Origin of the sequence: Sandaracinobacteroides sayramensis (genome assembly GCF_022014495.1) — a bacterium.
GTDB classification, from domain to species: Bacteria; Pseudomonadota; Alphaproteobacteria; order Sphingomonadales; family Sphingomonadaceae; genus Sandaracinobacteroides; species Sandaracinobacteroides sayramense.
On sequence record NZ_JAKLSQ010000018.1, the window covers coordinates 1 to 57088 of the forward strand.

Sequence of the window (57088 nt, forward strand, 5' to 3'; positions counted from 1 at the left end):
CCTCCACCGTCTCGCCGGGCGGAAAGCTGGACCCCGGCTCAAGCCCGGGGCGACGGATCGTTTCCGGAGCCATTCTAACGGGCCGTCGGGCTTTGGCGGATGCCGCTTGTTCCGCCCGGATTTCCACGGCTCGCCGCCGCATGCCCACGGCCCGCCGCTCAGGGGGCTGTGAAGGAATTCGGCATGGCTATTGTTGAGAGAATGAACGGTCGCTCCTTCTCCATGCCCCGCATTTCCCGCCGCGCGCTGGTCGGCGCGGCGGCTGCCGCCCTTGCCGCCCCCGCCTTCGCCAGGGGCCGGACGCTCGCCGAAGTCGCCCGCGAGGGGCTGGCGCGCCACGCCTCCAGCGTCCGCCAGACCGACGTGGTGGGCATCGCCGATTTCGCCCGGCCTTCCGGGCGGCCGCGCTTCTGGCTGGTGGATTTGGCGAACGGCCGGGCGACCAGCCATCTCGTCAGCCATGGGCGCGGCTCCGACCCGTCGCACAGCGGCTGGGCGGAGCGCTTTTCCAACGAGCACGGCTCCAACGCCAGTTCGATGGGCGGCTATCTGACCGGCGCCTATTACAGTGGCAAGCACGGCCGCTCGCAGCGGCTGCTGGGCCTCGATCCCGAGAACAGCAATGCCGAGCCGCGCGCCATCGTCATCCACGGCGCCTGGTATGTGTCCGACGCGATGGTGCGCCAGCATGGCAAAACCGGGCGCTCGGAAGGCTGCTTCGCCTTCGACGAGACCAACGGCAGCCTGGACGAAGTGCTGAGCCGGCTGGGGCCGGGGCGGCTGCTTTACGCCGGGCGCTTTGGGATCACGGCCTGACAACCTTGGGTTGAGAACCCAGGCAGGTAATGGATATGTTTTCCGTCATCCCGGGCTTGACCCGGGATCCCGCTTCTGGCCCACGGTGGCGGGAAAGCTGGACCCCGGGTCAAGCCCGGGGTGACGAAGGGGAATATGAGTCCCCGGCCTGGACGATATCATGACCTGACAGCCTTCGGCTTCAGGGCCGCGATCACCGGCGCATCCCGGCCATAGATGTCCGCGAAGGTGCGCAGGCTGCCCGCCGGGCCGGGGGCCACGGTGAAATAGGCGACATGCACCGGCACCTGTTGGGGAAGGGGGATGGTTTCCGTCTCGTTGGTGGCGGCGGTGGAGTCGATCCGCGCCGCGTCCCAGCCGGGCACATCCTCCAGCAGCCTGAGGGCCAGCCCCAATATCCCCTGCGTGCGCATGCAGCCGTGGGAGAAGGCGCGGACCGGCTTCGTGAAAAGCTGCTTGTTGGGCGTGTCGTGGAAATAGATCGCCCATGGATTGGGCATCTCGATCTTCAGCGTGCCCAGCGAATTGTTCCGCCCCGGCACCTGCGTGACCTGCAGGCCGCTTTCCGTCGAGGTCCAGCGATAGCCGCGCGCGCGGGCCGCCGCCGGGCTGCGCTGGATGAGGCCGCCCACCGATTCCTTCACGATGCTCTGGGGCAGATACCAGCTCGGGTTGATGGTGACGGCAGTGACGACCGCCGAGAATTGCGGCGTGGCGTTTTTTGGCGTGCCGACGATGGTGCGGTGGCGGGCGATCACCCGGCCGCCGTCCCAAAGGTCCACTTCGAAGGCGGGGACATTGGCCAGCAGATAGCGCTCGCCCATCTGCCGGGGCGTCCAGCGCCAGCGCTCCAGATTGGCGCGCAGCCGGGCGCGGGCCTCGCCCTCGGCGGCGGGGAGCGCCGCCTTCAGCGCCGCATAATGCGGGTGGGTGGGCAGCAGCGCCTTCAGCGCCGCGCCCGGCGCGTGCGCCTCCAGCCCGGCCGCCAGCTTCGCTTTCAGCCACTCCGGATCGGAACGGGGCGGCGGCGACTTCCAGCCGACACGCGCCGCCTGCGGCGTGCGGCCGGCGGCATAATCCTGCGCCAGCGCCAGCCAGCTCGCCTCGGCGGCGGTGGCAATGGCTTCCGGATCGCCGGCTTTCAGCGCCGCTTCCAGCGCTTCGGGGGCGTAGTCCGAAGGGTTCAGCCCCTCGGCGGCGGCGGCCTGCACCGCCGCCAGCGTCTCGCGCGCGGCCGCTTCGCTCCAGGCGCCCTGCGCCATGACAGGGGCGGCCGCGACCAGGGCGAGGAGGGGAAAGGCGCGCATCATCGGCCGCCATCCTCGGCCAGCGATTTCAATTCGTAAAGCAGATCCAGCGCCGCGCGCGGAGTCAGCCCGTCCGGCTGGATTTCGGCGAGCCGCGCGCGAAGCCCGTCCTCGGCCGGCGGCGGCGGGGCGGAAGCGGCGAACAGCGGCAGGTCGGAAAGCGCCTGCCGCGCGCTCTTGCCGGCGTCGCCGCTTTCCAGCCGGGCGAGGATTTCCCCGGCGCGCGCCAGCACATCGGCGGGAACGCCGGCGAGGCGGGCCACGTCGAGGCCGAAGCTGCCGGGCGCGGCGCCGTCCGCCACCTCGTGCAGGAAGATCAGCTCGCCCTTATACTGCCGGGCCGAAAGCGACTTCAGCGCCAGCCCGCCCAGCCGGCCCTTCAGCGCCGCCAGCTCGTGATAATGGCTGGCGAACAGCGCGCGGGCGCCGATGCCGTCGTGGATTCGCTCCAGGATCGCCCAGGCCAGCGCCAGCCCGTCCCAGGTGGCGGTGCCGCGCCCCACCTCGTCCAGCAGCAGCAGCGAGCGGCCGGTGGCGCCGTTCAATATGGCTGCCGTCTCCACCATCTCCACCATGAAGGTGGAGCGCCCCTCCGCCAGGCTGTCGGAAGCGCCGACGCGGCTGTAGAGCCGGTCGACGAGGCCGATCACCGCCTCCATCGCCGGCACGAAGCTGCCGGCCTGCGCCAGCACGGCGATCAGCGCGTTCTGCCGCAGGAAGGTGGATTTGCCGCCCATGTTGGGGCCGGTCACCAGCCAGACTCGGCCGTCCGCCTCCAGCCGGCAGTCGTTGGGCACGAAGGGCTGGCCGCTGGCGGACAGCGCCGCCTCCACCACCGGATGCCGGCCGGCGGTGATTCGGAAATCGGCGCCTTCCGTCAGCTTCGGCCGCGCCCAGCCATGGCGCGTCGCCAGTTCGGCGAGCGCCGCCGAGCGGTCGATCGCCGCCAGCGAATCCGCCACCCGACCGATGGCCAGGGTCGCGGCGACGGCTTCCTCCTTCAGCGCCAGCAGGTGCGTCGCCTCGCGCGCCAGCGCCTCGCCCTGCGCCGCGGCGATGCGGCTGGCGAGCGCGTTCAGCTCGGCGGTGTCGAAGCGCATGGCGTTGCCCAGCGTCTGCCGGTGCTGGAACTGCGGCAGCGCCATCAGCGTGTCGGCGGCGCGCGAGGCGACTTCGACATGGTAGCCGATCACATTGTTGTGGCGCACCTTCAGCGTCGCCACCCCCGTTTCCGCCTTCAGCCGCGCTTCCAGTTCCAGCAGCGCCGAGCGGCCGTTGCGCGCCAGCCGCCGGGCTTCGTCCAGTTCCGGGTCGTGCCCGTCCGCCACCACGCCGCCGTCGGCCGCATTGACCGGCGGGCTTTCCACCAGCGCCGCCGCCAGATGCTCGAGCAGCGCCCGCGGCGGCTCCAGCCCCTGGCGCAGCGGGTCGAGCGCGGCCGGGGCGCCGCCGCCCGAGGCCACGTCCAGCAGCCGGCCGAGCGTATCGGCCGCCGCCAGCCCGTCGCGCAGGGCCGCGAGATCGCGCGGCGACCCACGCCCGGCGGCGATCCGCCCCAGCGCGCGGGCCACGTCCGGCGCTCGGCGCAGCAGGGTGCGGGCGTCGGCGCGCAGCCCGGCATCGCCCGCGAACCATTGCACCAGGTCCAGCCGTCCCTCGATTTCGGCGAGATCGCGCGAGGGCGCGGCCAGTTCCGCCGCCAGCAGCCGCCCGCCCGCCGCCGTCACGCTGAGGTCGATGGCGCCGAGCAGGCTGGAAGGCCCCTCCACCAGTTCGAGGCTGCGGCGGGTGGCGGCGTCGATCGCCATGGCGCGGTCGGTCTCCACCCGCCTCGGCGGCTTCAGCAGCACGGCGGCGCCCCGCGCCGTCTGGTCGAGATGCGCCAGCAGCCCGGCCGCCGCCGCCAGCGCCGGGCGGGGGAAGGCGCCGAAGCCGTCCAGCGTCGCCACCTGGAAACGCTCCGCCAGCCGCCGCTCGCCCAGCCGGCTGTCGAAGCGGGCGGCGGGCAGTTCCGTGCCTTTTCCGGCGCCTTCCGCCCCCTCCGGCCACAGCGTCTCCGCCGGCGCCAGCCGCGCCAGTTCGTCGGCGAGCGAAGCGGAGGGCGCGGTTGCCAGGAACAGGTCGCCGGTGGAAATATCCGCCCAGGCCAGCCCGGTTTCCGCGCCCGCCGGGAAGGCCGCCAGCAGCCAGTTGGCGCGCCGCCCGTCCAGCAGCCGTTCCTCGGTCAAAGTGCCGGGCGTCATCACCCTGACCACCTCGCGGCGCACCACCGACTTCGACCCGCGCTTCTTCGCTTCCGCCGGATCCTCGGTCTGCTCGGCAATGGCGACGGCGAAGCCCGCCTTCACCAGCCGCGCGACATAGGCCTCATGCGCGTGGATCGGCACGCCGCACATCGGCAGCGGCTGCCCCAGATACTCGCCCCGATGCGTCAGCGCGATGTCGAGCGCCCGGGCGGCGACGCCGGCGTCCTCCAGGAACAGCTCGTAGAAATCGCCCATGCGGAACATCAGCAGCGCGCCCGGCACCTCGGCCTTCAGCCCGAGATACTGCTGCATCATGGGAGTTATGCCTTTGGGAAGCGTGCTGCTGCCAATTGCGGTCGTCATATTCCACGCCTATCAACCGCTGGAGGGAAGTGCACAAGAGAGAGGATTTTCGTGAGCGACACGCCGGCTGAAAGGCCCATCTTTTCCGACCGCGAAGCACTTTTGTTTCACTCGGCCCGGCGGCCGGGCAAGATCGAGATCATCGCCTCCAAGCCGATGGCGACGCAGCGCGACCTGTCGCTCGCCTATTCCCCCGGCGTGGCGGTGCCCGTGCAGGCGATCGCCGACGACCCTTCGACCGCCTACGACTACACCGCCAAGGGCAATCTGGTGGCGGTGATCTCCAATGGCACCGCGATCCTCGGCATGGGCAATCTGGGGGCGCTCGCCGCCAAGCCGGTGATGGAGGGCAAGGCCGTCCTCTTCAAGCGCTTCGCCGACGTCGATTCGATCGACATCGAGCTGAAGACCGAGGATGTGGACCGAATCATCGACGCTGTCGAGCTGATGGAGCCGACCTTCGGCGGCATCAACCTCGAAGACATCAAGGCGCCGGAATGCTTCATCATCGAGCAGACCCTGCGCGAGCGGATGAACATCCCTGTCTTCCACGACGACCAGCATGGAACCGCGATCATCACCGCCGCCGGCCTCATCAACGCCGCGCATGTGACGGGGCGCGAGCTTGCCGATATCCGCGTGGTGGTGAACGGCGCCGGGGCGGCGGCGATCGCCTGCACCGAGCTCATCAAGGCGCTGGGCGTGCGGCATGACCATGTGATCATGTGCGACCGCGAGGGCGTCATCTACAAGGGCCGCGAAAAGGGCATGGACCAGTGGAAGTCCGCCCACGCCGCCGAGACGGACAAGCGCACGCTGAAGGAGGCGCTGGTCGGCGCCGACGTCTTCCTGGGGCTGTCCGCCGCCAATGTGCTGAACGGCGACGATGTGAAGGCGATGGCGCCTTCGCCCATCATCTTCGCCATGGCCAACCCGGAACCGGAAATCCGCCCGGAAGTGGCGAAGGCCGCCCGGCCGGACGCCATCATCGCCACCGGCCGCTCGGACTATCCGAACCAGGTCAACAATGTGATCGGCTTTCCCTTCATCTTCCGCGGCGCGCTCGACGTGCGCGCGACGAAGATCAACGAGGAAATGAAGGTCGCCGCCGCCCACGCCATCGCCGAGCTGGCGCGCGAGGCCGTGCCGGACGAAGTGGCGGCGGCCTATGGCGGCTCGCAGAGCTTCGGCGCGGACTATATCATCCCCGCCCCCTTCGATCCGCGCCTCATCGAGCGCGTGCCCTCGGCGGTCGCGCAGGCGGCGATGGATTCGGGCGTGGCGAAGAAGCCCATCTTCGACATGGACGCCTACCGGCTGGAGCTGCGCGCCCGGCTGAACCCGGCTTCTTCCGCGCTCGCCGCCAGCTTCGAGGCGGCGCGCGCCCGCAACCGCCGGGTGGTGTTCGCCGAAGGAGAGCAGGAGGTGGTGCTGCGCGCCGCCGTCTCCTTCCGCACCTCCGGTTACGGCGTTCCGCTGCTCGTCGGCCGGGAAGAGCCGATCCGCGAGGGCTTCGCCCGGATCGGCGTCAACGATCCCGAGAACTACCCCATCTACAACAGCGCCAATTCGCCGCTCGTCCCCGCCATGGTGGAGCAGCTTTACGACCGGCTGCAGCGCAAGGGCTATCTCAGGCGCGACGTGCAGCGGATGGTGAACAACGAACGCAACGTCTTCGCCGCGCTGATGCTGGAGATGGGCGAGGCGGACGCCATGGTCTCGGGCGTGACGCGCCACTTCCACCAGGTGATGAACCAGGTGCGGCTGGTGGTCGACCCGGTGGAGGATCATACGCCCTTCGGCTTCCACATCTTCGTCGGCCGCTCCAGCACCTTCCTCATCGCCGACACCACCGTCACCGAACGGCCGAGCGGCGCGCAACTGGCCGACATCGCCGTCAAGACGGCGGGCGCCGCCCGGCGCATCGGGCTGGAGCCGCGCGTGGCCTTCCTGTCCTATTCCAACTTCGGCAACCCGCCGGGCAGCTATCTCGGCGCGCTGCACGAGGCGGTCGCCATCCTGGACGAGCTGCGCCCCGGCTTCGAATATGAAGGGGAGATGTCGGTCGACGTGGCGCTCAACCGCTCGATGGCGGCGGTCTATCCCTTCAACCGCCTGACCGGGCCGGCGAACGTGCTGGTGACGCCGGGCCTGCAATCGGCCAACATCGCCGCCAAGCTGCTGAAGGAACTGGGCGGCGGGCGGGTGATCGGCCCGGTGCTGATGAACATGCGGCGATCGGTGCAGGTCGTGCCCATGACGTCGACCGCCACCGACATCGTGACGCTGGCGGCGCTCGCCGCCGCCGGGGTCGTGCAGTGAGCCTGCCGGCGATCCTGATGATCCACGGCATGTGGAGCCGCCCCTCCACCTTCACCCGGCTCCGCGCCGAGCTGGAGGCGGCGGGCATCCGCAGCGCGGCCGTCACGCTTCCGCATCACGACCTGCCGCCGGGCGCCCCGGCCCCGGCGGCGCTCGGCGCGCTGCGCCTGTCCGATTATGTGGCGGCGCTGGAGCGCGAGGCGGCGGCGCTGGAAGGCCCGGTTGTGGTGCTGGGCCATTCGATGGGCGGGCTGCTGGCGCAGCTGGTTTCGGAAACCGTCCAGCCGAGCGGGCTGGTGCTTCTGTCCACCGCCCCTTCCGCGCAGGCGGCCGCCTTCGGCACGGCGCTGAGCGCCGCTTCCTTGCGGACCATGTGGGGCGTGACCGGCCATTGGGGCTGGTGGAACGAGCCGACGCTGATCGGCGAGGAGGCTTCCCGCGCGGGGGTCTTCAACGGCGTGCCGGAAGCGGAAATCCGCCCGGCGCTCGCCGAGCTCACCTGGGATTCGGGGGCGGTGCTGGCGGAAATCGCCGCCCCCTTCCTGGACCCGGACAAGGGCAGCCGGGTGGATTATGCCCGGCTGCGCATGCCGGCCCTCGTCATCGCCGGGCTGGAGGATCGGATCGTTCCGGCCGCCGTCTCGCGCAGGACCGCCCGGCTGCTGGCCGGCTCGGGCGGGCGCGTGGACTATGAGGAATGGCCGAACGTCGGCCACTGGCTGTTCCACGATGCGGTGCGCCCGAAGCTGGCGTCGGCCGTCTCGCGGTTCGTAGCTTCTCTGGGGTAGAGCCCCTCTCCCACATTTTGCTGGCGGGCAATGCGGCTATCGCTCGCCGACAGGCGCCGACGCAAGTATCAGGGGCGCGGACGGGGTGATTCCCCGCCGGGCGCGAGAGCGAAAAGCGCCCTTGGCGTCGAAGAGCGAGCACAGGGAGAAGCCAGACATGCTCAGGATCGAAGGCAAGCCGCGGGACCTTGGCGGCTTCACCGTGGCCCGGCTGCTGCCGCACCACAGCCGGCGCCTCGTCGGCCCCTTCATCTTCTTCGACCATATCGGCCCGGCCCGGTTCGAGCCGGGGACGGGAATGGACGTCCGCCCGCATCCGCACATCGGGCTCGCCACCGTCACCTATCTGTTCGAAGGCCGGATCCGCCACCGCGACACGCTGGGGTCGGAACTGGACATCGGGCCCGGCGCCGTCAACTGGATGACCGCGGGCCATGGCATCGCCCATTCGGAGCGGACTCCGGCGGACCTGCGCGCGTCGGGGCACAGGCTGCACGGAATCCAGAGCTGGGTGGCGCTTCCCAAGGCGGACGAGCAATGCCCGCCTTCCTTCGTGCACCATCCGGCCGAAACCCTGCCGGTGGTGGAAATGGAGGGCGCGCGCTGCACGCTGATCGCCGGCACCGCCTTTAGCACGCGCTCCCCCGTGGCGTTCAACCATCCGACCTTCTATCTGGATGCGGAACTGGCCGCGGGCACCACGCTGCCGCTGCCGGCCGAACATGCCGAGCGCGCCTTCTATGTGGTGGAAGGCGAAGTGACGACCCAGGACGGCGAAACCGTGCCCGCCGGCCATATGCTGGTGCTGCAGGACGGCGGCGGCGAGGCATGGCTGAAGGCCAATGGCGCCAGCCGGGTGATGCTGCTGGGCGGGGCGCCGATGGACGGGCCGCGCCTTATCTGGTGGAACCTGGTGGCGAGCGAGCAGGCGCTGATCGACTCCGCCCGGGCGGAATGGAAAGCCGACCCGTTCGGCGGTCGTTACGGGCGGATTCCCGATGAGTCGGAGTTTATTCCGTTGCCGGAATGACGCGGGCAGGCAGGAAAAGAGCGGCCTTCCCCGAAGGCGCCCTTTGCTTTGGCCTCGCGAATCTCTAAATTGGACACAGTGGACAGACAGTCAAGGAGAGACGACCATAAGACCGCCGATGATGAGGCGCCCGATCGGGCCAGCCCCGCAACCGTTGAACGGACCGCGCTACAATGAATGGATCACGGTGCCCAAGGTGCGCGTGATCGACGAGAATGGCGAGAATATCGGGGTGCTGTATACCCGGGAAGCCTATGCCATGGCGCAGGAAGTCGGGCTGGATCTTGTGGAAGTGAGCCCGAACGCCGACCCGCCGGTCTGCAAGTTCCTGGATGTCGGCAAGTTCAAGTACGAAAGCCAGAAAAAGGCGGCCGCCGCGCGGAAAACCCAGAAGGTGCAGGAGATCAAGGAGATCAAGATGCGCCCGAACATCGACGATCATGATTATGAGACGAAGATGAAGTCGGTGAAGAAGTTCATCGAGGAGGGCGACAAGGTGAAGCTGACGCTTCGCTTCCGCGGGCGGGAGCTGGCGCATGGCCAGCTGGGCCTGAAGCTGCTGGAGCGGGTGCGCGACGACAGCGTGGACTATGCGAAGATCGAGCAGCTGCCGCGCATGGAAGGCCGGCAGATGCTGATGATCATGGCGCCGAAGCCGGTCTGACCGATTGCGGCGGCGTCGCCAGCCCCGAGGCGGCGACTCCCATCGACCCCAGAAGCAGGATCGCCAGCCAGCCGGAGAGCCTCCGGCCAGCGGTCGCGCTGCGCTGCGCCAGCGCCGGCAGCAGCAGGAGCACGCAGCCGAGCAGGAGCATCTGCACGGCCATGGTCGGGGGCAGCGGCGTCTCGTTGCGCAACGAGGCGGCGCCGAGCGCCAGGAAAAAGCCCGCGTGGAGAAAGCCGCCGGAGCGGGCCAGCGCTTGCCAGAACCAGCCGCTCCACCAACCGCTCCATTGGGGGGAAAAGGCCGGAAGCGCCACCAGCAGCCATGTCGCCAGCAGCGCCAGGCTTGCCCGGAAAATGCGGCCGCCCATGTCCGGCCAGCCGCCCGCGCGCAGATCTAGCAGCGTCGCCAGCGTGAGGAGGATGGCGGCGGCGTAGGCCATGAGCGGCGCCAGAGGCGCGGTCCGGCGCGACCGCGCCAGCGCGACCGCTCCGGCGAGGGTCGCCGCCAGCGACAGCCACCAGAGTCCGTTCGTTAGCAAAGCGAGCGCAGCCATTGTGATCGGGCACTTGCCCCAGCTTCGGCGGCTTGGAAAGGTTCCGGCGCACGAACACCCGTCGCCCCGGGTCAAGCCCGGGGTGACGGAGATGGGGGTTTGGCGCTGGTCTCCCGATCCGGCCGGTCCATCCGCCCTTCGAGATGGCCGCTGGACGCGCGCACGTGGCGCGGATATGCCCACAGGCCATGCGATCATTTTTCCTGGGGTCCGCGGCCCTTCTGACGGCTGGCGCCGCAATGGCCGGGGAAGCGCCCCCCCCGGCCTCCGGAGGCCCTTCGGACATCCTCGTGACCGTGGACCGGCAGCTTCGCCCGTCCCGCTCGGTGGCGTTTGCCGCCAGCGTCTTCTCGCCGCGCGACCTGGAAGCGATCGGCGTGACCGACCTGCTGGGGGTGGCGCGCAATGTGCCCGGGCTGGTCGCCGCGCATGTGCCGGGCGCGGGTTCCGCGAACGGCCTCTATCTGCGCGGGCTGGGCACCTCGGAAACGCTGCCCGGCGCCGATCCCGCCGTCGTCACGCTGGTGGACGGGGTGGTGCTGCCGGGCGTCAACGGCAACAACCTCGGGCTGTTCGATGTGGAGCGGGTGGAGGTGGCGCGCGGCTCGCAGGGCGCGCTCTATGGCCGCAACGCGCTGGGCGGGGCGATTTCCGTCCGGCTGAAACGGCCTTCCGAGGAGTTCGGCGGCTTCATCGAGGCCGGCTATGGCGCGAACGACCGCTGGCAGCTGCGCGGCTCGGTCGACATGCCGCTGGCGGACATCTTCCGGATCAAGCTCTCGGCCTTCTACCAGGACGACCATGGCTATGCCCGCAACCCCGTCACGGGCCAGCGGCTGAACGACGGCGACCGGGCCGGCCTGCGCCTGGGTGTGCTGCTGCAGGCGACGGAGCGGCTGAGCTGGAACGCCTCCGTCGCCTATATGGAATCGAACGGCGAGAATCTGCTGAACTTCCGCTGCGATCCGGCCGCGCCTTCCGAATGCGGCCGGCGGATCGTCTCGACCGGGATGGTGACCGACCGGCTTCTGGGCGGCGGCCCGCAATATTCGCTGCCGATCACCGGCCGGAAGGCGAATTTCACGCTGGGGAACGAAGTTTCGACGACGCTCGTCACCTCCGACCTGCAATGGGCGGGCGAGTCGCATCGGCTGAACATCCTGACGGGCCATGTCTCGAACGAGGAAGTGTCGGCGCTGGACTATGGCGATGGGCGCGGCCTGCCCGACATCGCCACGCCTCGCCCGCCGGTGCGGGGTTTTGCCGATGGAGGTCGCAGCCGGCTGACGGACGGCTCCGTCAGCCAGATTTCGCAGGAAGTGCGGCTGTCGGGCGATTTCGGCTTCCTGGACTATACGCTCGGCGGCTTGTGGCTGGACGAGGAACGCACCGCCGATGTCGCCGACCTGCAGACGCTGGAAGACGGCACGGCCGCCGGGCAGCCGCTGCTGCTGGGGGACCGCCTGCTGCGCAGCCGCACCAGGGCGAAGGCCGGTTATGGGCAGCTTTCCGCCCGCCTGCTGGGCGACCGGCTGACCGCGGCCGCCGCGCTTCGCTACACCGACGAGGAAAAGCGCCTGTCCGTGCGGGAAAACCGCGCGGGTTGCACGGCGGCGATCGCCGACTGCCTGACCGGCGTTCCGGGTGAGACGCTGAAGACGAAGCAATGGACTCCGCGCTTCGCGCTCAGCTTCATGGCGGCGGAGGGCGTGAACTTCTACGCGAGCGCCGCGCGCGGCTACCGCTCGGGCGGCTGGAACGCCGGCGCGCTGCGGCGCGACGCCTTGCTGGCGACGGAAGCGGAAACCGCCTGGACCTATGAAACAGGCCTGAAATCCGTCTGGCTGGACGGGCGGCTGCGGCTGAACCTGACCGGCTTCGTGCTGAACGCCGACGACCGGCAACTGCCGATGCTGCGGGAGGATTCGGCAAGCGTCGCGCTGGGCAACGCCGCCGATTACCGCAACCGCGGGGTGGAGCTGGAAGTGGCGGCCACGCCGCTCGCCGGGCTGAACATCGGCCTGAACCTGACCTATCAGAAGGACCGCTACGCCGTTTCCGACGCGCTGGGGCTGACGGCGAACGGGCTGAAGACGGTGCGCCAGCAGCAGCAGGATTGCGCCGCCGACCTCGCCGCCGGAAAGCTGCCGCTTGGCCCTTCGGGCTACGCCGCGTCCAATTGCGCCGTGGGGCTGGTGACGGCGGATGGCAGCCTGGCGACGCCGACGCACACGCCGGACTGGACCCTGGCGCTGAACGCCGCCTGGGACGTGCCGGTGAACCAGTCGGGCATCATCCTCAGCCCGCGCGCGAGCCTCGTCTATCGCTCCAGGATGGAAACGGATTCCGCCAACGCCTCGCTTTACGAAGGGGCGTCCGCGCCGGCTTTCGATGGCAGCGTCTTCCCGGCGAATGCGCTGGGTGGGGGCTTTATTTCCGGCTCGGCGGCGAAGGCGCTCTGGCTGCTGAACGCGGGAATCGAGGTTCGGACCGACGACGAGAACTGGCGGCTGGCGCTCAGTTGCGAGAATTGCCTGAACCGGGCCGGCGGCGAAGCGAGCCTTTATGGCTACAGCTATCTGAACCCGCCGAGGAGCTGGATGCTCTCCGCCCGCCGCCGCTTCTAGAATAAGGGGGGTGCCCGCCCCCCCTTTTCAGCCGCCGCCCAGCAGCCCCTGCGTCACCATGCAGTAGAGCATCGGCAGCGACAGCAGCGTGTTGGTGCGGCTGACCAGCATCGCCGTGGTCGCGGCGCGGGCCTTCGTCTCGGCATCCGCCTCCACCAGGCCCAGCGCCTTCTTCTGGTTCGGCCAGATCAGGAACCAGACGTTGAAGGCCATCACCAGCGCCAGCCACATGCCCAGCCCGATCAGCCGGAAGGGCGAGCGCAGCAGCAGCGCGTCCACCAGATAGCCCGACAGCATGGCGACGATGAGGCCGGTCAGCACCGTGAACAGCGCCGCCCAGCGGAACCAGAACAAGGCTTCCGGCGCGATATATTTCGAAACGCCCGGCTTCATCTCGGCCGGCACCCTGGGCATCGTCGGGATCTGCACAAAGTTGAAATAGTAGAGCAGGCCGATCCACATGATTCCGCACAGGACGTGCAGGTAACGGAAGACGCCATTGGCGTAGCCGACGCCATCCCCGAACAATGGCCCGTGGAAGCCATAGGCCACCACCAGCAGCAGCGCCACGCTGAGCAGCAGAGTGGTGCTGAGATTCCCCAACAGTCTGGCCATCGTCAAACCTCCCTTTGCCTGATCCCGTCGCTTTCACGCGATATTGCCATTTTGTTACGGCTTTCACCCTCCATGCCAGCGGGGCGCCGCGGTTGCAATCGCGCTGCATTGCGGCCATCGGGCAGGCCCATGCGCGGCGGCCCCATCCTTCTCTACATCATCGGCATCGCCATTTTCTGCGCGATGGACGCGGTGATGAAATGGCTGGTCGTCGGCAATCCGGCGATCGTCGCCACCTTCTGGCGCTATCTTTCCGCCATCTTCTTCACCGCGCTGATCTGGATCGGCGCCGGCCGCCCGGCCATCACCCGCGAAATGCTGCCCGTGCACGCGATAAGGGGCGCGGTCATCGCCATTTCGGCGACGCTGTTCTTCTGGTCGCTCACCATCCTGCCGCTGGCGCAGGCGGTGACGATCGCCTTCATCGCCCCGCTGCTGATCCCGCCCATCGCCTCGGTGATGCTGAAGGAGCGGATGCGGGCCGGAAGCGTCGCCGCTGGGCTGATCGGCTTCCTGGGGGTGATCGTCGCCGTGGGCTTCGATCCGGCTTCCCTTTCCGCCGACAAGCTGCGCGGCGTGGGCGCGGTGCTGGTCTCGGCGCTTTGCTATGCGGTGACGGTGGTGCTGATGCGGATGCGCGCCGCGAGAGACGGCCCGGCGGTGCTGAGCCTGCTGGGCGCCATTTTCCCGGCCCTAGTGCTGCTGCCGCCGGCCTTGCTCACCGCCCCGGCCGCCGCGCTGGTTCCGCGCGGGGAGACACTGGCGTTCGTGGCGCTTGCCGGGCTGTTCGGGGCGATCGCCCTGCAGTTTCTGGCCCGCGCCTATGCGAGGGTCGAGGCGCAGGTGCTGGCGCCCTTCGAATACACCGCCCTTGTCTGGGCGGCGCTTTACGGCTGGCTGTTCTTCGCCGAGCCGGTCAGCCTGCGCATCTGGCTGGGGGCCGCGATCATCGCCGGCGCCTGCCTGTGGCAGACGCGGCGGCCGGCCTGAAACCCCCTCTTCTTGAAAGCTGGCAGCCGGCGGCGGCAGCCTCTATTCCGATCCGATGATCGATCCGAAACCATGTGGGGAGCAAGCGGGATGAGCCTGAAGACCGATGGCTGGCGGCTGAGCCCCGACGCCTATCCCGTGCGGCTGACCATCCCCACCCGCTTCGGCGACATGGACACGAACGCGCATCTCAACAATGTGGCGATCGCCCGGCTGGTGGAGGAGTCGCGCGTGCGCTTCCATTACGCCCTGCACGAAGAGGGCGGCGAGGTCAGCCCGGGCGGGGTGATGGTGGCGCATGTCTCGATCGATTATCTGGGCGAGGGGGAATATCCCGCCGACGTGGAATCCGCAGTCGGCATCGCCGCCATCGGCGGCTCCAGCTATCGAATCGCCATCGGCCTCTTTCAGAAGGGGCGGGCCTTCGCGCTGGCGGAAAGCGTGATGGTGAATGTGCGGCCCGGCCGGGCGGGCGCCGCGCCGATCCCGCCCGGATTGCGGACGCTGCTGGGCCGATATGCGGTGGTGAACGCCAGCGGCTGAAGCCGCAGACGATCCAAAGCATATTGTTTGCCATCCATCGTCGACGAACGCCGTTTGTCGAAGCGCGATTGCCCCCTGCGACAAATGTAGCTTCAAACGTCGCAACATCGAATCCGAACCGGGGGAATCCACCGCATGCCAGCTTTCGCCGCCGCCGGACGGCTGCTGCCCTTCGCCTTTCTGGCCGCGCTGCCGCTTTCGGCGGCCGAGGCGCAGGAGCGGGTCGGCAACCGAACCGTCTATCAGGCGCCCTTCTTCCAGCCCTTCGCCCCCACCAACGCGCTGCAGCTCGTCGAGCGGGTGCCCGGATTCCAGTTGCAGGACATCGACCAGGATGTGCGCGGCTTCGGGCAGGCGGCGGGCAATGTCGTCATCAACGGCGAACGCCCCAGCGCCAAGAGCGACAGCCTGGAGACCATATTGGCGCGGATCCCCGCCGCCCGCGTGCTGCGGGTGGAAGTCGGCCCCGGGGACGGCTTCGGGGCGGAATTCGCCGGCAAGCCGCAGGTGCTGAACCTGGTGCTGACGGAGGATGCCGGCGTCGCCGGAACCGCCGAGATGCGCTTTCGCCGGCCGTTCACCGGCGAGATCCGGGTGGACGGCAAGGCTTCCGCGCTGGTGAAGCGCGGCAAGTCCAGCTTCAGCCTTGCGCTCGACTACAACAATGACGATATCAGCGATTTCGGCCCGGACATCCTCACCCGCCTGCCCGGCGGGGAGCTTGTGGAACGCCGCGACAAGTTCAATTCCGTCGATGATCCGGAAGGCAATGTCTCGCTGGGCTGGGCGCATGAGGATGGCGCCGACCGCCGCGCCAATCTGAACTTCCGCTACGCCGGGGGGCGCTACCGGCTCTGGCAGGCAAACAGGGTAACGCCCGCCGCCGGACCGCTGCGCGACGATGTGCTGGAGCAGGATTTCCGCTACCGCCAGTTCGAGGTGGGCGGGGACGTGACCCGGCCGCTGGCGGCGGGCAATGTGAAGCTGATCCTGCTCGCCACCCGCACGCGGCGCGATCGCGAGGAATTGATGGAGAACAACGCCGGCGGCGAGATCCTCGGCGGCTTCACCCAGTTCCAGCAGACGACGGACGCCGAAAGCGTGGCGCGGGTCGTCTGGTCCCGCCTGTCCTCCGACGGCTGGTCGATCGAGGCCGGCGGCGAGGCGGTGCTGAACCGGCTGGACAGCGCGGTGGACCTTGCCGAGACGCAGGCCGGCGGCGGGCAGGTGCCGATCGACCTGCCGCTCGCCAACGCCACCGTGCGGGAGATAAGGCTGGAGCCGTTCCTCAACATGGGGCGGGCGCTGGCGCCGGGCCTGCGCGCCGATTTCGGGCTGACCTTCGAACGCTCGCGCCTGACGGTCAGCGGCGACGCTGAGGCGGAGCGGACGCTCTCCTATCTGAAGCCCAAGGCCAGCCTCGACTGGCGCAGCGGCCGCTGGCAGGTGCAGGCGCGGGCGGAGCGCACCGTCAACCAGCTGAACTTCGGCGACTTCATCAGCCTTGCCGAACTGTCGAGCGACCGGGTGAATGGCGGCAACGCCGATCTGGTGCCGCAAACCGCCTGGGAATTTCTGGTGACGGCGGAACGGCCTTTCCTGGAGACCGGAGTGATCCGCGTCGAACTGGGCCTCAATCTGGTGCGGCAGGTGCAGGACCGGGTGCCGGTGGAGGACGGGCTGGACGCGCCGGGCAACCTCGGCTCCGGGCAGATGCGCATCGCCCGGCTGAACATCGACGCGCCGCTGTCGCGGTTCGGCATCCCCGGCGCGCGGGCGAAGATGCGGCTTTCGATCGTCGATACCCGCGTGCGCGACCCCTATACGCTGCAGCACCGGCATTTCACCGGCTATACGCTCTGGGTGCTGGACGTGGGTTTCCGGCAGGATCTCGGACGCTTCGCCTGGGGGGTCGATACCTATACCAACTCCGGCTCCACCCAGTATCGGCGCAGCGAGGAGGACAGGAGCCACCGGCAGAACCCGTTCGTGGAGGCCTTCGCCGAATATCGCCCCGACAGCCGCACCACCATGACGCTGCGCGTCGAGAATCCGCTGGACGTCAATTTCTACCGCACCCGCACCTTCTACAGCCCGGACCGCTCCAGCCCGGAGCCCGCCATGCGCGAGTTCCGCAAGCGGCAGGAGCATATCACCCCCTCGCTGACGCTGAAGCGGACCTTCGGCTGAAGTGTCAGCGGGCGGCGCGGATGAAGCCGCCGCCCAGCACCCGGCTGCCGGCGTAGCAGACGGCGGCCTGGCCGGGGGCGACCCCGAACTGCGGCTCGGGGAAAATCAGCTCCGGTAAGATCAGCTCCGGGGCGCTGCCGCCGAACAGCCGCGCAGGCGCGAGCGGGGCCATGGAGCGGAGCTTCACCTCGACGTCGAGCCCCTCGTCCGGAATCGGCGCCGAGAGCCAGTTGAGCCCGTCGAGCTCCACCCGGCGGACGGCCAGCGCCGAGCGGGGGCCGACCACCAGCCGGTTCGCGCCGGCGTCCAGGCGCACCACATAGAGCGGTTCGGCCTGCCCGCCGATCTCGATCCCCCGGCGCTGGCCGACGGTGAAGCCGATCAGCCCGGCGTGGCGGCCGAGCCGCCGGCCCTCCATGTCGACGATGTCGCCGGGCCGGTCCGCGTCCGGGCGGAGCTTGCGCACCACGGCGCGATAGTCGCCGGCGGGAACGAAGCAGATGTCCTGGCTGTCGGGCTTCGCCGCCACGCGCAGGCCGAAATGCTGCGCCAGCAGCCGCACGGTCGGCTTGTCGAGGCCGCCCAGCGGGAAGACCAGCCTTGAAAGCTGCGCCGCCGTGGTGGCGAACAGGAAATAGCTCTGGTCCTTGGAGGGGTCGAGCGCGCGGTGCAGTTCGGCGCCGCCCGCGCCATCGAGCCGCTGCACATAATGGCCCGTCACCAGCGCCTCGGCGCCCAGATCCCCGGCAACGCCCAGCAGGTCACGGAATTTCACGGTCTGGTTGCAGCTGATGCAGGGCACCGGCGTGCGGCCTTCCAGATAGCTGTCGGCGAAGGCCTCCATCACCTCGGCGCGGAAGGCCGAGGCATAGTCGAGCACATAATGCGCGAAGCCCTGCGTGTCGGCGACGGCGCGGGCGTCGGCGATGTCCGATCCGGCGCAGCAGGCCCCGGCGCGCGAAGGGGAGGCGTCATGGTCGGAGAGGCGCAGCGTCACTCCGATCGTCTCGCAGCCATGGGCGTGGGCGGCGGCGGCGGCGACGCTGGAATCGACCCCGCCCGACATGGCGACCACCACCCGCGTGCCCGGCGGCGGCAGCCGCGCGGCGACCTGCGCCAGCGCCAGCGCCACGGAGTCCGACGCGCCGTCCGACGCACCGTCCGTCACAGTCGGTGAACTTCGGGTAACAATGCTTTGCACCACTTCAGGCACGATCTGGGTTACCTAACAATCGTCGACGGGCTCAAGGCCGCTGAAAGCCGGCCGTTGCTTGGGAGAAGGCAAGCAGGAGACCGACGACAAGAAGGTTGGGCGCGGGCCTCTGGCTGGCGCGTTCCGCAAGGCCAGATGGCCCCGCGGGCGCAAAAGCGCAAGGGCAGGCACCCCGCGGAAACCGGGTGGGACTTTGAAAGGCCGGGGCGCCGAGGCGCCCGGGTTCTGGTGAAGGCCGGCGGACATGGGGCCCCCTCGCGGGGCCACAACCTTCGATCGGACCCCGTCACGGGGCACCGGCCATCCGGCCGGCGGCTGGTTTCGGGAACTGCTTTGTCGGAAGAGCAAGGGTCAGAGATGGTTGAGAATATCAAGGCCGAGGGTCGGCTGGGCCAGAACAGCGATCATGGAGAAGCGGGCTTCGCCGGCCACCATGCCGATGCGATCCACCTGCCCGGCCGGGAGCGCCGCCAGGCGCCCGCCGGCGCCGAAGCGCAGGATGCGCGCCCGACCTCGGTGGAAGGGCCGCTCGGCCGGCCGATCACCCTGGAAACGCTGCCGCCGGCCGACACGCGCCGTTGGGTGGTGCGCCGCAAGGCCGAAGTGATCGCCGCCATCCGCGGCGGCCTGCTGACGGCGGCGGAAGCCTGCGCCCGCTACCGGCTGAGCCCGGAAGAGCTGGAACTGTGGCAGGACTCGCTAGACCGCGCCGGCGTCCCCGGCCTCCGGGTGACGCGCATCCAGCTCTACCGCGACTATCCGGTGAAACCGCCGGTCCGCAAGGCGGAACCCGCCGAGCCGCGGAAGATCGATCTCAGCCGCACCTGGAGCATCTGAGCCCCGGAACGGCGATGGCGCGCCCCCCGTGCGACACCGCACGTGCGGCGCCCGGACAGCATTGAAGGACGAGCGTGATGAGCATCTACGGACAAAGCGGGATGGACGACGGCTGGAACACGCCGGACGCACGGCGCGCGAACGGGCAGGGCGAGGCGCGCCGGACCCTCCATGCCGGCGACGCGCCCGACGGCGGCCTCGAGGCAGCGGCCCCCGGCAAGGCGCGTTTCGCCGCCCCGTCGCGCGCCACGCGGCTGCTGCTGGTGGAAGACGACCGGGCGCTGTCGGAGCCGCTCGGCCGCACGCTCGAGCTGTCCGGCTTCACCGTCTACACCACGGCCTATGGCGAGGACGCGCTCGACCTTGCCCGCGCCTATCGCTTCGACGTGGTCGTGCTGGACCTGACGCTGCCCGACATGCCGGGCCAGCATGTGCTGCAGCAGCTCCGCCAGACCCGGCCGGACACGCCGGTCATCATCCTATCGGGGGAGACCGACCTTGAAGCGAAGATCGAGAATTTCCTGGAGGGTGCGGACGATTATGTCACCAAGCCCTTCCACCGCGACGAGCTCGTCGCCCGGATCCACGCCGTCGTCCGGCGGGCGCGGTCGGCGGCGCCCCAGGCGGTGGAGATCGGGCCGCTCGCCATCGACCTCGTCACGCATCGCGCGCTGGTGAACGGCCTGCCCGTGCCGCTGACGGGCAAGGAATATGCCTGCCTGGAATTCCTGGCGACCCGCCGCGGCATGACGGTGACGAAGGAAATGTTCCTGGCGCATCTTTATGGCGGGCGCGACGAGCCGGAGATGAAGATCATCGACGTCTTCATCTGCAAGCTCCGCCGCAAGCTGAACGAGGCCGGTTCCCCAGGGGTCATCGAGACCGTGTGGGGCCGGGGCTACACGATCGCCGCCGACGGCAACTGAAACCGCCGGCCCGCCTATCTTCTGCTCCAGGGTTGGACAGACCGACTGAGGTCCGGGGCGGCGCTATGGCGCGCCACGGGCCTTTCTTTTCGGCCCTTCGGCCAGCGCCCGGATCACCCCGCGCAGCGTCCGCACCTCTTCCGCCGAGAATTGCGGGCGGCTGAGCATCTGCGCCAGAGTTCGCCGCGTCGCCGGCGTGCGGTCGGGCACATGGAAATAGCCGGCCTCTTCCAGCTCCGCCTCCAGATGCGCGATCAGCCCGGCGACCTCGCCATGCGGCGCCGGTTGATGCGTCCGCGCGGGGGCGGCTTCGGGATCGGATGACTGGAACCATTCATAACCGACCAGCAGCACCGCCTGCGCCAGGTTCAGCGAGCCGAAGCCGGGGTTGACCGGGCAGGTGATGATGGTCTGCACCGGAGCCAGATCGTCCGCCGTCAGGCCGGAGCGTTCCGGCCCGAACAGGATCCCGGCCTTCAGCCCTTGCGCGGCGGCCTCGCGGATGAGGGCGGCGGCCTGCTTCGGCGTGACGACCGGCTTCGCCATGTCGCGCGGGCGCACCGTGGTGGCGAAGGTGAGCTGGCAATCCGCCAGCGCCCCGGCGACGCTGCCGTGCACCGTCACCGTCTCCAGCACATGGTCGGCGCCCGAGGCGGGCGGCCCGGCCTCGGGGTTGGGCCAGCCGTCGCGCGGCTCCACCAGCCGCAGGCGGTCGAGCGCGAAATTGCCCATGGCGCGGGCGGCCATGCCGATGTTCATGCCCAGTTGCGGGCGCACGAGAATGATGGCGGGGGCTTCGATATCCATATGGGCGCCGCTGATGGACGAGGTGGCGGGCCGCTGTCGAGTCCGGCGCTGGCGAGGCGGGGCGAGTGCCGCTATGGCGGGGCCATGACCGGCCCCGCAGACGCCCGCCACCTGATCGTCCAACGCCTCGGCCGGCTGGCGGCCGGACCTGCCCTGCTGCTGGCGCTGCTGGCCGGCGCCCTTTCGGCGCTGGGGTTCGAGCCGGTCGGCTCCGCCGCCGGGCCGGTGGCCGGGTCGGCGCTGCTGCTGTTGCTGCTGGCGGGCCAGCCGCGTGGGCGGGCCTTCCTTCTGGGCCTGGGCTTCGGCTTCACGCATTTCCTGCTGGGCCTGCGCTGGATCGCCGAGGCCTTCACCTTTCAGGCGGCGATGCCCGTGTGGATGGGCTGGGTGGCGGTGTCCGGGCTGTCGCTGTTCCTGGCGCTCTACCCGGCGCTGGCGGCCTGGGCGGCGCGGCGGCTGACCGATCGGATCGTGCCGCTGGCGCTGGTCTTCGCCGGCCTGTTCGCGCTGGCGGAAATCCTGCGCGGGCTGCTGTTTTCCGGCTTTGCCTGGAATCCGCTGGGGGTCGGCTGGCTGCAATTGCCCGGGGTGGCGCAACTGGCGGCGGTGGTGGGGGCGAACGGGCTTTCGGCGCTGGCGGTGCTGGCCGGCGGCAGCCTGGCAGCGCTCCTGGGCGCGCGCGGCGAGCGCGGGCGGATGGCGCTGGTGCTGGTCTTCCCGCTGCTGCTGGCCTTGGGGCTGGCGGTGCCGCGTCTGCAGAAGCCGCTGCCGGCGGCGGAAGGCCCCGATTTGTTGCTGGTGCAGACGGGCACCGGCATAGACGATAAATATGCTGAAGGCGGGCTGGCGGCGAGCCTGCTGGCGGCGGCGGCGCAGACGCGCGCGGCGCTGGCAGAGGGCCCGCCGCCGGCCGCCGTCGTCTGGCCGGAGGCGACCGTGGAATTTCCCATGGAGGAAATGCCTGAAGTCCGCGCCGAGGTGACGCGCGGCTTTCCCGAAGGCACGCTGCTGCTGGCGGGCGGCGTCGGGCTGGAACGCGACGCGAAAGGCGAAGTGATCGCCGGCACCAACAGCCTTTACGCGCTGGACCATCAGGGGCGAATTCTGGCGCGCTACGACAAGTCGCATCTGGTGCCGGGCGGGGAATATCTGCCGCTGCGCGCAATCGCCGAGCCGCTAGGGCTGGCGCGGCTGGTGCCCGGCAGCCTGGACTTCCGCCCCGGCCCCGGCGCGCTGACATGGCAACTGCCGGGGCTGCCCGCCGTTTCGCCCAACATCTGCTATGAAATCATCTTCCCCGGCGCCGTCGTCGACCGGACGGCGCGGCCGGCCTTCCTGCTGACGGTTTCCAACGACGCCTGGTTCGGCCGCTCCGGCCCGCCGCAGCACCATGCGCAGGCGCGGCTGCGGGCGATCGAGGAGGGAATGCCGGTGGTGCGGGTGACTCCGACCGGAGTCACCGGGCTGATCGACGCGCGCGGCGGGATGCTGACGACATTGCCGAAGGGCGAGGCGGCCAGCGCCCGCGTGAAGCTGCCGTCCGCGCGCGCGCCGACCCCCTTCGCCCGGATCGGGCTGCCGGCGCCGGCGGTCTTCGCGCTGCTGCTGGTCGGCGCGGGGCTGTGGATCGGGCGCAGAAAGACTTAAATATCTCTTTATATTCCTTGCCAAGCGGTTGCCGGCAAGCTAGCTGTCTGGCTGAATCCCAAGGAGTGACCATGGCGCGCAGCAGCTTCACCTTCACTTCCGAGTCGGTCTCGGAAGGCCATCCCGACAAGGTCGCCGACCAGATTTCGGATGCGGTGGTCGACCTGTTCCTGGCCCGCGACCCGGTGGCGCGCGTGGCCTGCGAGACGATGGTGACGACGCAGCGCATCATCCTGGCCGGCGAAGTCCGCTGCGACCCGGACCTGTTCCCGACGCTCGCCGAGATCGAGGCCGTCGCCCGCGCCACCGTGCGCCGCATCGGCTATGAACAGCATGGCTTCCACTGGCAGACGGCGGATTTCGCCTGCCATCTGCACGGCCAGTCCGCCCACATCGCCATGGGCGTGGACGAGAGCGGCAACAAGGACGAAGGCGCCGGCGACCAGGGCATCATGTTCGGCTATGCGACCGACGAGACGCCCGACCTGATGCCGGCGACTCTCTATTATTCGCACCGCATCCTGGAGCGGATGGCGAAGGACCGGCACGCGCGGGTGGTGGATTTCCTGGAGCCCGACGCCAAGAGCCAGGTGAGCCTCTCCTACCGCGACGAAGTTCCGGTGAAGGCGACGGCGCTCGTCGTTTCCACCCAGCACAGCCGCGAGCTTTCGAACGACGGCGGGCAGAAGCGGCTGCGCGACTATGTGATGGGCGTGTTCGAGGATGTGCTGCCGAAAGGCTGGCTGCCGGACCAATCCGCCATCTATGTGAACCCGACGGGCCTGTTCGAGATCGGCGGCCCGGACGGCGACGCCGGCCTGACCGGCCGCAAGATCATCGTCGACACCTATGGCGGCGCCGCGCCGCATGGCGGCGGCGCCTTCAGCGGCAAGGACCCGACGAAGGTGGACCGTTCCGCCGCCTATGTGGCGCGCTATCTGGCGAAGAACATCGTCGCCGCCGGCCTGGCGCGGCGCGCGACCATCCAGCTTTCCTACGCCATCGGCGTCGCCGAGCCGTTGTCGATCCTGGTCGACACCCATGGCACCGGCACGGTGGAGGAAGCGCTGATCGAAGCGGCGCTGCCGCGCGTCGTCAGGCTGACGCCCAAGGGCATCCGCACGCATCTGGGCCTCAACAAGCCGATCTACGAGCGCACCGCCGCCTATGGGCATTTCGGCCGCACGCCCGACGCCGACGGCGGCTTCAGCTGGGAAAAGCTCGATCTGGTCGAGGCGCTGAAGGCGGCGATCTAGGTCGGAGACTTATATTCCGCTTTGACATCCCGCCCATTCTTCGTCACCCCGGGCTTGACCCGGGGTCCGGCTTTTCGGCTGGCGCCGCGCTCGAAGAAGAAAGCTGGACCCCGGGTCAAGCCCGGGGTGACGGGAGAATGCAGCAATGCCTGCATGGGCGCCCAGGCTAAGCGCCGGCGATTCGTCTCACCAGCGTGCCGGCGCCGCGCCGGGTGAAGATTTCCAGCAGCATGGCGTGCGGCACGCGGCCGTCCAGAATCACGGCCGCATCGACCCCGTTCCGGACCGCGTTCACGCAGGTCTCGAGCTTCGGGATCATGCCGCCGGAAATGGTGCCGTCGTCCACCAGCGCCCCCACCTCGTCCGGAGTGAGGTCCGTCAGCAGCGCGCCTTCCTTCGACAGCACGCCGGGTACGTCCGTCAGCAGGAACAGCCGCGACGCGCCGAGCGCGGAGGCGACCGCGCCGGCGCAGGTGTCGGCGTTGATGTTGTAGGTATGGCCGTCCGCGCCGAAGCCGATCGGGGCGACCACCGGGATCAGGTCGGCGGCGCCCAGCACGTCCAGCACCTGCCGGTCCACATGCGCCGGCTCGCCGACGAAGCCCAGGTCCACCGCCTGCTCGATGGCGCTGCCGGGGTCGCGCTTCGTGCGGTTCACCTTCTCGGCGCGGACGAGGCCGGCATCCTTGCCCGACAGGCCGACCGCCTTGCCGCCGGCCTCGGCGATCCAGCGCACCAGTTCCTTGTTGATGGCGCCCAGCACCATTTCCGCGACTTCGGCGGTGGCGGCATCCGTCACCCGCAGCCCGTCCACGAAGCGGCTTTCAAGGCCCAGCCGCTTCAGCATCGCGCCGATCTGCGGGCCGCCGCCATGCACCACCACCGGGCGGATGCCGACGGCCTTCAAGAGCACGATGTCCTCGGCGAAATCGCGCGCCAGTTCCGGGTCGCCCATGGCGTGGCCGCCATATTTCACCACGAAGGTCTGCCCGGCGTAGCGCTGCAGATAAGGCAGGGCCTCCACCAGCACCTCCGTCTTGGCGAGCATGGAAGGGTCGGGCGCGTGGCGCACGCCGGCGTGCAGTTTGGGCGGGGCGGTCTCGGTCATGGAAAGGCGCCTTGGCATCAGCGGCGGTGGAAGGGAAGAGGGGGCCGGGAAGCCGGCCGCCTGATTCCTCAGGCGGAGGCCCCCGCGCGATTGGCGACGAGGTCCGCCACCACGGAAGGATCGGCCAGCGTCGAGGTGTCGCCAAGGCTCGAAACCTCATTCTCGGCGATTTTCCGCAGGATCCGCCGCATGATCTTGCCCGAGCGGGTTTTCGGCAGCCCCGGCGCGAACTGGATCACGTCCGGCGTGGCGATCGGGCCGATTTCCTTGCGGACCCATTGCACCAGCTCGCGGCGAAGCGCCTCGGATGGCGCCTCATGCGCGTTCAGCGTCACATAGGCGTAGATACCCTGCCCCTTCAGGTCGTGCGGATAGCCGACCACCGCCGCCTCGGCGACCAGCGGGTGGGCGACGAGGGCGCTTTCCACCTCCGCCGTTCCCATGCGGTGGCCCGAGACGTTGATCACATCGTCCACCCGGCCGGTGATCCAGTAATAGCCGTCGGAATCGCGGCGGCAGCCGTCGCCGGTGAAATATTTCCCCTTGTAGGTGGTGAAATAGGTCTGGAAGAAACGCCCATGGTCGCCCCAGACGGAGCGCATCTGCCCCGGCCATGAGCGGGCGATGACGAGATTGCCTTCCGCCGCGCCTTCCAGCAGCCGGCCGTCGCCATCCACCAGTTGCGGCTCCACGCCGAACATCGGGAAACTGGCCGATCCGGGCTTCAGGTCGGTGGCGCCGGGCAGCGGCGTGATCATCGCCCCGCCGGTTTCCGTCTGCCACCAGGTGTCGACGATGGGGCAGCGGCCCTCGCCCACCACCCGGTGATACCATTCCCAGGCCTCGGGGTTGATCGGCTCCCCCACCGAGCCCAGCAGGCGGAGCGAGGCGCGGCTGGTCCTTTCCACCCATTCGTCGCCCTCGCGCATCAGCGCCCGGAGCGCGGTGGGCGCGGCGTAGAAGATGTCCACCTTGTGCTTGTCGACGATCTGCCAGAAGCGGCTGAAGTCCGGGTGGTTGGGCACGCCTTCATACATCAGCGTCGTCGCGCCGTTCGCCAGCGCGCCATAGACGACATAGCTGTGGCCGGTGACCCAGCCGACATCGGCGGCGCACCAGAAGATTTCGCCCGGGCGATAGTCGAACACATAGTCATGCGTCATCGACACCCAGGTGAGGTAGCCGCCCGAGCTGTGCAGCACGCCCTTGGGTTTTCCCGTCGAGCCCGAGGTGTAAAGGATGAACAGCGGGTCCTCGGCGCTCATCGGCTCGGCCGGGCAGTCGGGCGACTGCGCTTCCACCAGCGCTTCGTAGGAAAGGTCGCGCCCCTCCTGCATCCAGACGCCGCTGCCGGTGCGGGTGACCACCACCACCTTGCCGACCGAGGGGCAGCTTTTCAGCGCCTCGTCGACATTGGCCTTCAGCGGCACGGTCCTGCCGCCGCGCAGCCCCTCGTCGGCGGTGATGACCAGCCGCGAATCGCAGTCCTGGATGCGGTTGGCGATGGAGTCCGGGGAGAAGCCGCCGAACACCACCGAATGGATGGCGCCGATCCGCGCGCAGGCCAGCATGGCGATCGCCGCTTCCGGGATCATCGGCAGATAGATGGTGACCCGGTCGCCCTTGCGGACTCCGAGCGATTTCAGGCCGTTCGCCAGCCGGCAGACGGCTTCGTGCAACTGCCGGTAGCTGAGCCTGCGGCCTTCGCCGGGGCTGTCCGGCTCCCAGAGGATCGCCGTCTCGTCGCCGCGTTCGGCCAGATGCCGGTCGAGGCAGTTGGCGCTGACGTTCAGCTCGCCGTCGGCGAACCAGCGGATGCCGAAATCCGCCTCGTCGAAGCTCCAGTCCGACACCTGGGTGAAGGGCTTCGCCCAGTCCAGCCGGCCGGCCTCGCGCTTCCAGAAGCCTTCGGGGTCGTCGAGCGACTGCCGGTAGAGCTCGGCGTAGCGCTCGCGGCTGATTTTGGCGCGCGCGGCCCAGGCCGCTGGCACGGGATAGACGGCTTCACGCATTCCCAATCTCCCATCGGCGGCCGTCGCCGCCCGACTCTCTCTCGCGCGACGCTAGCGCGAAATCCGCCGCCGGGGGAGGGCCTTGCCCATTCACATCGCCGAAATACCGCCGTCGATGAACAGTTCGGCGCCGGTCACGAAGCGCGCCTCGTCCGAGCAGAGATAGACGGCGCCCCAGGCGACATCGTCCGGCTCGCCGATGACGCCCAGCGGCACCTGCCGGCCGAGCTTTGCCTTCACCTCTTCGCGGCCGACGCCGGCCGACTGGAAATTGTCGAGGATGGGCGTGTCCATGAAGGTGGGGTGGATGGAGTTGCAGGTGATGGAATCGCGGCTGGAGGCGCAATGCAGCGCGACCGATTTCGTCAGGTGGCGAACGCCCGCCTTGGCGCTGTTGTAGGCCGCCATCCGGCCGGAGGCGATGACGCCGGCGATGGACGAGATGTTGAGGATCGACCCGCGCGAGCCTTCCCGCCGCGTGGTTTCGCGGATCAGCGGAATGGCGTGCTTGCAGCCGAGGAAGACGCCGTCCAGGTCTATCGCATGCACCCGCCGCCAGTCCTCGAGGCTGGTGTCCTCGACCGTGCCCGGCGTGCCGATCCCGGCATTGTTCACCAATATGTGGAGCCCGCCGAACAGCCGGCGGCACTCCTCGACGGCGGCGATCCACTGATCCTCGCGGGTGACGTCGTGGCGGAAGGCGGCGGCCTTGCCGCCGATCTCCCGCGCGGCTTTCGCTGCGCCCTCCGCGTCGATATCGGTCAGCAGCACTTGCGCGCCCTGCTCCGCGAAGCGCTGCGCCATGCGCAGGCCGAGGCCCGAGGCGGCGCCGGTGATGAGCGCGATCTTGCCTTGCAGTCGTGACATGCGGAATCTCCCTCTGCCCGGGCCGGTAGCGAAGCGCGGCGGCCGGCGCCAGAGAGCGGAAAAGCGAGGGTCGGGGAAAAGCGGGGGGTCCGGCACAAGCGGCGGATTGCCGCAGGGGCTGTCGGAGCGCCGGCCTTCGCGGAGCCATTCGTGGCCGATGTGCAACAGTGCCGCCAATATCCGGCTTTGGTGCGCCGCAGCAAAGGTTGCAACCGCCTGCGGCCCCTCTTAGCTCGAAGGCAATCCGCGAGGAGCCGGAAGAACCGGTGGGGGGCCTCGCGCAATATCCGCAGACGGAAATCCGTCCAGCCCTTGGGAGAAATCATGCGTTCAGTTCTGCTCGCGTCCGTTGCGCTTTGCGTTGCCCTGCCGGCCTTCGCGCAGGAGGCCGATACCCCGCCGGCCGACAATGGCTATGACGCCGGAGACATCATCGTCACCGCCACCAAGCGCGCCCAGGCGCTGAGCGACGTGCCGATCGCCGTCAGCGCCATCACCGCCGAAAGCCTGCAGAATTCGGGCGCGACCGACATCCGCCAGCTGAACCAGGTCAGCCCCTCGCTGATGGTCTCCTCCTCCTCCTCCGAGGCGGGCGGCGGCGTGGCGCGCATCCGCGGCATCGGCACGGTGGGCGACAACATCGGCCTCGAATCCTCGGTCGCGGTGTTCATCGACGGCGTCTACCGCTCGCGCTCGGGCGCGGGCCTCACCGAGCTGGGCGCGATCGAGCGCATCGAAGTGCTGCGCGGGCCGCAGGGCACGCTGTTCGGCCGCAATGCCTCGGCCGGCCTCATCAACATCGTCACCGCGAAGCCGAAGTTCGAAACCGGCGGCTCGGCGGAAGTCACCTACGGCAATTACGATTACTGGCGCCTGGTCGGCGGAATCACCGGCCCGCTCGTCGAGGACAAGCTCGCCTACCGGCTGGACGGCGTCTTCACCAAGCGCGACGGCTTCCTGGAGGATGTGATTTCCGGCCGCAAGGTGAACAACCGCGACCGCTGGCTGCTGCGCGGCCAGCTGCTGTTCACGCCGAACGACGATCTGGAAATCCGCCTGACCGGCGACTTCACCAAGCGCAACGAGGAGTGCTGCTCCAACACCTATCTGCCGTTCCAGATGGCGACGCGCGACGCCCAGGGCAATGTGAACATCACCGCCAACAACCCCATCGTCTCCATCATCCGCGGCCTGGGCGGCGTGCTGTCCGACGACACCTTCGGCCGCAAGACCTCGATGACTCCGGGCCGCAGCCAGCGCTCCGACGTGCGCGACTGGGGCCTTTCGGCCGAGGTGAACTGGTCGCTGGGCTTCGCCGATCTCAGCTCCATCACCGCCTATCGCGACTGGAAGCTCGATTCCGCGCAGGACGCGGACTTCAACAATCTCGACATCCTCGCCCGCGACCACCAGGAGCGGCAGTTCCGCACCTTCAGCCAGGAACTGCGCCTGAACGGCCGCGCCTTCGACGACCGCCTCGACTGGCTGGTGGGCGGCTATTTCGCCCATGAGAAGCTGGACATGGTGGACGACCTGCGCTTCGGGGCGGACGCCACCCGCTACGCCAACTGCCTGGTGGCCAACAGCCTCTCGGCCACCGCCTCCTCGATCGGAATCAACGGCCTGCTTTCGCCCGGCTCCAACGGCTGCGTGAACGGCGCGGTGGCCGCCGCCATCGTCTCCAACCCGCTGATCCCGGCGGCCTTGAAGACGCCCGTGGCGCTGTGGAGCGGAATGGCCGTGCCCGGCCTCTATGGCTATGACGCGGTGGCCGTCGCCGTCGGCCGCCCCGGCGACACCATCAACGGCCGCGGCATCGTCGCCGACACCTTCAACCAGACGAGCCGCAACTTCGCCATCTTCACCCACAATGTGTTCGATATCGTGCCCGACAGGCTGCAGCTGACGCTGGGCGGCCGCTACACCAACGAGCGCAAGACGCTGGACGCGGAGCTGATCGGCAACAACACGCTGTGCGCCGCCATCGCCTCCAACCCCAACTTCGCCGGCCTTGCCGCCGCGCCCTGCGCCATCAACCCGATCGGCAATTTCAAGGACCGCTCCGTCAAGAAGGAAGACGAGTGGACCGGCACGGCGGTGCTGAGCTGGAAGCCGATCGACGAGCTGATGACCTATGCCAGCTATTCGCTGGGCTACAAGGCCGGCGGCTTCAACCTCGACCGGGCGGCGATGGACGCCGCCGCCCCCAGCCTCGAGCAACTGAAGTTCGAGCCGGAAACGGTGACGAGCATGGAAATCGGCGCCAAGCTGGACCTGCGCTCGTTCCAGCTGAACGTCGCCGCCTTCCGCGCGGTCTACGACCAGTTCCAGCTCAACACCTTCAACGGCACCAGCTTCGTGGTGGAAAATATCCAGTCCTGCCGCGACGATCTGAACGGCGCCGACATGGATGCGTCGGCCACCACCGGCTCCTGCGATCCGGACCGGGTGCGCGGCGGCGTCACCTCGACCGGGGTTGAGGTGGAAAGCCTGTTCTTCCCGGCCCGCAACGTGACGATGAACGTCGGCTTCACCTATGCCGACACCAAGTATCGGGAGAATCTGGTGGGCGCCGGCGGCCGGCCTCTGGCCCCGACGCTCGCGAACATTCCGGGGCAGCAGATGTCGAACGCGCCGAAGCTGGTGCACACGGCCGCCGTCACCTGGACTCCGCCGATCAACGACAATCTGGGGGCGCTGGTCTATGTCGACTATCGCCTGCAGTCGGAGATCAACACCGGTTCCGACCTGTTCCCGGAAAAGCGCCAGGATTCGGTGTTCCTGGTGAACGCCCGCCTCGGCCTCAACGGCAACGACCGCCGCTGGCAGATCGAGGCCTGGGCGCAGAACCTGTTGAACGTGCAATATCAGCAGGTGGTCTTCAACGCGCCGCTGCAAGGTTCGGGCAGCATCGCCCAGACGGCGCAGAACGGCACGCCGGCGACGACGCTGTTCGGCAGCTTCCTGGCCGAGCCGCGCACCTTCGGCGTGACGGTGCGCACGAAGTTCTGATCGATCACCCCGGCGCCGGAGAGCTTATGCCCTCCGGCGCCGGGAAATCGTTCAGCAGCACTTCCCGCCATTCCTGCCGCCGTAGCGGGCCTCTTCCCGGTCGCGGAAGAATTCCACGCGGCCCATCGGCGCCCGGTCGGGATGATGTTGCCGCATATGCGCCAGATAGGCTTCATAGGGTGGCTGGCCGACCATCAGCCGCGCCATCTCGCCGATCCGCTTGAGCCCGATCATGCCGCCGGCAGCGCGTGCGCGGGCGCCTCGCGCACGCTGGGGTTGGGGTCCCACAGGCTCTGAAGGCAGGTGCGCACGGTGAAGTAGAGAAGCGACAGCACCACCGCCAGGAACAGCGCGCAGAGCGCGGCGTCGATCCGGTCGTTGAAGATGATCGCCTGCATCTCCGCCATCGACTTGGCCGGCGCCAGCACTTCGCCGCGCGCCGCCGCGTCGGAGAAGCGCCGGGCATGGGCGAGGAAGCCGACCGCCGGGTCGCTCGACAGGAGCTTCAGCGTGCCCGCCGTCAGCGTGCAGATCAGCAGCCAGACGGTTGGGACGACCGTCACCCAGGCGTAGCGCTGCTGCTTCATGCGGAACAGCACCACCGTCGACAGCATCAGCGCGATCGCCGCCAGCATCTGGTTGGAAATGCCGAACACCGGCCACAGCGTATTGACCCCGCCCAGCGGATCGGTGACGCCCTGGTGCAGGAAGAAGCCCCAGCTGGCGACGCAAAGCCCCGTGGCGACGAGGCCCGGCCACATGCTGCTGTTTTCCCGGAACGCGGGCACGGCAAGGCCGATCAGGTCCTGCAGCATGAAACGGCCGGCGCGGGTGCCGGCGTCCACCGCCGTCAGGATGAACAGCGCTTCGAACAGGATGGCGAAATGGTACCAGAAGGCCTTCATCGCCGGCCCGCCGACCGCGTGGCTGAAGATCTCGGCCATGGCGACCGCCAGCGTCGGCGCGCCGCCAGTGCGCGAGACGATGCTGTGCTCGCCCACGTCGCGGGCGGTCTGCGCCAGTGTCTCGGCGGAAACCGGGAAGCCCATGGCGGTGACGGCCGCCGCCGCGCTCGCCGGATCGCCGCCGGTGATGGCGACCGGGCTGTTCATGGCGAAATAGATACCCGGATCGAGGATCGAGGCGGCGACCAGCGCCATGATGGCGACGAACGCCTCCATCAACATGGCGCCATAGCCGATGAAGGGCGCGTCGGTTTCGCTGGCGATCAGCTTGGGCGTGGTGCCGCTGGCGATGAGGGCGTGGAAGCCCGACACCGCGCCGCAGGCGATGGTGATGAACAGGAAGGGGAAAAGCGAACCAGACCAGACCGGCCCGCCGCCGTTCACGAACTGCGTCAGCGCCGGCATCTGCAACGGCGGCGCCATGACGACGATGCCGATGGCCAGCGCGGCGATGGCGCCGATCTTCAGGAAGGTGGAGAGATAGTCGCGCGGCGCCAGCAGCAGCCAGACCGGAAGCACCGAGGCGACGGCGCCATAGCCGATCAGGATCCAGCACAATTGCACCGGGGTGAAGGTGAAGATCGGCCCCCAATAGGGCGAGGCGGCGATCGACTGGCCATAGACGATGGCGAGGATGAGGCCGACGAAGCCCAGCAGCGAAACCTCGCCGATGCGCCCCGGGCGTATCCAGCGGGTGTAGACGCCCATCAGCAGCGCCAGCGGCACGGTCGCCGCGACGGTGAACATGCCCCACGGGCTTTCCGCCAGCGCCCGGACGACGATCAGCGCCAGCACGGCGAGGATGATGACCATGATCATGAAGGCGCCGGCCAGCGCGATGGTGCCGGGCACCGGCCCCATTTCCGTGCGCACCAGCTCCCCCAGCGACTTGCCGTCGCGGCGCATGGAGATGAACAGCACCATGAAATCCTGCACCGCGCCCGCCACCACCACCCCGGCGATGATCCAGAGCGTCCCCGGCAGATAGCCCATCTGCGCCGCCAGCACCGGCCCCACCAGCGGCCCGGCGCCGGCGATGGCGGCGAAATGGTGGCCGAAGAGCACCCGCCGGTCGGTCGGCACATAATCCAGCCCGTCCGCCCGGTAATGCGCCGGCGTCGCCCGCGCCGGGTCCAGCCGCATCACATGGCGGGCGATGTAGAGGGCGTAATAGCGGTAGGCGACCAGGAAGACGCTGACCGCCGCGGTGATGATCCACAGCGCGTTGACCGCCTCGCCGCGCACCGTCGCCAGAACGGCGAGGCAGACGGCGCCGACGATCGCCAGCAGGATCCAGGGAATATGTTTCAGCACTTGCGCCCCCTTCCGCCGGGTTTTGCGGCGCCCGGCCGGCTATTGCAAGCGCGCTCTCAAACCGCCGTGCCGGCCAGCCGCCCGATCCCCCAGGTGACGGCCATCGCCACCGAGCCCCAGAAGGCCACCCGCAGCACCGGCCGGCCGGCCGGCGCCTTTCCAGCCCGCGCCCCCAGAAAGCCCAGCAGCATCAGGAACAGAAGCGCGGAGGTTACCACCGCCGGGGTGATGAAGGCGGCGGGCACCAGCAGCACCGTCAGCAGCGGCACCGCCGCGCCGACCGAAAAGGTGATCGCGGACGCCGCCGCCGCCTGCAACGGCCGCGCGGCGACCGCCTCGGTGATCCCCAGCTCGTCGCGCGCGTGGGCGGCCAGCGCGTCGTGCGCGGTCAACTGCCGGGCGACCGCTTCCGCCGTCGGCTGGTCGAGGCCGCGCGCCCTATAGGTCTGCGTCAGTTCCTTCAGCTCGTATCCGGGATCGGCCTGCAATTCGGCCGCCTCTTCCTTCAGCGCCGCCTTTTCCGTGTCGGCCTGCGAACTGACCGAGACATATTCGCCCGCCGCCATCGACATGGCGCCGGCGGTCAGCCCGGCAAGCCCTGCCAGCACGATGGCGCCCCGGTCGGCGCCGGAAGCCGCGACCCCCAGCACGAGGCAGGCCGTGGAAACGATGCCGTCGTTCGCGCCCAGCACGGCGGCCCGAAGCCAGCCGATGCGCGCGATCGCGTGGCGTTCGGGATGGGCGGCGGCCGGGCGCATCGCTCAGCCCGCCGGCCTTTCCTCGACGGGCATGCCGAGCTTCTGCAGTTGCGGCAGCACGCTCGCCTTGTCCCCCACGACGATCCAGACGAGTTCTCCGGCCTTCGGCAGCGGCGCGCCGGCCACCGCCCGATCGGGGACGGCCGCCAGCCGCTTCGGCAGGGTTTCCAGATAATCGTCCGGCCGGTCGAGGTTCGCGCCGCGTTCCAGCGCCGCCAGCAGCGCGCCGCCGGTTTCGAAGTCTCCGGGCAGCGAGCGGATCACATTCGCCCGCGCCCGGCCGATCTCGTCCTCGGTGGGCGGAGCCTTGCCGTGGAAATCGTCCAGCAATTGCCGGATGGCGGCGATGCTCCGGCCGGTGGCTTCCGTCTCCACCGGGGCCGAAAGCAGGAAGGGCATGGACTCGCGCGTGGGGGAAAGGCTGGAATAGGCGCCGTAAGACCAGTTGCGCTTCTCGCGCAGCTCCTGGTTGAGGCGCGCCGAGGCGAGCCCGCCGAAGATGTCGTTGGCGAGGCTGAGCGCCAGCATGTCGTCGCGGCCCGTCAGCCGGGACGGGGCGGCGGCGAGGATGACCGACTGTTCGGCGCCGGGCCGGTCGATGAAGACGATCCGGCCCGCCGCCTGCGGCGCCGGCGGTGGCACAAGGACGGGGGCAGCGGCGCCTTCTGACTGCCAGTCGCCGAAGGCCGCTTCCATCAGTGGCTTCAGCGTCGCCATGTCGGTGTCGCCCACCACGAAGATCTGCGCCTGCGCCGGATTCAGGCTGGCGCGGTGGAAGGCGATCAGGTCGTCGCGCGTCACCGCCTTCAGCCCCGCCTCGGTGCCGCTGCCGGAGAAGCTGGAGCCATAGGGATGGCCGGGGCCGTAGAGCAGCGGCGGAAGGGCGCGGATGGCGAGGCTGCCGGGGTTCGTCTCCTCCCGCTTCAACTGCGTCAGCGCCTGCACCCGCACCCGCTCGAGCTGGTCGGCCGGGAAGGTGGGGTGGCGCACCACATCGGCGAACAGCGCCACCGATTCCGCGAGATTGGGGGTGAGCGCGTTCAGCGTGAAGCGCGTGCGGTCGAGCGAGGCGGAGGCGCCTACCCCCAGCCCCAGCCGCTCGGACAGCCGGGCGATGGCCGGCCCGTCCATCGGCCCCAGCGCGCCTTCCGTGCCTTCGTCCAGCAGGCCCAGCATCATCGTCTGCGTGCCGGGCTTCGCCCGGCTGTCGGAAGGGACTCCGCCCGGCACCGACAGCATCACCCGCACCACGGGAACGGCCGTGGTGCGGGCGAACACCAGTTCCATGCCGTTCGACAGCTTCGCCCGTTCCACCGCCGGCAGGTTGAAGCTGGTGGCGGGGCCGGCTTCCGGCAGCCCCTTCGAGCGGTCGGCCGGCGGCCCCGTCTCCGCCTTCGCCGCCGCAGCCGGCAGCGAGGCGGGCAGGCGGACCGACGGCGGCAGCGCCACTTCCTTCGGGCTGCGCTCGCCCGGCAGCAGCGTCAGGCGGAAATCGCCGGGCGTCAGCCATTTCTCCGCCGCGCGGCGCACGCTGCCCGGCGTGGCGGCGGCGTAGTTCAACAGATCGTCGCGATAGTCGCCGGGGTTGTCGGCGTAGAGCAGCCCTTCCGCCAGCGCCACGCCCTTGCCGCCGAAGCCGCCCACCTTCTCCAGCCCGCGAATGGTACCGGAAACGGCGCGCATCGCCACCCGGTCCACCTCGTCGGCGGTGGGGCCGTGCTTCAGGAATTCGGCCAGCAGCGCGTCGATCCGCGCTTCCAGCTTCGCCGGATCGACGCCGGGCGCGGCCTCGGCCGAAAGGCTGGCGATTCCGGCCAGCCCCTGGGGGCTCACGCCGCCGCCCACCGCCACCGCCAGCCGCTCGTCGCGCACCAGCGCCTCGTGCAGGCGCGAGGTGGAGCCGCCCGCCAGGATCGCCAGCGCCACCTGCAGGTCGGCGATGTCCGCCGCCTCGCCGCGCCCCGGCACCGCCCAGTAACGGCTGACCCGGCTGGTCGCGACCTTGTCGGTCATGGTGGCGCGGGTCGTCTCGCTTCGGATCGGCACCCAGCCGGCGAAGCGGCCGGGCGTCGGCCCGGCGGGGATCTCGCCGAACCATTTCTCCACCAGCGGCTTCGCGGTCGCCGCGTCTATGTCGCCCGCCAGCACCAGAACGGCGTTGTTGGGGCCGTAATTGTTCCTGAACCAGCCGCGCGCGTCGTCGAGCGTGGCGGCGTTCAGATCCTCGGGCTTGCCGATGGTGGAGACGGACATCGGATGGTCGGCCGGGAAAAGCTGCTTCAGCAGCTCATATTGGGTGAGGCCGCCCGGCGAATTGTCGCCCTGCCGCTTCTCGTTCAGCACCACCTTCCGCTGCGCGTCCAGCTTCTCCTGCGTCAGCGCCGGAAGCAGGAAGCCCATCCGGTCGGACTCGAGGAACAGCGCGAGGTCGAGCGCCGGGGTCGGCACGGTCTGGAAATAATTGGTGCGGTCGTAGCTGGTGGTGCCGTTGAAGTCGGTGGCGCCGATCGCTTCCAGCGGCTTGAAATGGTCTCCGGCATGATGTTCCGAGCCGTAGAACATCAGATGCTCGAAGAGATGCGCGAAGCCGGAGCGCCCCACCGGCTCGTCCACCGAGCCGACATGATACCAGACGCCGACATGCACCAGCGGCGCCTTGCGATCGGTGTGCACCACCACCTTCAGGCCGTTGGCCAGGGTGAACTGCTCGTAGGGGATATCCACCTGCTTCACCAGTTCGGCGAGCGGGGCCGGGTCGGCCGACAGCGCGGTAGAAGACATGAGGGCGGCGGCAAGCGCTACGGCAATCGTGCGGATCATGGACATCCTGTCAGTTGAGGCCGGTGGTGACGACTTCGGTCAGGTCGCGGGAAAGCCCCGCCGTGGCGGCGATGCGTTGCAGCTCGGCGCGCATCAGCGGCCCCCAGGGCGCGGCGAAGCGGCGCCAGCGCGTCAGCGGCTGCACGAGGCGGGCGGCCGACTGCGGGTTGATCCGGTCCGCCTCCAGCACCTGCCGCGCGAGCAGCGCATAGCCGCGCCCGTCCTCGGCGTGGAAGCGCGGCTGGTTGCCGGCGAAGCCCAGCACCAGCGCCCGCAGGCGGTTTGGGTTGCGCGGATCGAACTGCGGGTGCGCCAGCAGCCGCTCCACCGCCTCCACCGTGTCGGCGCGGGTGGAGCCGGCCTGCACCAGGAACCATTTGTCCAGCACTTCGGGCAGATGGCCGAAACGGGCGTGGAACCGCGCCAGCGCCTCGTCGCGCTCGGGCGCCTCCACATGGCTGAGCGCGGTCAGCGCCGACATGCGGTCGGTCATATTGTCGGCGTGCGCGAACTGCCCGAAGGCCGCCGCCGCGGCTTCCCGCCCGTCGCCGGCCTGCAACAGGCCGATGAGCACGCCCTTCAGCCGGCGCAGCCCCTTGGCGCGCGGCGCGAGATCCCCCGCGTCCGCCTGGCATTGCCGCCAGATGCCCCACAGCCGCGATCCCAGTTCCGCCGCTATGCGGCCGCGCAGCGCCTCGCGCGCGGCGTGGATCGCCTCCGGGTCCACCTGCGCCAGCTGGTCGCCGATCAGCCCCTCGGCTGGAAGCAGCAGCGTCTCGGCGACGAAGGCCGGGTCCGCCTGCCAGTCGTCGAGCAGGGTGGAAAAGGCGTCCACCACATCGCCTTCCCCTTCCCGCCGCCCCGTGGCGATGGTCTGCGTCAGCGCCGACAGCATCAGCTGCTGCACCGCCTCATAGCGGGCGAAGGGGTCGTCCTCATGCGCGGCCAGCAGTTTCAGCCCCTCGCTGGAAGGCGGCGGGCCGGCGACGATGGGGGCGGCGAACCCCCGGTTCAGCGACAGCACCGGCTGCTCTGCCACGCCGTCGAGCAGCAGCCGGGCTTCGGATTCCGTCAACACGAAATCGTCGCGCTCCACCAGCTTGCGCCCGTCGTGGGCGAACAGCGCGAAGTGGATCGGGATCGGCAGCGGCGCGGCCGACGGCGCCTTGGGGTTGGTCTGGGAGAAGATCAGCTCCACTTGCCCGTTCGCCGGGTGGTGAAGCGCCTCCACAGAGACGCGCGGCGTGCCCGGCTGCTGATACCAGCGGCGGAAGCGGGCGGAATCGAGGCCCTCCGCCTCCATCGCCTCCAGGAAATCCTCGACCGTTGCCGCCTTGCCGTCGTTCGCCTCGAAATAGCGGTCGCAGGCGCGGCGGAAGCGGGCCGGCCCCATCAGCGTCGCCATCATGCGGATCAGTTCCGCGCCCTTGTCGTAGACGGTGGCGGTGTAGAAGTTGGAAATCTCCATATAGCTTTCCGGGCGCACGGGATGCGCCAGCGGCCCGTCGTCCTCCGGGAACTGGTTGGAGCGCAGCAGCCGCACCCCCTCGATCCGTTTCACGGCCGGCGAATTGCGGCTGGCGGAGAATTGCTGGTCGCGGAAGACGGTGAAGCCTTCCTTCAGGCTGAGCTGGAACCAGTCCCGGCAGGTGACGCGGTTGCCCGACCAGTTGTGGAAATATTCGTGCGCGACGATCGCCGAGATGGAATCGAAATCCCAGTCGGTCGCGGTCTCGGCGTCGGCCAGCACATATTTGGCGTTGAAGATGTTGAGGCCCTTGTTCTCCATCGCCCCGAAGTTGAAATCGTGGACGGCGACGATGTTGAACCGGTCGAGATCATATTCCCGGCCATAATGTTCCTCGTCCCACGCCATGCTGGCCTTCAGGCTTTCCATGGCGTGGCAGCAGCGCGGCACGTCGCTTCGGGCGACCCATATCGCCAGCGCCACCTCGCGGCCGGAGCGGGTGGTGAAGCTGTCGCCGAGCGCCGCGAGGTCGCCGGCGACGGCGGCGAACAGATAACTGGGCTTGGGATGCGGATCGTCCCACTCGGCGAAATGCCGGCCGCCGGGCAGCGGGCCGGAGGCGCCCGGATTGCCGTTGGAGAGCAGCACCGGATATTTCGCCGCATCCGCCTCCAGCCGCACATGGTAGCGGCTGAGCACGTCCGGCCGGTCGGGGAAATAGGTTATCCGGCGGAAGCCTTCCGCCTCGCACTGGGTGCAGAGATTGCCGCCCGAGGCATAGAGCCCCATCAGCCGGCTGTTGGCCGACGGGCGGATCGCCACCAGCGTCTCGATCTCCGCTTCGTCGCCCTCCAGTTGCAGCGTCAGGCCGTTGGCGCTGTCGTTGGGCAGCGGCCGCGCCTCGCCGTTCACGCGCAGCTCCAGCAGCTCAAGCTCTTCCCCGTCCAGCCGCAGCGGCTCGGCGTGGCGGCCGTTGCGCTCCACCTTCAGCCGCGCCAGCACCAGCGCCCGGTCCGGCGCCAGCCGGAAGGTCAGGCGGGTTTCGGGCACCAGCCAGGCGGGCGGGCGATAGTCGGCAAGATGCTTCAAAGGCGGCAGCGGGGAAGGAGAGTCCATGGGCGGGAAGCTAGGTGCCCGCGCGCGCCGGCGCAATGGCGTCAGGCCGATCGGCGGCGCAGCAGTACGCCGGCCAGCACCCCCATGCCGAGCGCGATGGCGACGGCCGCCAGGCCATAAAGGAAGCTGTGCTCATGCGCGAAGACGTAGATGCCGCGCTCGAAGCCGCTCTTGTCGATGATGACCGGGGTGGTGGAGCGCGCCCGCACCTCGCCATTGCCGATCAGGTAGATTTCCGCCTGATAATTGCCGACCGGCACGGCGGACGGGATCGGCAGCCGGGCGCGGTAGAGCACCTTGTCGGTCACCTGCACGCCATAGGGCTGCTCCACGAACAGCCCCTCGCGCTGGCGCAGCGAGACGAGGCCCTGCTCGAAATGGCTGGTGAACTGCGGGTCGGCGGCGGTCGCCGGCGACAGTTGCAGGTTGCCGAGGCCGATCTCGTAGATGGCGGCGTTGCGCTCGTCCAGCAGGTCGCCGATCGGGCGGGTGGTGGCGACGGCGTAATAGCCGGGCGTCGATTCGAAGCGCATCGACTGGGTGTTGATCCAGATGCCGGCGACCCGCGCCTTCTTGCGCACCGTTGCCGGCTCGGCTGGGCCGCGCAGCACCACCGCGATTCCCGGCGGATCGGCCGGGGCCCGGCCGCCCGGATACTGGATGGCGCCGAAGATCAGCAGCTCGGCGCCGGCGAAGCGGTAGGAAATGTCGATGCGGCTCTGCGACAGGTCGGTCACCAGCCTCGGCTGGGCAAGCGCCGCCGGCGCCAGCAGCAGCGCGATCAGCAGCAGCAGCGCCTTCATGACAGCGCCGTCTGGATGGAGAAGAGCTCCTTCGGAGTCCAGGCGAGGCCGATCGCCAGCCGCACCGCCACCGCCAGCACCAGCAGCGCCAGGAACAGCCGCAGGCGTTCGGGCGGCAGGTTCTGCGCCGCGCGCGCCCCGAACTGCGCGCCGACCACGCCGCCCACCAGCAGCAGGATCGCCAGCAAGATGTCCACCGTCTGCGACTGGCTGGCGTGCAGCAGGGTCGCCACCGCCGTCACGAAGACGATCTGGAACAGGCTGGTGCCCACCACCACGCCGGCCGCCATGCCCAGCAGGTAGAGCATCGCCGGCACCATGATGAAGCCGCCGCCCACCCCCATGATGACGGTCAGCACGCCGACGCCCGCGCCGACCAGAAGCGGCGCCAGCGGCGAGATATAGACGCCGGAACGGGGGAAACGCATCTTCATCGGCAGCGCCGCCACCAGCGGATGGTGCCGCCGCGCCTTGCGCCGGGGCGCCTCGCCCGACCGCATCTGCCGGATCGTCCCCAGCGCCTCCTTCAGCATCAGCGAGCCGACGCCGCCTAGGAACAGCACATAGACGAGGCCGATCGTCACATCGACCTGCCCCAGCGACTTCAACCAGTGGAACAGGAAGGAGCCCGCGACCGAGCCGATGAAGCCGCCGGCCACCAGCACCGCCCCCATCTTCAGGTCCACCTGTCCGCGCCGGAAATAGCTGAGCGCGCCGGAGACGGAGGAGCCGGTCACCTGCGTGGCGGAGGAGGCGACGGCGATCGCCGGGGGAATGCCGTAGAAGATCAGCAGCGGAGTCGTCAGGAAGCCGCCGCCCACCCCGAACATGCCCGAGAGGAAGCCCACGAGCCCGCCCAGCGCCACGATCACCAGCGCGTTCACGGACATTTCGGCAATGGGCAGGTAGAGGTCCACGGGCCTACCCATAGCCGGAAATTCCCGGCGGGGAAGGGCGGGCGGAATATCCTGGCGGGCCATCGGCCACTTCGTCGCCCCGAGCTTGACCCGGGGTGACGGGAGTTTGGGGAAAGCGGTCGCCGCCAATCCGAACCGATTCATGGCCGAAAAGATGGCCGGCGGATCGCTCCGCCGGCCAGTCGGGTCGCAATGCTATGGCGGGGCGCGCTTCCCGCCCCGGACGCCTCAGGCCGTGACGCTGGCGAGGGTGGACGCGCGGCGGCGCATGGCGGCACCCACCATGCCGAAGCCCAGGATCAGCATCGCCCAGGTGGCGGGCTCGGGCACGGCGCCGGCGGCGATGTTGTCGAACTCGAAGCTGTTGCTGGTCGAGGAGAAGATCACTTCGTTCACACGGTCGGCGCCGAAGTCGAAGTAGAAGCGGCGGTTGGTGCCGGCCGAGCTCTGGTTGCCATTGGCGAGTGCCACCAGCTGCGAGCCGGAAATGGTTTCCGAATAGCCGTTCGCACCTTTGAAGGTGATGTGGTTGTAGCTGTCGACCGAGCCGATATAGATGGAGAAGCTTTTGAGGAGCGGCGTGGTCAGCGTCGCGGACTGGCCGCCGAGCACATACATATAGGCCGTGGTGTCGCCATAGGGCGCGGCGGCGTTGCTGGCGGAACCGGTGCGGACATGGCCGCCGGTGATGCTGAAGCCGTCGGCGGCAGGCGCGTCGAAGGTCACGACGAGCTTCTCGCCCGGCGCAAGCGCGGCGTCATAGGCCGCCGAGGTGATGGAAACGGCCGCATGGGCGGAACCGGCCACGGCGAGCGCCGCGACGGCAAGCAGAAACTTGTGCATCGATGATCCCTGTCTGTTGCTATTCGATCTGGTCGCACGGACGCCTTGCCGCATCGGCTGCCGGGCCTCAATCGGGGGAAGCCGGCGTTAATCACTATTGCTCCGGCGTTTACCTTCTTTCCTGCCCACGCGCTTTCCCACTCACAGGGCTGCCGCGCTTGCGCCGGGCAAGCGGTTGCGGGCAAGAGGCGGGGATGCCTGAAACCGTGCACATCATCGGCGGCGGCCTCGCCGGCTCCGAAGCCGCCTGGCAACTGGCCCGCCGCCGCATTCCCGTCGTGCTGCACGAAATGCGCGGCGGCAAGATGACTCCCGCGCACCGGACGGACGGGCTGGCGGAGCTGGTCTGCTCCAACAGCTTCCGTTCCGACGACAGCGATCACAATGCCGTCGGGCTGCTGCACCATGAAATGCGCGCGCTCGATTCGCTGGTGATGCGCGCGGCGGACGCGGCGCGGGTGCCGGCCGGATCGGCGCTGGCGGTGGACCGCGACCTCTTCTCGGCGGGCGTCACCGCCGCGCTGGAAGCGCATCCGCTCGTCACCGTCGAGCGCGGCGAGGTGCAGGCGCCCGACCCGGCGTGGAAGCATGTGCTGATCGCCACCGGCCCCCTCACCTCCGAGCCGCTGGCGCGCTTCATCCAGGGGCTGACGGGCGAAAGCCACCTCGCCTTCTTCGACGCCATCGCCCCCATCGTGCACGCGGAATCCGTCGACATGACGGTCGCCTGGCGGCAGTCGCGCTACGACAAGGCCGGCGACGGCGGCGAACATGCGCCCGGCGAAGGCGATTATATCAACTGCCCGCTGGACCGGGATCAGTATTTCGCCTTCGTCGAAGCGCTGAACAGCGGCGAAAAGGCCGAGTTCCGCGAGTGGGAAAAGGACACCCCCTATTTCGACGGCTGCATGCCGATCGAGGTGATGGCCGAGCGCGGGCCGCAGACGCTGCGCTTCGGGCCGATGAAGCCGGTGGGCCTGCGCGACCCGCGCACCGGCCGCCGTCCCTTTGCCGTGGTGCAGCTGCGGCAGGACAATGCCGCCGGCACTCTCCTCAACATCGTCGGCTTCCAGACGAAGCTGAAACATGGCGAGCAGGTCCGCATTTTCCGCACCGTCCCCGGCCTGCAGCAGGCGGAGTTCGCGCGGCTGGGCGGGCTGCACCGCAACAGCTTCATCCGCTCGCCCGTGCTGCTCGACCCGACGCTGCGGCTGGGCGCGGACCTGCGCATCCACTTCGCCGGGCAGATCACCGGCTGCGAAGGCTATGTGGAATCGGCGGCGGTCGGGCTGATGGCGGGGCTCTTCCTCTCCGAGCGGGTGCATGGCCGGCGCCCGGCGACCCCGCCGGCGGAAACGGCGATGGGCGCCCTTCTGTCCCACATCACCGGCGGCGCCATGGCCGACAGCTTCCAGCCGATGAACGTGAACTTCGGGCTGTTCCCCGCGCTGGAAGGCGTCGCCAAGGGGCGGGACCGGAAGGCGGCGCTGGCGGCGCGGGCGAAAGCGGCGTTCGGGGGGTGGGCGGAGAGGTTCGCTTCCGGCGGCCAGGGCTCCGCCCTGGACCCGTCAGGGGGGTGACGCCGCTCGCCTGCCCGATTCCTAGGTATGGGGACAAACGTCTATATTCCCCTTCGTCAGCCCGGGGTTGAGCAGGGCTCCAGCTTTTCCATGGGCAAGAAGCGGGATCCCGGGTCAAGCCCGGGATGACGGAAAATAGCTCAATTGCTTCTATGGTTTCTCAACCCAGCCTGATGGCCAGTGGCTTGGGGAGGGGGGAAAGTGGTGCCCAGGGACGGGGACGAATAAAGACGCAAACACAGACGGTTAGCCAAATCAAAGGGCTAAAATCGGCTGTTTTGTTCACAGGGGTGCATTTGCATTTGGCGAGCGCTTAGGATGATGATCGACACGATTCGGGTCGTCATTCAGGTGAATGTCGGCCGTCCGCTTTTCGGCGGTCGGATGGTCAGCACGAAGTGGGAGGATGGCCAAGAGCAGCGCGAATTTGAGCTTCTGAAGCACATGAAATGCGAAGGCAGTTGGTCAGGATCGATGATGTTGCGCTGCATCGACGGTTATGAGCTGGAGCTCTATGGCTCGCCGACGAAGTTTCTGCACGGCCACAACCTGTTTGGGTCCAGTGACCTTTTCGCGTTGTTGAAAGCAACGATCCAGCGCTTGCAGCTTGGTCCGTTGGCAGATGTTCGTGTGAGTGATGTTGCTATCAGTGAGGCGAAAATTCAGCGCATCGACGTGAACGAAATGTTCACGCTTCGGAATCTGGAAGACGTGAAGCTCTATATTAAGGCTGCGGCCTCTCGCGCCAGTCTTAGCCATAGGGGCAAGGGAGCGCTGGCGGAGGACGGCTGCACCGTCTCTTGGGGTATGCACCGGGGCAACCGGAGTGCGTGGAAAATAAAGATTTATGCGAAGGGGCCTGAGTTTGTCGTCAAACGCAAAGGCAAGCTGTCGCAGGCCGCGCCGCTCGTTAGGTCCGAACTTCTGAAGGCTTGGGTAGATCGGCAAATTCGGGTAGAAATAGAGGTTCACGGTCGTGAGCTCGACAAGCTTGGTATAAGGTCGGTTGATGCTTGGGACGCGGCGACGGCCGCAAAGCTGTGGGACGCGAAGGCGTCGAAATTATTTTGGGGCGATGAGCCGATGGAGATTGAGGAAAACAAGCTTGAAGCGCCGGGCCGTGTCACGGCGCTTTATGATTCTTGGTTAGCGGGGCGCGATCTGGCTGCGCACGCATCTCGTAGGTCCTTCTTTCGCTGGCGGTCTGAGGTCAAAAAGCACTACGGGGTTGATATCGCCCTGCCTGCACCAGAGTCTGGAATGGACAACGTCAAGGCATTTACTTTCAGGCGCGTTTTGCAGGTCGAGAGGGCTGACCAGGCTGAGATCGAGCCGCTTGTTCGGCGACTGCTGGCAGCCTGATTGCGCATTGTACATATTGGCACTAGCGGCAGCCCCTCTCTCCCCGCGCTGCCTAAAAAAGTGCAATAGTAACACTGCACTTTTGTGCCAAAAATGGCACTGGCGGGGCGCTCGCGTATTCTGAAACATCTGTTTTGCGGTCAGTTGCCACATCGCAACTGGGTCCAATTTGCGACGAGTTGCCATGTGGCAACTCTTGTAAAATCAATGACTTGGATTTTTTAACAGACGGCAACTGACTATCGTCGATCGCCAAAAAATTGGCTTGATGATTGAATTTCTCGATCACAGAGGTTCCGGCTTTTTGCCGCTATTCTACAATATTTGCAAACCTCAGCGCATAATTCGTGATCTTGCCAAAGTTATATGCACAAAAATTAAGCAATGACCGCATAATTCGATGCAATACTCGAAAATAAAAAACTTCTGACAAACTAGATCGATCAATGATCGGAAGTTATGCAAATGTATGTAATCTGTGGTATTTAAATCTGTCAATTTTCGTGCATACTAAGCATGCGCAAAACGCGCTGGAGTGCAAAAAATGCAAGTTGAAATTGAAATTCTTGACGATCCGGTGACCCGAAGTGGCGTCAGCAAAAAGACCGGTCAAGACTATAGCATCACGACCCAGATAGCCTATTTGCACCAAGGTACAAATAAGTACCCGCAGTCCTTCGAATTCTTCCTTCGCAATGGAGAGGTCTTGAAGCCAGGGCGCTACACGTTGAGTGCCGACGCGTTCTATGTTGATAGGCAAGGCAAGCTGGCCCTCGGCATCGAGCGCGGACTTGTGCCGATCTCTCATGCTTCGGCCAAAGCCGCGTGATTCTGGCACCTGATGTGCCGATTGTTTTGGGCGAAGCGATTATAGTTAAACAATCAGATCAGTTATTTATTGTAGATTGTTTGGCTTCACCGTTTATCTCATACGACAGATTTTCAAGTATTCTTCAAGAATATTTGGCACTCGGAAAGCAGAACTCGTTGGAAATAGGCTCGCGGGCGCGTGTGAGTGTCTGGACAGATTTTCAGACAATCACAATTATCGACATAAACGACGATGTACCAGAATGGACAGAAAGATTCTTGGAGACTGTTAAAAGACACTCATTCAAGGTAAAATAAGATGTCTATGGAGCAGATATTCACTCAATCATTGAATGATGTGCTTGAGTTTTTAAATTCTGCTGTGGGCTTATGGATTATTGTAATAATCCTCTTCTTCGTTGTAGCTCGCAAATTTGTGCAGGGACTAAGAAAATGATTACATCATTTCTGGATGTTCTGATTCCATCTGTCCTCAGCTTTTGTCTTTTCGCTGGATGCTGGGTTCTTTGGCAGTTCAATCGACCGATCTGAACAAGTTGCCGGCCTGTGGCAAGCGGGCGGGGGCAGGGTCGGACTTGACCCCGCCCGCAAAAAAAAAGGGCAATTCACATGATCCAGAATCTCGAATGCGTGGCTGTGCATGACCCCACATTCAGCCAGCCACCGTGCCCAGCCGGCTACCAAGTTGCTGTAGTAGAACGCGAATTCCCGCATCTGGTTGAAGATTGGGGTTCCGTTGCTGCATACGGTGCTGGAGCCGTTCTTGTAATGTTCGCGATCGGACTGGCGCTGGGCAGTCTCTTCTCGATCTTAAGAAAGTCAATTTGATGAATATCTTTTCAAAACTCAAATCGTTGATTGCGCTTGCTTTCGTCTCGATTTCTTTGATGTTCGCTTCGGCCGCAGCCGCAAAGGATGCGGTCGAGGACGGCATTGTGACTGGTTTCGGTAAGATCACGTCTATTCAAGATGTGGCGATTCCGCTTCTCATTGGCATCGTTGCTGTAAGCGTTGCAGCATTCTTCGCCATGAGAATGCTGGGTCGCGCTAAGTGACTATAGGCGCTGCGCTTTTAATTGGCGTTTTGTCCAGTTTAATATTCGTAATTGGCTGGGAAATCGGTAGCCGATTTTAGGCGCAGCGCTTTTTGCTCGATTACGCCGGAGACGCAGATGCTATCTCGCAGAGGCTTCTTGAAATCGACGGTTGCAGCGGTGGCTCTAGCTTCTGCTTTTGGGGCCATAGCGCAAGCACTCCCGAGCGCCACGCCCGCCGATTTCATGACGCATTTGAATAATTCAGCAGGCCGCTATGTCACCCGAACAGGCGGCGCACTCAATTCAACTCAGCTAGCGCGAATTGCTAGCTTTGCTAACTCTAACACGGTCGGCGCTACCGCTGGCCGTACTGGCCTCGCAATCCTCAGGCCGTTTATGGTTGGTGTCTCGGTTCCAGTTGCGGCTGGCGTGATCCTTTTGGCAGCCGCTGCGGCCGGAGCATATCTCATCTGGCGTCACCAGCGTGATTCCACGACGTCTAATCGTCACGCGGTTCAGACGACCGAAACTGCCGTGAATTCAAGCAATTGGAGCCTATCGGGCCATCCAAATTGGACGAGATGGAAACAACAATTTACCGGTAGTGTGTACAAAGTTTGGTGGTTGTTCAATCCGCCCGCTGGCAAGACCCAGGATGATTTTGATCCTGCTGTACATGTTGATCCTGATCTTTATCCGGTGAGCGAAGCGGCCGCAGCTCAGACGCTGGCGGAAGCTACCGGTTTGCTTAATCCAGCGTGGACACAACAGGTCTTGCAGAACATTGTGACGGGGGCGGCGGGTGCCGCTGGCGCAGCTGGTGAGCCGCTGCCGGCGCCGTTTTTCGCGCCATTGATTCCGCCTGTTACTTTGCTCGATGTCACGCCTTCGGTCGAAAGTGCTGTTGCCGCTGCGGGCCTCTCTCAGCTGTGGCCTTCGCCTTCGGGCGATATCGCATCACCTGCTGCGCCGTTTAATGCGGCTGGCGCAACGTGGCCAAGCGGTGCGGGCGCAGGCGGTGAGGGTGGCGAAGGCGGTGAAACCGGCTCCGGTCCTGACTGGTCCGTGCCTGCGTTGCCCGATTTTCCGCAGGTCAATCCGTTAGATTGGTGGCCTGATCCATTCACTGCGCCCACACTCAACGCCACATGTGTTGATTTCGCAATCCCGCTCGGAGAATTTGGCATCGCACAGCTTCCAGTTTGCAGCATGATCGATATCGCTGCGCCAATAATTGGCCCTGTGGTCGCAACTAGCGCAATTATAACTGCATCTCATGTGATTTTGGATAGCTGAAGTGGCCGCACTTTTATCGTGGTTCACACGCTTTTTAATCGTCCAAGCTCTGCTAGAGATTGTGCAGAAAGCTTTCATCTTTCTACAATTCAATATTATAATTGCGTTTATATTGAATTATATCGCGAACAATCATTTTGATTTGTCTTTGTTCGATCTTGGCGATGCGGTTGGAACCATGCTGAGCGGCCTACCTCCGATTATTCAGTACGTAATGGAAAAATTTCAGATTGTTTCCGGCATTTTCCTCGTGCTGAACGCCTATTTAGCGCGATTCGCTTATCGACTTGTGTTCAGGAGCATCGGCTGATGGCCCTGTCTATTTATGTCGGCGCTCCTGGATCCGGTAAGACCTATCTTGCGATTGAATCGATTGCGATTCCGGCAGCGAAAGCTGGCCGAACCATCATAACAAATATCAGTGGCATTGATCCGCTCGTTTGGTCAAATCAACTCAAGATTGATCCTGACCAAATTATTGTTGTAGATAACGAATTTTTCAAAGATGAAAATAACTATCCGCTGATGAGCGATGAAGGCGACGGAGAGGAGACAATACCTCGCGGCGCATTGGTTCTGATTGATGAAGCTTATACTGTCTTTCCGACCGACAAAGCGGCGGTGACTAGCAGAATGATTGAATGGGTTCGGACGCATCGCCATTTTGTTGCAGCGGATGGAACCGCAACCGATCTTGTTCTTGTCTCTCAAGATGTGATGTCGATTCATCCGCGTGTTCGCGCTGTCGCCGAGTATGTGAGTGTCGTTCGCAACATGCGGCATGTCGGTTTGGGTAAGCGCTTCCGGGTCGATACATATTCGTCATGGCGCATTAACAAAGGCTGTCATCTTGGACAGTCATTCAACAAATATGATGCCAAGATATTCAAACTTTATAAGTCCTTTCAATTTGAAGGTGCAGGCAGGGTCGTTCTAACAGACAAGCGAAATAAAGCGATTAAATGGTATCACTGGCTTTTTCTGGTCGGCATCTTCTCGATGTTTGGTTTGGCTGTTCGTAATTTGCCTGAGGCAAAGGCCGCGTTTTCGAGCTCTGAGAAGCCAAAACCTGCGCCTGCCGCGCCTGTTGCAATCACTGGCAATAAATCTGCGCTGCCGTGCTCTGCGGTCGGTGGCGTCATGTTCGATTTGGATAACGGAAAGGCGTGGCACGATGGCGGCTGGAAGGCGGTCGAGATTCGGCAAGATGGCACTTGGGTTGTTGATGATGTCTGTTCTTTCAAGCCCGGCCGCTAGCCGTGAGGTTGTCGCGCATGCGGTGCCGGTCGGGGCCTTCGTTGATGCATATGCTTCCATGTTCAATGCGACGGTCGAGCTCTGCAACAAAGGCTCAACGATTAGCGGCCGGTTCATTCTGGAGGACTCTGCATCGTTCGGCCAGGCGCTAGCTGAAGCTGGCCGCAAGGTCGAATTCGCGGCGGATGGGACGATCCGGGTTGACTGCGCCGCATCGAATTATGCGCCGGCTGCGTGGCTGGATGACAAGGTAGCGCCCCTTTCGTCTGCGGTCCTTTCGCGTCCGCCAGTCGCGGCTGTTCATCGTTCTGTGGGGCAAGATATGACCTTGCGGCAGGTTGAAACTCGTTATGTGAAAAAGGCGCGATTTGATCCGCTTGAAGCTCTCGGGCTGAGGGTGCTTGGCGATCCGAACATTCCGGGGCCGATTTTGCTGGCCGGTCCAGCGAAGATTGTCCAGGCGGCGGAAGAGTATATTCGCTCTGTCGATGTGTGCCCTCGGCAGCTGCGCGTCGAGGCAACGGTCGTGTCCAGGTCGAATTCAAAGAGCCGGGCTCGAAATTTCGGCTTGCGGATTGGCGATCATCGTATCGGCTTTGGTACTGCCGGGACAGGCGATACGGGCCTCAGCTTCACCTGGTTGAGCGGTTGGCTTGAAGCGGCTCGTGGGACGTATGAGGCTGCGACTAACGCAAGCTTCGTTGCAAGGATCCTTGAAGGCGAAGAGCTCAAGCTTACGGATGGCGAAGAGGTGCCCGTCCGCACTGCGACGACCGTGACGGATCGCGAGACACGCGATTCCATAGTCTATCGAAACGCCGGTCATTCGCTCGCTCTTAAGGCGCTGGCCTTTGGTGAAAATGAGGTTGTTCTGCAGGCCGATCATTCTATTTCAGCGCTAGCGGGTGTCACCAATCTGGGGCCCACTTTCTCAAACCGGGGAACGTCTTCGACCTTCAGGATTCGATATCGCGAGCCTTTCATTTTGTCGCTCACCGGGACCGATCGCGCGTCCAGGCGCGGCGATCGTGGCATTCTGTTTCGCTCCGATGAGCTCGATTCGAGCGACGGCGGTAGCTTTCTTGTGCTCGCGGTCGATCAAGAACGCTGCGCAGCGTTCCTCGGGCTGGTGAGCAATGAGGGCGCGTCGACCTTCTTTTAGCGCTGTGGACCTCCGGAAGGCTCTTGCGGTGTCACGGGAGGCTGGGCTTGAGGTCACAGGGGCTGCGATCCAGATTAGCGGCGAAATCCGCCTGCAATTTCGTTCTTCTTCCGCGCCTGATATGGTCAATGAATGGGACGAGGTTCTAAGAAAGTGACCCGCAGCGCGAACAGCCGCCGCTATCCGAAGTGGGTTTCGGCCTATGTCGATAACCGGGGCCAACTGCGCCTGCGCTTCCGAAGGACGGGCTCGAAAACGTACCACTTTCATTCAAAATTTGGCACGGGTGCCTTTGAAGCTGAGTATCGCACCTGCCTTGAAGAGCTGCCGCTTGTGGCACCATCTTCATGGCCTTCTGGCACGGTAGCCGAACTGTTTCAGCAGTATCAGCAGTCAACGCGCTTTTTGCAGCTCGGGCACAGCACAAGGCGCAAATATAGTAGAATCTTAGCCGAATTTTCGGATGCACACGGCCTTAAGCGAGCGAAACTTGTTACAGCGCTGCACATGGATTCGATCATTGGGGAGAAGGTGGATCGTCCTGCCGCAGCTGCCGAATTGCGCAAAGTCCTGACCGCTGTTTGGGTCTGGGGCGCGAAGCAGAAAGGTCTCAACGTTGGTGTCATGCGCGAGACGGACGCGGTGAAGCAGCGCAAGGGTGGTTTCTACACGTGGAAGCCCGGCGACATCAGACAGTTCAGAGACCATTGGCCGCTTGGCTCGCAACCTCGGCTGATGCTTGAACTTGCGCTGCACAGCGGCCTGAGGCGTAGCGATCTGCACGACCTCGGCTGGCATCATGTCGGCGAAGACGGCTGGTTGGATTTCGAGATGCAGAAGGTCGGTCGAGCGCACAGCGTTCCGATTCACCCGGATTTGGCTGCTGCCCTTGCGCTTGTGGATCGGAATCAGCGCTACTTTGTCGAATCGGAGCGCGGCACGCACTACACGGCTGAAGCTTACTCCAATGCGTTCAGGAAGGCTCGTAAGGCTGCTGGTCTTGAACGTGGCAGCCTGCACGGCCTCCGCAAAAAATTGGCTGTCGCGCTTGTCGAAGCCCAGGCGACCGATACTGAGGGCATGGCCATTTTGGGCCATGTGAGCGCAAAGACATTTGGGCTCTACACCGCTGAAGCTGAGCGGGAGAAGCTGGCCGCTCATGCCATGGACAAGCTTGAAATTGGCGAGCACTTGAGCGATGCTAGCCAAACGGCTCGCTCAAACCGTTGGAAACAAGGGGAAAAAGAGTGGAAAATGGTGCCCAGGGACGGATTCGAACCGCCGACACTGCGATTTTCAATCGCATGCTCTACCAACTGAGCTACCTAGGCACGGGAGGCGCGCTATAAGCTGAAGCTTGGGCGCCGGTCAACTCTCTTCGCCATCTGCCGGCAGGCTGGCTGGATTCAGGGCCGGCGGTCGTCACCCAATCCTCGTCACCCCGGGCTTGACCCGGGGTCCCGCTTTTCTGGAAGGGCGGCGGTGGGTGAAGAAAGCTGGACCCCGGGTCAAGCCCGGGGTGACGGGGTGGCCGGTTCAGTTCAAATCAGACCATCAGCCTTCATCTTCGTTCAGCGCTTTTCCGGGGACGACATAGCGCTCGTCCAGCCAGGCCAGCAGATCGCGGTCGCGGCAGGCCGCCGAGCAGAAGGGGGCGTGCGCCTCGACCGACGGCTTGCGGCAGATGGGGCAGCGGGGTTCAGGCGCGCTGGCTGGTTTCGACATGCCCCGTTCCAGACAGCGGATCGACCGCGAGGTCAACCGCCCGGTGGCTGCGCTGGCCGAGTTCCTCCAGCAAGTGCGGCCGGCTTTCCAACCAGCGGACCACCGGCGCGCGCGCCTTCAGCCGCAAGGGGGCTGTGCCGCGGTCGGCAAGCGCGCGCTCCAGAAGCTCGATGGCCTCCGTGCCCGCGCGGTCCAGTTGCGCGCGCTCCAGGATGGAGGGGCCGGGGCGGGGGCGGACGATCTGCAACATGCCGAAACCGTTGATCGCCGTGCGCTCGAAGGCGAGGCTGCGCATTCCGGCGTCGAACGCTTCGGCGGCGGCCGTGCGCTGCGCCTTGTCGGCGGCCGGCAGGTCCACGACGATATTGCCGCCCAGCCCCCACAGCCGGATGAGCCGCGCCAATGCCGCAAGCGCCGGCAGCGCCAGCGAGAGGCCGGGGCCGTCCACGTCCACCGCCAGAAAGGCGGGGGTGGGCATCAGCTGCAAGGCGCCCGAATCGAACGCGAACCGGCCGAGCTTTGCCTGCTCGAAGGCCTCGTCCCACTGGTCGGCCACTTCGGGCGGCCAGCCGGGCTTGCGCGCAAGACCGCGCGCTTGCAGCGCGGCGGCGAGGCCGGGCGACGGCGAAGGGGCGAGCGCGGTCGGCCGGGCCTTGGCCAGACGCTCGCGGCCATGCTCCGCCCAGGCGGCGCGGGTGACTTCCAGGGTGACGGTCGCGCCTTCGGTGGCGCCGGCCGGCCATGGCTCCACCAGCAGCTCCTCGCCATCGGCCTGCGCGATGCCCCGCTGGCCGAGCTTCGCCTTCAGCCGGGCGGGCAGGCGGGCGCCGGCCGCGAGCCCGTCGCCGTCGCGCGCGATGTGCATCTCCACCAAATGGAAGCGCTCGACAACCGCCGCGCGGGTTTCGCCCAGCCGTTCGGAGAGGAAGAAATCAGCCAAGGACGCCGGCCGTCTTCAGCATGGCGCGGGTTTCCGCCAGGGGCAGGCCCATGATTCCCGAGAAGCTGCCCTGCATCCACAGCACATGCGCCTCGAACCGGCCCTGTATGGCATAGCCGCCGGCCTTGCCGTTCCACTCGCCGCTTTCGACATAGGCCTCGACATCGGCCGGCAGCAGCCGGTCCACCCGCACCGTGGAGCGCGAAAGGCGATGGCGGGCGATTCCATCCGCATCCACCACCGTCACCGCCGTCAGCACCCGGTGCCGGCGGGCGGAGAGCAGTTTCAGGCAGGCGCGGGCGGTCGCCTCGTCCTCGGCCTTGGGGAGGATACGCAAGCCCACGGCCACCAGCGTGTCGGCGGCCAGCACCACCTTGCCCGGATGCCGGGCGGCGACGACAGCGGCCTTTTCCGCCGCCAGCCGGGCGACATGCGGCTCGGGCCGTTCGCCGGGCCGCACCGATTCGTCGATGTCGGCCGGGTCCACCGCCTGCGGCACCAGCCCGATCCGCCCCAGCAATTCCCGCCGGCGCGGCGAAGCGGAGGCGAGGATGAGCGGCTTCACAGCCAGGCCACCATCGCGCCATGCGGATGCCCGCGCCCCAGCAGCCGATCCTCGCCGCCGGGCCACAGCGTCAGCCGCACGGTCGGCGGGCCCGGCCTTTCCTGCTCGAAACGCAGCCAGGCGAGCGGCGACTCGAGGGTCGCGCGCCTGCCTCTGCTTTCCATGTGCCGGGCAATCCGCATCTTCGTCTCTTCCGGAAAATATTGCATGGCGATGGAATGGAAGACGGTGGTGGCAACCCCTTTCTTCGGCTTCACGCGCGATTCCACGAAGTCCGCCGCGTCGCCCGCCACCACTTCCGGGATGTTTTCGGCAAGGATCGTCATGGCGAGCGCCATGCGCTCCAGCCGCGCCGTCTGGTCCGGCCAGACATAGGCGAGCATGCGCGCCCGTTCGGCGGGATCGCAAAGATCGAGGGGGCGCAGGTCGACCCCGGCCCGCGAGGCGATGTGAAGCGGCACATCCGGGGGCGGAGGCCCGGACCATTCCGGCTGCAGATGCAGCAGGCTGTCGGGGTTGCCGATGAGAAGTCCGCCCAGATTATAGGAATAATGCTCGGGCAGCAGGTTGAGGCCGCCGGAACAGCCCAGTTCGTACAAGGCAAGCGGCAGGCCGGTTTCAGCGGCGATCGTCAGGAAGCCGGGCATCAGCGCCGAGGAGCGCGCCACCTCGTTCGTCTGCGGCGCGCTGTCGAGCCAGGGGCAGAGCGCCTGCGACAGGAGCTCCGGCTCCAGCGCGGCCCAGAGCGCCTCCGCGTCCGGCATCGGCGCCGGAGGGTAGAGCGACGCGAGCGCCGGCGACTTGCCGCTGCGCACGCGGGCGTGCAGGCCGCCGGTCACGCGCAAGGCCAGAACCACGTCTTGCAGGTTGCCCGGCCACTGGTCCAGCCGCCGGCCCAGCGGGCTTTCGGCGGGCAGGCGCTCGGCCAGCAGGTCGCAGATGAGGGCGGTGAAGGGCGAGCCCAACGCGCGGCACCAGCCAGCCTGCCATCGGGCATGTTGGCGAAAAGGGGTTTCCGGCATTCCGCCTCCGCCGATTTACTTGAAGCGGTAAGTGATGCGGCCCTTGGTGAGATCATAGGGGGTGAGTTCCACCAGCACTTCATCGCCGGTCAGCACGCGAATGCGGTTCTTGCGCATCTTGCCTGCGGTGTGGCCCAGAATCTCATGGTCGTTTTCCAGCCGGACCCGGAACATGGCATTGGGAAGCAGTTCGACGACCGTCCCGCGCATTTCGAGCAATTCTTCCTTGGGCATAGGCTGGGTGATGCACCTTTTGGCTGGCCCGCGCCCGGCCATGGCCGAACGCGCGAGCGGATTCATTTGACAGGATATTTCCGCGCCATGCCGAAACAGCCGCCCATTTGCAAGGGCGGGCCCCGATTTCTGTCGGTTTTGTGCAAGCCTCCGCTCGCGCTTCGGGCTTATCCCGCTGCCATGGCGAACAACCGGAAAGCGGGAATCGTGCTGAAACCTGTGCTGATCGGATTTCTGTTGGGGGTGGCGCTGGTCGGCGCGAACCGTCTCATCGCGGATGCGCAAGGCGGCACCCGCCTGACCTCCGCACAGATGCTTGTTCAGGGGCGGGGCGCCGCCTTCAACCATGTCTCCACCCCGGCCGATTGCGCCGGCCGGCTGCGACGGACCCTGGCCTAGATTGGGGCCTCATATTCCCTTCCCGTTCGTCACCGCGGGTAAAGCCCGGGGTGACGGGAAATGAATCAAGGGCCTGTCAGGTTTCCAGCCTGGCGGACGAGGCTCGCCTGCGCCTGCAGCCCCAGCATGTCGGCCATCTGGTAACGGCCCGGCTTCTGCCCGGCCAGCCAGCGGGCGGCCGTCACCGCGCCATGCGCGAACAATTCGCGGCCTTCCGCCACATGGGCGAACTCCAGCCTTTCCCCCTCGGTCGCGAAGATCACCTTATGCTCGCCGGCGGCCGAGCCGCCGCGCAGCGAGGCGAAGCCGATTCCCCCGGCCCGCCGCACGCCGCTGTGGCCGCAATGCGCCGGCAGGCGCAGCGACTCGAGCGGCGCGCCACGGCCGCGCGCCGCCGCCTCGCCCAGGTAAAGCGCCGTGCCGGACGGGGCGTCCACCTTGTGGCGGTGGTGCAGTTCGGCGATCTCGATATCCCATTTCGCGTCCAGCGCCCGCGCCGCCTGCTCCACCAGCGCGGCGAGCAGCGTCACTCCAAGCGAGGTGTTGGCGGCCTGCAGCACCGGAATTTGCTGCGCCGCGCGGTCCAGCCGGGCGTGGTGCGCCGGCAGCAGCCCGGTGGTGCCGACCAGGATCGCGGTCCTGGCTTCTTCCGCGGCGCGCAGATGCTCGTCCAGCGCGTCCGGCGTGCTGAAGTCGATCAGCACATCGGCCTTGCGCGCCAGCGGCGCGGCATTGGCGCCCACCACCTGGCCTTCGCCGATCTCCCGGCCCACCAGCGGATGCTGCGCGCGCTCCACCCCGCCGGCCAGCCAGGTGTCGGCGGCGGCCTGCACCTCCGCGATGATGGCCTGGCCCATGCGCCCGCCCGCCCCCAGCACCCCGATCTTGATCATCTCTTGCTCCTTGTCCCGCCAGGTGCGGCAAGCTGTCCCGCTAGGTGCGGCAAGGGGGTTCCGAACGCAAGCCCAACAGGCGCTTGCGCCCATGGCCGCCGCCATGCACAAACCTGCGACATGAGACATATAGCTGGCCTTGTGGCCCTTCTCGCCCTTTCCGCGCCGCTCGTCGCCGGCGAGGAGAATTTCGCCATCCTCTTCGGCGGCCGCACCGTCGGCAAGCTCAGCGCCAGCGGCGAGGGGGCGACCACGCGCATCGTCTATGACTATAAGAACAACGGACGGGGGCCCACCATCGCCGAAACGGTGACGGTGGACGCGAACGGCCTGCCCACGAGCTGGACGGTGAAGGGCAACACCACCTTCGGCAGCAAGGTGGAGGAAAGCTTCAGCTTCACGAACGGCGTCGCGCGCTGGGTGGACGCGACCGGGCCGGGCGAAGCGCATGTCGCGGCGCCGGCGCTCTATGTGGCGCAGGGCGCCAGCCCCTTCGCGCTCGGCCTCTACGCCCGGGCGCTGGACAAGGCCGGCGGCGCGCTGCCCGCGCTTCCGGGCGGGCAATTGAAGCTGGAGAAGATCGGCGGATTCGAGCTGAAGGGCGCGGGCGGCGCGCTCCCCGTCACCGCGCACAGCCTCTCCGGGATCGACCTCGAGCGGCAGACGCTCTTCCTGGATGGCGACAAGCGCCTGGTCGCCTATGCCACACCCCATTTCATCGTCGTCCGCGAAGGCTATGAGGGCGAGGAGGCGCGGCTGCGCGCCCTCGTCGCCGACTGGGACACGAAGCGGCTGGCCGGCCATCAGCAGCAGCTGGCCCACAAGCCGAAAGGCGACCTGCGCATCGACAATGTGCGCATCTTCGACCCCGCGACGCTGGCGCTGACCGCCCCTGCGTCGGTGCTGGTGAAGGGCAGCCGCATCGCCGCCATCGAAGCGCCGGGGAAGCGCGGGCGCGGCGAGACGATCGTCGACGGCAAGGGCGGAACGCTGCTGGCGGGCTTCCACGAAATGCACGCCCACCTCGGCCAGTCGGACG

At 67.1% G+C, this 57088-nt stretch carries 48 protein-coding genes, 1 tRNA gene and 1 pseudogene (1 of these 50 cut by a window edge); 25 read left to right on the forward strand and 25 right to left on the reverse strand.

Going from position 1 to position 57088, the window contains the following annotated elements; genetic code table 11:
- The first annotated feature begins 183 nt into the window (after positions 1-183).
- Positions 184-816 (forward strand): murein L,D-transpeptidase catalytic domain family protein, encoded by a 633-nt coding sequence (locus L6Q21_RS12910; protein WP_237831181.1) that lies wholly within the window; start codon positions 184-186, stop codon positions 814-816.
- 158 nt (positions 817-974) lie between these two features.
- On the opposite strand, the gene L6Q21_RS12915 is transcribed toward L6Q21_RS12910, so the two are convergent.
- Both L6Q21_RS12915 and mutS read right to left on the reverse strand, forming a co-directional pair.
- The gene (locus L6Q21_RS12915; RefSeq protein WP_237831182.1) at positions 975-2126 is read right to left on the reverse strand and encodes a L,D-transpeptidase family protein; all 1152 of its coding nucleotides are present in this window, start codon (positions 2124-2126) and stop codon (positions 975-977) included.
- Complete coding sequence (gene mutS, locus L6Q21_RS12920) at positions 2123-4732, reverse strand: DNA mismatch repair protein MutS (protein ID WP_237831183.1); 2610 nt, start codon at positions 4730-4732, stop codon at positions 2123-2125. Before mutS ends, L6Q21_RS12915 begins: the two co-directional genes overlap by 4 nt.
- 51 nt (positions 4733-4783) lie before the next feature.
- Here mutS and L6Q21_RS12925 point away from each other — a divergent pair, with 51 nt between their 5' ends.
- From L6Q21_RS12925 to infC, 4 genes are all read left to right on the forward strand, one after another.
- A complete protein-coding gene (locus L6Q21_RS12925; RefSeq protein WP_336246246.1) occupies positions 4784-7054 on the forward strand; it encodes an NADP-dependent malic enzyme in 2271 nt (756 codons plus the stop codon).
- Positions 7051-7842, forward strand: coding sequence for an alpha/beta hydrolase (locus tag L6Q21_RS12930; RefSeq protein WP_237831184.1), 792 nt, complete (start codon positions 7051-7053; stop codon positions 7840-7842). Before L6Q21_RS12925 ends, L6Q21_RS12930 begins: the two co-directional genes overlap by 4 nt.
- Positions 7843-7999: 157 nt before the next feature.
- Positions 8000-8872 carry a pirin family protein gene (locus tag L6Q21_RS12935; protein WP_237831185.1) on the forward strand — a complete coding sequence of 291 codons (873 nt, stop codon included), beginning with the start codon at positions 8000-8002 and terminating at the stop codon, positions 8870-8872.
- Positions 8873-8990: 118 nt separating this feature from the next.
- Positions 8991-9536 carry a translation initiation factor IF-3 gene (infC, locus tag L6Q21_RS12940; RefSeq protein ID WP_237831186.1) on the forward strand — a complete coding sequence of 182 codons (546 nt, stop codon included), beginning with the start codon at positions 8991-8993 and terminating at the stop codon, positions 9534-9536.
- Here the strand turns inward: infC and L6Q21_RS12945 are convergent.
- Positions 9514-10092: a hypothetical protein gene (locus tag L6Q21_RS12945; RefSeq protein ID WP_237831187.1), complete on the reverse strand. Its 579-nt coding sequence runs from the start codon at positions 10090-10092 to the stop codon at positions 9514-9516. The two genes, infC and L6Q21_RS12945, sit on opposite strands and share 23 nt — an antisense overlap.
- Positions 10093-10331: 239 nt before the next feature.
- Between L6Q21_RS12945 and L6Q21_RS12950 the strand changes: the two genes are divergently transcribed.
- Positions 10332-12719 carry a TonB-dependent receptor gene (locus L6Q21_RS12950; RefSeq protein WP_237831188.1) on the forward strand — a complete coding sequence of 796 codons (2388 nt, stop codon included), beginning with the start codon at positions 10332-10334 and terminating at the stop codon, positions 12717-12719.
- A 27-nt stretch (positions 12720-12746) separates the two neighbouring features.
- On the opposite strand, the gene L6Q21_RS12955 is transcribed toward L6Q21_RS12950, so the two are convergent.
- On the reverse strand, positions 12747-13334 hold the full coding sequence (locus tag L6Q21_RS12955; RefSeq protein WP_237831189.1) for a urate hydroxylase PuuD: 588 nt from the start codon (positions 13332-13334) through the stop codon (positions 12747-12749).
- A 129-nt stretch (positions 13335-13463) separates the two neighbouring features.
- On the opposite strand from L6Q21_RS12955, the gene L6Q21_RS12960 reads away from it, so the two are divergent.
- The 3 genes from L6Q21_RS12960 (at position 13464) to L6Q21_RS12970 (ending at position 17057) form a co-directional block, all read left to right on the forward strand.
- Positions 13464-14324: a DMT family transporter gene (locus L6Q21_RS12960; RefSeq protein WP_237831190.1), complete on the forward strand. Its 861-nt coding sequence runs from the start codon at positions 13464-13466 to the stop codon at positions 14322-14324.
- Positions 14325-14414: 90 nt separating this feature from the next.
- Positions 14415-14867 (forward strand): acyl-CoA thioesterase, encoded by a 453-nt coding sequence (locus L6Q21_RS12965; protein ID WP_237831191.1) that lies wholly within the window; start codon positions 14415-14417, stop codon positions 14865-14867.
- 135 nt (positions 14868-15002) lie between these two features.
- Positions 15003-17057 carry a TonB-dependent receptor gene (locus tag L6Q21_RS12970; protein ID WP_237831192.1) on the forward strand — a complete coding sequence of 685 codons (2055 nt, stop codon included), beginning with the start codon at positions 15003-15005 and terminating at the stop codon, positions 17055-17057.
- A 4-nt stretch (positions 17058-17061) separates the two neighbouring features.
- Here L6Q21_RS12970 and mnmA read toward each other — a convergent pair whose 3' ends face one another.
- Complete coding sequence (mnmA, locus tag L6Q21_RS12975; RefSeq protein WP_255696901.1) at positions 17062-18177, reverse strand: tRNA 2-thiouridine(34) synthase MnmA; 1116 nt, start codon at positions 18175-18177, stop codon at positions 17062-17064.
- A gap of 543 nt (positions 18178-18720) precedes the next feature.
- On the opposite strand from mnmA, the gene sciP reads away from it, so the two are divergent.
- Both sciP and L6Q21_RS12985 read left to right on the forward strand, forming a co-directional pair.
- A complete protein-coding gene (gene sciP, locus L6Q21_RS12980) occupies positions 18721-19107 on the forward strand; it encodes a CtrA inhibitor SciP (protein WP_255696902.1) in 387 nt (128 codons plus the stop codon).
- A 77-nt stretch (positions 19108-19184) separates the two neighbouring features.
- Complete coding sequence (locus L6Q21_RS12985; protein ID WP_237831193.1) at positions 19185-20033, forward strand: response regulator transcription factor; 849 nt, start codon at positions 19185-19187, stop codon at positions 20031-20033.
- 63 nt (positions 20034-20096) lie between these two features.
- Here the strand turns inward: L6Q21_RS12985 and L6Q21_RS12990 are convergent, their stop codons facing one another.
- Entirely contained in the window at positions 20097-20840 is a 744-nt protein-coding gene (locus L6Q21_RS12990; RefSeq protein ID WP_237831194.1) for an RNA methyltransferase, read from the reverse strand.
- Between the two features lie 84 nt (positions 20841-20924).
- Between L6Q21_RS12990 and lnt the strand changes: the two genes are divergently transcribed.
- The gene (gene lnt / locus L6Q21_RS12995) at positions 20925-22487 is read left to right on the forward strand and encodes an apolipoprotein N-acyltransferase (RefSeq protein ID WP_237831195.1); all 1563 of its coding nucleotides are present in this window, start codon (positions 20925-20927) and stop codon (positions 22485-22487) included.
- A 71-nt stretch (positions 22488-22558) separates the two neighbouring features.
- Positions 22559-23743 carry a methionine adenosyltransferase gene (metK, locus tag L6Q21_RS13000; RefSeq protein ID WP_237831196.1) on the forward strand — a complete coding sequence of 395 codons (1185 nt, stop codon included), beginning with the start codon at positions 22559-22561 and terminating at the stop codon, positions 23741-23743.
- Positions 23744-23909: 166 nt separating this feature from the next.
- Here the strand turns inward: metK and argB are convergent, their stop codons facing one another.
- From argB to L6Q21_RS13015, 3 genes are all read right to left on the reverse strand, one after another.
- Entirely contained in the window at positions 23910-24851 is a 942-nt protein-coding gene (argB, locus tag L6Q21_RS13005; protein WP_237831197.1) for an acetylglutamate kinase, read from the reverse strand.
- A gap of 68 nt (positions 24852-24919) precedes the next feature.
- On the reverse strand, positions 24920-26863 hold the full coding sequence (gene acs, locus L6Q21_RS13010; RefSeq protein ID WP_237831198.1) for an acetate--CoA ligase: 1944 nt from the start codon (positions 26861-26863) through the stop codon (positions 24920-24922).
- Between the two features lie 90 nt (positions 26864-26953).
- On the reverse strand, positions 26954-27730 hold the full coding sequence (locus tag L6Q21_RS13015; protein ID WP_237831199.1) for a glucose 1-dehydrogenase: 777 nt from the start codon (positions 27728-27730) through the stop codon (positions 26954-26956).
- A 324-nt stretch (positions 27731-28054) separates the two neighbouring features.
- On the opposite strand from L6Q21_RS13015, the gene L6Q21_RS13020 reads away from it, so the two are divergent.
- Entirely contained in the window at positions 28055-30742 is a 2688-nt protein-coding gene (locus L6Q21_RS13020; RefSeq protein ID WP_237831200.1) for a TonB-dependent receptor, read from the forward strand.
- Positions 30743-30793: 51 nt separating this feature from the next.
- On the opposite strand, the gene L6Q21_RS13025 is transcribed toward L6Q21_RS13020, so the two are convergent.
- The 8 genes from L6Q21_RS13025 to L6Q21_RS13060 form a co-directional block, all read right to left on the reverse strand.
- Positions 30794-30976: a YbdD/YjiX family protein gene (locus L6Q21_RS13025; protein ID WP_237831201.1), complete on the reverse strand. Its 183-nt coding sequence runs from the start codon at positions 30974-30976 to the stop codon at positions 30794-30796.
- Positions 30973-33021: a carbon starvation CstA family protein gene (locus L6Q21_RS13030; RefSeq protein WP_237831202.1), complete on the reverse strand. Its 2049-nt coding sequence runs from the start codon at positions 33019-33021 to the stop codon at positions 30973-30975. The genes L6Q21_RS13025 and L6Q21_RS13030 overlap by 4 nt, the downstream gene beginning before the upstream one ends.
- A 56-nt stretch (positions 33022-33077) precedes the next feature.
- The gene (locus L6Q21_RS13035) at positions 33078-33779 is read right to left on the reverse strand and encodes a VIT1/CCC1 transporter family protein (RefSeq protein WP_237831203.1); all 702 of its coding nucleotides are present in this window, start codon (positions 33777-33779) and stop codon (positions 33078-33080) included.
- Between the two features lie 3 nt (positions 33780-33782).
- A complete protein-coding gene (locus tag L6Q21_RS13040; RefSeq protein WP_237831204.1) occupies positions 33783-36599 on the reverse strand; it encodes a M16 family metallopeptidase in 2817 nt (938 codons plus the stop codon).
- A 10-nt stretch (positions 36600-36609) separates the two neighbouring features.
- Positions 36610-39183 (reverse strand): aminopeptidase N, encoded by a 2574-nt coding sequence (gene pepN / locus L6Q21_RS13045; RefSeq protein ID WP_237831205.1) that lies wholly within the window; start codon positions 39181-39183, stop codon positions 36610-36612.
- Between the two features lie 41 nt (positions 39184-39224).
- Positions 39225-39986: a TIGR02186 family protein gene (locus L6Q21_RS13050; RefSeq protein WP_237831206.1), complete on the reverse strand. Its 762-nt coding sequence runs from the start codon at positions 39984-39986 to the stop codon at positions 39225-39227.
- Positions 39983-40903, reverse strand: a complete 921-nt coding sequence (locus tag L6Q21_RS13055; RefSeq protein WP_237831304.1) for a sulfite exporter TauE/SafE family protein — start codon at positions 40901-40903, stop codon at positions 39983-39985. The genes L6Q21_RS13050 and L6Q21_RS13055 overlap by 4 nt, the downstream gene beginning before the upstream one ends.
- 228 nt (positions 40904-41131) lie before the next feature.
- A complete protein-coding gene (locus L6Q21_RS13060) occupies positions 41132-41746 on the reverse strand; it encodes a PEPxxWA-CTERM sorting domain-containing protein (protein ID WP_237831207.1) in 615 nt (204 codons plus the stop codon).
- 194 nt (positions 41747-41940) lie between these two features.
- Here L6Q21_RS13060 and trmFO point away from each other — a divergent pair, with 194 nt between their 5' ends.
- Both trmFO and L6Q21_RS13070 read left to right on the forward strand, forming a co-directional pair.
- Positions 41941-43326 (forward strand): methylenetetrahydrofolate--tRNA-(uracil(54)-C(5))-methyltransferase (FADH(2)-oxidizing) TrmFO, encoded by a 1386-nt coding sequence (gene trmFO, locus L6Q21_RS13065; RefSeq protein ID WP_237831208.1) that lies wholly within the window; start codon positions 41941-41943, stop codon positions 43324-43326.
- 318 nt (positions 43327-43644) lie between these two features.
- The gene (locus L6Q21_RS13070) at positions 43645-44688 is read left to right on the forward strand and encodes a phage/plasmid replication protein, II/X family (protein WP_237831209.1); all 1044 of its coding nucleotides are present in this window, start codon (positions 43645-43647) and stop codon (positions 44686-44688) included.
- A 52-nt stretch (positions 44689-44740) separates the two neighbouring features.
- Here the strand turns inward: L6Q21_RS13070 and L6Q21_RS13075 are convergent, their stop codons facing one another.
- Entirely contained in the window at positions 44741-44977 is a 237-nt protein-coding gene (locus L6Q21_RS13075) for a hypothetical protein (RefSeq protein ID WP_237831210.1), read from the reverse strand.
- Positions 44978-45232: 255 nt separating this feature from the next.
- Here L6Q21_RS13075 and L6Q21_RS13080 point away from each other — a divergent pair, with 255 nt between their 5' ends.
- The 8 genes and pseudogenes from L6Q21_RS13080 to L6Q21_RS18250 all read left to right on the forward strand — a co-directional run.
- Complete coding sequence (locus L6Q21_RS13080) at positions 45233-45517, forward strand: G5P family DNA-binding protein (RefSeq protein ID WP_237831211.1); 285 nt, start codon at positions 45233-45235, stop codon at positions 45515-45517.
- A 611-nt stretch (positions 45518-46128) separates the two neighbouring features.
- On the forward strand, positions 46129-46347 hold the full coding sequence (locus tag L6Q21_RS13085; protein ID WP_237831212.1) for a hypothetical protein: 219 nt from the start codon (positions 46129-46131) through the stop codon (positions 46345-46347).
- Complete coding sequence (locus L6Q21_RS13090; RefSeq protein ID WP_237831213.1) at positions 46347-46574, forward strand: hypothetical protein; 228 nt, start codon at positions 46347-46349, stop codon at positions 46572-46574. The genes L6Q21_RS13085 and L6Q21_RS13090 overlap by 1 nt, the downstream gene beginning before the upstream one ends.
- A gap of 138 nt (positions 46575-46712) precedes the next feature.
- Complete coding sequence (locus tag L6Q21_RS13095) at positions 46713-47852, forward strand: hypothetical protein (RefSeq protein ID WP_237831214.1); 1140 nt, start codon at positions 46713-46715, stop codon at positions 47850-47852.
- Between the two features lie 112 nt (positions 47853-47964).
- Positions 47965-48162 carry a hypothetical protein gene (locus tag L6Q21_RS13100; protein ID WP_237831215.1) on the forward strand — a complete coding sequence of 66 codons (198 nt, stop codon included), beginning with the start codon at positions 47965-47967 and terminating at the stop codon, positions 48160-48162.
- Complete coding sequence (locus L6Q21_RS13105) at positions 48162-49109, forward strand: zonular occludens toxin domain-containing protein (protein WP_237831216.1); 948 nt, start codon at positions 48162-48164, stop codon at positions 49107-49109. Before L6Q21_RS13100 ends, L6Q21_RS13105 begins: the two co-directional genes overlap by 1 nt.
- Entirely contained in the window at positions 49078-50271 is a 1194-nt protein-coding gene (locus L6Q21_RS13110; protein ID WP_237831217.1) for a hypothetical protein, read from the forward strand. Before L6Q21_RS13105 ends, L6Q21_RS13110 begins: the two co-directional genes overlap by 32 nt.
- A 735-nt stretch (positions 50272-51006) precedes the next feature.
- Positions 51007-51351: pseudogene (locus tag L6Q21_RS18250) on the forward strand (tyrosine-type recombinase/integrase); the annotation flags it as partial.
- Between the two features lie 175 nt (positions 51352-51526).
- Here the strand turns inward: L6Q21_RS18250 and L6Q21_RS13120 are convergent.
- The 7 genes from L6Q21_RS13120 to dapB all read right to left on the reverse strand — a co-directional run bounded on the left by L6Q21_RS13120 (position 51527) and on the right by dapB (position 56049).
- Positions 51527-51602 (reverse strand) — tRNA-Phe (locus L6Q21_RS13120).
- A 223-nt stretch (positions 51603-51825) separates the two neighbouring features.
- Positions 51826-51996: a DNA gyrase inhibitor YacG gene (locus tag L6Q21_RS13125; protein ID WP_237831219.1), complete on the reverse strand. Its 171-nt coding sequence runs from the start codon at positions 51994-51996 to the stop codon at positions 51826-51828.
- Positions 51971-52936 carry a ribonuclease gene (locus tag L6Q21_RS13130; RefSeq protein WP_237831220.1) on the reverse strand — a complete coding sequence of 322 codons (966 nt, stop codon included), beginning with the start codon at positions 52934-52936 and terminating at the stop codon, positions 51971-51973. The genes L6Q21_RS13125 and L6Q21_RS13130 overlap by 26 nt, the downstream gene beginning before the upstream one ends.
- Entirely contained in the window at positions 52929-53501 is a 573-nt protein-coding gene (locus tag L6Q21_RS13135) for a Maf family protein (RefSeq protein WP_237831221.1), read from the reverse strand. The genes L6Q21_RS13130 and L6Q21_RS13135 overlap by 8 nt, the downstream gene beginning before the upstream one ends.
- Positions 53498-54523: a DUF2332 domain-containing protein gene (locus L6Q21_RS13140; RefSeq protein WP_237831222.1), complete on the reverse strand. Its 1026-nt coding sequence runs from the start codon at positions 54521-54523 to the stop codon at positions 53498-53500. Before L6Q21_RS13140 ends, L6Q21_RS13135 begins: the two co-directional genes overlap by 4 nt.
- A 15-nt stretch (positions 54524-54538) precedes the next feature.
- The gene (gene infA / locus L6Q21_RS13145) at positions 54539-54757 is read right to left on the reverse strand and encodes a translation initiation factor IF-1 (protein WP_194744413.1); all 219 of its coding nucleotides are present in this window, start codon (positions 54755-54757) and stop codon (positions 54539-54541) included.
- Between the two features lie 464 nt (positions 54758-55221).
- On the reverse strand, positions 55222-56049 hold the full coding sequence (gene dapB / locus L6Q21_RS13150; RefSeq protein WP_237831223.1) for a 4-hydroxy-tetrahydrodipicolinate reductase: 828 nt from the start codon (positions 56047-56049) through the stop codon (positions 55222-55224).
- A gap of 120 nt (positions 56050-56169) precedes the next feature.
- Here dapB and L6Q21_RS13155 point away from each other — a divergent pair, with 120 nt between their 5' ends.
- A protein-coding gene (locus tag L6Q21_RS13155; protein ID WP_237831224.1) for an amidohydrolase family protein crosses the window boundary here: on the forward strand, positions 56170-57088 show its 5' end (the start). Its footprint extends 1103 nt past the window's final position; 919 of the gene's 2022 nt are visible here — the first part of the coding sequence; it begins with the start codon at positions 56170-56172; its stop codon lies off the right edge, out of view.

Excerpts from the sequence above, each read along its gene's own strand:
- L6Q21_RS13125 (WP_237831219.1), bottom strand. The coding sequence starts at position 51,996 with ATGTCGAAACCAGCCAGCGCGCCTGAACCCCGCTGCCCCATCTGCCGC.
- trmFO (WP_237831208.1), top strand. The coding sequence starts at position 41,941 with ATGCCTGAAACCGTGCACATCATCGGCGGCGGCCTCGCCGGCTCCGAA.
- metK (WP_237831196.1), top strand. The coding sequence starts at position 22,559 with ATGGCGCGCAGCAGCTTCACCTTCACTTCCGAGTCGGTCTCGGAAGGC.
- L6Q21_RS12945 (WP_237831187.1), bottom strand. The coding sequence starts at position 10,092 with ATGGCTGCGCTCGCTTTGCTAACGAACGGACTCTGGTGGCTGTCGCTG.
- L6Q21_RS12985 (WP_237831193.1), top strand. The coding sequence starts at position 19,185 with ATGAGCATCTACGGACAAAGCGGGATGGACGACGGCTGGAACACGCCG.
- L6Q21_RS12960 (WP_237831190.1), top strand. The coding sequence starts at position 13,464 with ATGCGCGGCGGCCCCATCCTTCTCTACATCATCGGCATCGCCATTTTC.
- argB (WP_237831197.1), bottom strand. The coding sequence starts at position 24,851 with ATGACCGAGACCGCCCCGCCCAAACTGCACGCCGGCGTGCGCCACGCG.
- L6Q21_RS13060 (WP_237831207.1), bottom strand. The coding sequence starts at position 41,746 with ATGCACAAGTTTCTGCTTGCCGTCGCGGCGCTCGCCGTGGCCGGTTCC.
- L6Q21_RS12910 (WP_237831181.1), top strand. The coding sequence starts at position 184 with ATGGCTATTGTTGAGAGAATGAACGGTCGCTCCTTCTCCATGCCCCGC.
- mutS (WP_237831183.1), bottom strand. The coding sequence starts at position 4,732 with ATGACGACCGCAATTGGCAGCAGCACGCTTCCCAAAGGCATAACTCCC.
- L6Q21_RS12970 (WP_237831192.1), top strand. The coding sequence starts at position 15,003 with ATGCCAGCTTTCGCCGCCGCCGGACGGCTGCTGCCCTTCGCCTTTCTG.
- L6Q21_RS12950 (WP_237831188.1), top strand. The coding sequence starts at position 10,332 with ATGGCCGGGGAAGCGCCCCCCCCGGCCTCCGGAGGCCCTTCGGACATC.
- L6Q21_RS12965 (WP_237831191.1), top strand. The coding sequence starts at position 14,415 with ATGAGCCTGAAGACCGATGGCTGGCGGCTGAGCCCCGACGCCTATCCC.
- L6Q21_RS13040 (WP_237831204.1), bottom strand. The coding sequence starts at position 36,599 with ATGATCCGCACGATTGCCGTAGCGCTTGCCGCCGCCCTCATGTCTTCT.
- L6Q21_RS13025 (WP_237831201.1), bottom strand. The coding sequence starts at position 30,976 with ATGATCGGGCTCAAGCGGATCGGCGAGATGGCGCGGCTGATGGTCGGC.
- L6Q21_RS13080 (WP_237831211.1), top strand. The coding sequence starts at position 45,233 with ATGCAAGTTGAAATTGAAATTCTTGACGATCCGGTGACCCGAAGTGGC.
- lnt (WP_237831195.1), top strand. The coding sequence starts at position 20,925 with ATGACCGGCCCCGCAGACGCCCGCCACCTGATCGTCCAACGCCTCGGC.
- dapB (WP_237831223.1), bottom strand. The coding sequence starts at position 56,049 with ATGATCAAGATCGGGGTGCTGGGGGCGGGCGGGCGCATGGGCCAGGCC.
- L6Q21_RS12915 (WP_237831182.1), bottom strand. The coding sequence starts at position 2,126 with ATGATGCGCGCCTTTCCCCTCCTCGCCCTGGTCGCGGCCGCCCCTGTC.
- L6Q21_RS13050 (WP_237831206.1), bottom strand. The coding sequence starts at position 39,986 with ATGAAGGCGCTGCTGCTGCTGATCGCGCTGCTGCTGGCGCCGGCGGCG.
- pepN (WP_237831205.1), bottom strand. The coding sequence starts at position 39,183 with ATGGACTCTCCTTCCCCGCTGCCGCCTTTGAAGCATCTTGCCGACTAT.
- L6Q21_RS12955 (WP_237831189.1), bottom strand. The coding sequence starts at position 13,334 with ATGGCCAGACTGTTGGGGAATCTCAGCACCACTCTGCTGCTCAGCGTG.
- L6Q21_RS13070 (WP_237831209.1), top strand. The coding sequence starts at position 43,645 with ATGATGATCGACACGATTCGGGTCGTCATTCAGGTGAATGTCGGCCGT.
- L6Q21_RS13015 (WP_237831199.1), bottom strand. The coding sequence starts at position 27,730 with ATGTCACGACTGCAAGGCAAGATCGCGCTCATCACCGGCGCCGCCTCG.
- acs (WP_237831198.1), bottom strand. The coding sequence starts at position 26,863 with ATGCGTGAAGCCGTCTATCCCGTGCCAGCGGCCTGGGCCGCGCGCGCC.
- L6Q21_RS13140 (WP_237831222.1), bottom strand. The coding sequence starts at position 54,523 with ATGCCGGAAACCCCTTTTCGCCAACATGCCCGATGGCAGGCTGGCTGG.
- L6Q21_RS13085 (WP_237831212.1), top strand. The coding sequence starts at position 46,129 with ATGATCCAGAATCTCGAATGCGTGGCTGTGCATGACCCCACATTCAGC.
- infA (WP_194744413.1), bottom strand. The coding sequence starts at position 54,757 with ATGCCCAAGGAAGAATTGCTCGAAATGCGCGGGACGGTCGTCGAACTG.
- L6Q21_RS13035 (WP_237831203.1), bottom strand. The coding sequence starts at position 33,779 with ATGCGCCCGGCCGCCGCCCATCCCGAACGCCACGCGATCGCGCGCATC.
- L6Q21_RS13020 (WP_237831200.1), top strand. The coding sequence starts at position 28,055 with ATGCGTTCAGTTCTGCTCGCGTCCGTTGCGCTTTGCGTTGCCCTGCCG.
- L6Q21_RS13090 (WP_237831213.1), top strand. The coding sequence starts at position 46,347 with ATGAATATCTTTTCAAAACTCAAATCGTTGATTGCGCTTGCTTTCGTC.
- L6Q21_RS12990 (WP_237831194.1), bottom strand. The coding sequence starts at position 20,840 with ATGGATATCGAAGCCCCCGCCATCATTCTCGTGCGCCCGCAACTGGGC.
- L6Q21_RS12935 (WP_237831185.1), top strand. The coding sequence starts at position 8,000 with ATGCTCAGGATCGAAGGCAAGCCGCGGGACCTTGGCGGCTTCACCGTG.
- L6Q21_RS13105 (WP_237831216.1), top strand. The coding sequence starts at position 48,162 with ATGGCCCTGTCTATTTATGTCGGCGCTCCTGGATCCGGTAAGACCTAT.
- L6Q21_RS13110 (WP_237831217.1), top strand. The coding sequence starts at position 49,078 with ATGATGTCTGTTCTTTCAAGCCCGGCCGCTAGCCGTGAGGTTGTCGCG.
- infC (WP_237831186.1), top strand. The coding sequence starts at position 8,991 with ATGATGAGGCGCCCGATCGGGCCAGCCCCGCAACCGTTGAACGGACCG.